Source organism: Streptomyces sp. CCM_MD2014 (assembly GCF_000772045.1).
GTDB lineage: Bacteria > Actinomycetota > Actinomycetes > Streptomycetales > Streptomycetaceae > Streptomyces > Streptomyces salinarius.
The window spans coordinates 5,637,499-5,693,148 of record NZ_CP009754.1; the positions used below are offsets into that span (position 1 = coordinate 5,637,499).

Here is a 55,650-nt window from a genome sequence, read left to right on the forward strand (position 1 = left end):
CGGCGGGGGCACGGTCGGCGTGGACGCCGTCCGCCGAGGTGCCGCCGACCTCGCTCACGCCGCGTCCGTGAGCAGCCGGGCGAGGTGCTCGCGCCCCTGCCCCAGCAGCTCGGGCAGCGGGGCGGCCGACTCGTACCACCGCTTCTCGTACTCCCAGCACAGCCAGCCGTCCCACCCGTGCCGGGACAGCACGTCCACCACCTCGGTGAGCGGCAGCACTCCCGCGCCCAGCGCCAGCGGAGTGGTGTCCTCGGCGGAGGCGATGTCCTTGACCTGTACGTAGCCCAGGTGCGGGGAGAGCGCCGCGTACGACTCGGAGGGCTGCTCCCCGCCCAGCCAGGTGTGCATCACGTCCCACAGGGCGCCGGCCTGCCGGTGCCCCACCAGCCCGAGCACGCGCATCGCGTCGGCGCCCGTACGGTGCGAGTCGTGGGTCTCCAGCAGGATGCGCACGCCGAGCCCGGCGGCGTACTCGGCGGCCGTGCCAAGGCGCCGCGCGGCCACCGCGTCGGCCTCCTCGGCGCTCTGCTCGGTGCCGGCGCCGGGGAAGACCCGGATGTACGGGGCGCCCAGGTCGCGGGCGAGGTCGAGCAGGCCCCGCATCTCGGCGAGCACGGCCTCGTCGTCACCGGGCGCGGCGATGCGCGCGTACCCCGCCACCGCCAGCACTTCGACACCCGCCGCCTTGAACTGCGCCGCCACCGCGGCCCGTTCGTCCGGGCCCAGGCCCGGGTGGACCGGCTCCTCCGGGTGGGCGCGCAACTCGACGCCGTGGTAACCGTGCGCGGTCGCGAGCCCCAGCACGTCGCTCAGGGGCAGTCCGGGAACACCGAGGGTGGAGAACGCCAGCTTCATGCCCACGGAGCGTACCCGCGATCACCGGCTTTACCTGTCGACGCGGGCGGGTGAATTCAGCCCGTCCGGCGTTTGAGGACGGGGCCCGTTCAGGGCCCAAGCGGGGGGCTGGGGGCGGCAGCCCCGGCAGGGCCCGCACCGGCGCGGGCCCACCGCGTCACCAGCGGTCCGTTTCAGCCCCGCGGCCGTCCGGAGGACCCCCGCACCATCAACTCCCCCCGCACCGTCGCGATCCCGCCCGCCGGCGCGTCCTCCCGCCCCATCGCGACCCGCCCCGCCCGCGCCCCCGCCTCCGCCAGCGGCAGCCGCACCGTCGTCAGCGCGGGCACCGCGTCGATGCTGAACGGCAGGTCGTCGAAGCCGGCCACGGACACGTCGTCCGGGATGCGCAGCCCCGAGTCGCGCAGCGCCGCGCACGCGCCCAGCGCGACGGTGTCGTTCGCGGCGACGACCGCGGTCAGCGTCGGGTCCCGGCGCAGCAGCTCCAGCGTGGCCTCGTACCCGGCCTGCCGGTCGTAGCGGCCGTGGACCGTCCAGCGGGGGTCCTCCTCGATGCCGTGCGCGGCGAGGGCGGTGCGGTGGCCCTCCAGCCGGTGCCGGGTGGTGGTGCGTTCCTCCGGGCCGGCGATGTAGCCGAGCCGCCGGTGCCCGAGCCCGATCAGGTGCTCGGTCAGCTCCCGCCCGCCCCCGCGGTTGTCGAAGGTGAGCGCGATCGCCCCGGTGTCCGGCGCCGGCGGCCGCCCGCACAGCACCACCCGCGTCCCCGCCTCCGTGAGCTTGCGCAGCTTCGCCGCCACCGCCGCCTGATGGCCCCCGTCCTCCATCGCGCCGCCGGTCAGCACCACCGCGGCCGCCCGCTGCCGCTGGAGCAGCGTGAGGTAGGTCAGCTCGCGCTCCGGGATGCCGCCGGTGTTGCAGACCACGGCGAGTCTCTCGCCGCCCGCTCTGCCGCCGGGACCGCCGATCTCGGACTGGACGGCGCCGGCCATGATGCCGAAGAAGGGGTCGGCGATGTCGTTGACCAGGATGCCCACCAGGTCCGAGGTGGCCGCCGCCAGCGCGCTCGCGGGGCCGTTGAGCACGTAGTCCAGCTCGTCGACGGCCTTGAGCACCCGCGCCCGGGTGGAGGCGGCCACGGGGTAGTTGCCGTTCAGTACGCGCGACACCGTCGCGGGGGAGACCTGGGCGCGGGCCGCCACGTCCGCCAGTGTCACCGTCATGTCCTCGTCCTCCGCCTCGCGCGTGTGAGTCGAACGCCGTCCCGGGTGACCTTACGGCCACCGCCCGCCATCGTTCGCCCCCTCGAACAACTCACCCGAACCGCAGTCTTGTCCAGACCACCGTTCACAGGCTAGCTTCGTCTTACATAGAAAGCGCTTGCTGTACGGCTCGAACTTGATCCGGGGCTCGCGGCGCGGCTCGTACGAAGGGAATGACGTGACACGCAAGACGGTGCGTATCGCCATGAACGGTGTGACCGGGCGCATGGGCTACCGCCAGCACCTGGTCCGCTCCATCCTGGCGATGCGCGAACAGGGCGGCCTCGATCTCGGCGACGGGAGCGTGTTGTGGCCGGAGCCGGTCCTGGTCGGGCGCCGCGAGCACGCGCTGAAGGCGCTGGCGGAGCGGCACGGACTCGCCGACGTCGCAACGGACCTGGACGCGGTCCTCGCCGACGACACCATCGACATCTACTTCGACGCCCAGGTGACCTCGGCCCGCGAGGAGGCGATCAGGAAGGCGATCGCCGCGGGCAAGCACGTCTACACCGAGAAGCCGACGGCCACCGGCCTCGACGGCGCCCTGGAACTGGCCCGCCTGGCGAACGCCGCCGGCATCAAGCACGGCGTCGTCCAGGACAAGCTCTTCCTCCCCGGCCTGCTCAAGCTGAAGCGCCTGATCGACGGCGGCTTCTTCGGCCGGATCCTCTCCGTGCGCGGCGAGTTCGGCTACTGGGTCTTCGAGGGCGACTGGCAGGAGGCCCAGCGCCCGTCCTGGAACTACCGCAGCGAGGACGGCGGCGGCATCGTCGTCGACATGTTCCCGCACTGGGAGTACGTGCTGCACGAGCTGTTCGGCCGGGTGAAGTCCGTCCAGGCCCTCACCGCCACCCACATCCCCGAGCGCTGGGACGAGAAGGGCAAGCCCTACGACGCCACCGCCGACGACGCCGCCTACGGCGTCTTCGAGCTGGACGGCGGCGCGATCGCGCAGATCAACTCCTCCTGGGCGGTCCGCGTCAACCGCGACGAACTGGTCGAGTTCCAGGTCGACGGCACCGAGGGCTCCGCCGTCGCGGGCCTGCGGAACTGCCGCGTCCAGCACCGCTCGGCCACCCCCAAGCCGGTCTGGAACCCGGACATCCCCGCCACCGAGGTCTTCCGCGACCAGTGGCAGGAAGTTCCCGACAACGGCGAGTTCGACAACGGTTTCAAGGCCCAGTGGGAGCTGTTCCTCAAGCACGTCTACGCCGACGCCCCCTACCACTGGGACCTGCTGGCCGGCGCCCGCGGCGTCCAGCTCGCGGAACTGGGCCTGAAGTCCTCGGCGGAGGGACGCCGCCTCGACGTACCGGAGATCGGCCTGTGACCCTCCACCTCCCGAACCCCGACGGCACCCTGCGCGCCTACGAGCCGCGCACCGAGCCCATGACCGTCCCCGGGGGAAGCGCTTTCACCTCCCGTACGGTCTTCTCTGCCGCGCACGTCGTCGCCGACCCGTTCGCGGACACCACCCCCGACGGGCCCGCCGCCGTCGACTGGGACGCCACCCTCGCCTTCCGCCGCCACCTGTGGTCGCACGGGCTCGGCGTCGCCGAGGCGATGGACACCGCCCAGCGCGGCATGGGCCTGGACTGGGCCACGGCGGCCGAACTGATCCGCCGCTCCGCCGCCGAGGCGAAGCAGGCGGGCGGCCGCATCGCCTGCGGCGTGGGCACGGACCAGTTGGCCGCGACGGCCGCCACCACCCCCGCGCAGGTCCGGACGGCCTACGAGGAACAGCTCGCGGTGGTGGAGGAGTCGGGCGCCCAGGCCATCCTCATGGCCTCCCGCGCCCTCGCCGCCTGCGCGCAGGGCCCGGACGACTACCTGGACGTCTACGGCCACCTCCTGCGCCAGGCCACCGAACCGGTGATCCTGCACTGGCTGGGCCCGATGTTCGACCCGGCCCTGGAGGGCTACTGGGGCTCGTCCGACCTGGACGCGGCGACGGACACCTTCCTGGAGGTCATCGCCGCCCACCCGGACAAGGTCGACGGCATCAAGGTCTCCCTCCTGGACGCCCGGCGCGAGGTCGACCTGCGCCGCCGCCTCCCGCAGGGCGTGCGCTGCTACACCGGCGACGACTTCCACTACCCCGAGCTGATCGCCGGTGACGACCAGGGTTTCAGCCACGCCCTGCTCGGCATCTTCGACCCGCTGGGCCCGCTGGCGGCGCAGGCGGTCCGGGTCCTCGACACCGGGGACACGGAGGGCTTCCGCGCCCTGCTCGACCCCACCGTCGAACTCTCCCGCCACCTCTTCCAGGCGCCCACCCGCTACTACAAGACGGGCGTGGTCTTCCTCGCCTGGCTGTCCGGCCACCAGAGCCACTTCACGATGGTCGGCGGCCTCCAGTCGGCCCGCTCCCTGCCGCACTTCGCCCGCGCCTACGAACTCGCCGACGGCCTCGGCCTGTTCCCGGACCCGAAGCTCGCCCAGGAGCGCATGCGCAACCTGCTGAGCCTGTACGGAGTGAACCAGTGAGCGATCCCGGCCTGACCCGCTTCAGCATCAACCAGATGACGGTCAAGCAGCTCTCGCTGCCCGAACTCACCACCGCCTGCGGTGACCTGGGCATCGGCAACGTCGGCCTGTGGCGCGAGCCGGTCCAGGCCTACGGCGTCGAGGCGGCCGCCAAGCTGGTCCGCGACGCGGGCCTCACCGTCACCACCCTGTGCCGCGGCGGCTTCCTCACCGCCATCGACCCGGCGGAGCGCGCGAGGGCGCTGGCAGACAACCGCCGTGCCGTCGACGAGGCCGCCACCCTCGGCACCGACACCCTGGTCCTGGTCTCCGGCGGCCTCCCCGCCGGCAGCAAGGACCTGAACGCGGCCCGCGAACGCATCGCGGAGGCCCTCTCCGAACTGGCGCCGTACGCCGAACAGCACGGCGTGCGCCTCGCCATCGAGCCGCTCCACCCGATGTACGCCGCCGACCGCTGCGTGGTCTCCACCCTCACCCAGGCCCTGGACCTCGCCGAACGCTTCCCGGCCCACCAGGTCGGCGTCACCGTCGACACGTACCACATCTGGTGGGACGACCGGGCCCCGGCGCAGATCGCCCGGGCCGGCGCGGGCGGCCGCATCCACACCTTCCAGCTCGCCGACTGGACCACCCCGCTCCCCGAGGGCGTCCTCAACGGCCGCGGCCAGATCGGCGACGGCGCGATCGACATGCGGGAGTGGAAGGCGTACGTCGAGGCGGCCGGGTACAGCGGCGCCATCGAGGTCGAACTCTTCAACGACGCCCTGTGGGCCCGCGACGGACGGGAGGTGCTGGCCGAGACGGCGGCCCGGTTCGCCGAACACGCGGCATAGCGCCGCGCGGGACGCGCACGGGGTCGGTACGGCCCGGCCTCAGAAGGCTGTGTCTGGCTGGGGGCCGGGCCCGTACTCGGCGCGTGGCGTGCCGAGGCGCTCAGCCACCAGCGCCAGCCACCCGTCGGTGCCGTACGGTGCCGGCGGGTCGACCTCCATGCCCAGTTCCGCTACCGCGAGCGCGTAACCGGACTCGTCCAGACCGAGGGCGAACAGCTCGTGCAGTTCACCGACGAGACGCGCCACGAGATACGGGTCGGTGGAGGACCGGTAGTCCTCCACCGCCTCGTCATGGTTGGCGAACTCGTCCGGCATGTCCTGTGAGAACCAACCGGCCAGGAACTGCCCGGTCTCGGGGAACCGGGCGTGCCACTCCCAATGAGTCGCGGGCAGCGACGGGGGCGGCACATCACCCTCCTCGATGCTGCGTCTGACGTGGTCGGCAAGGCAGCGCAGCCACTGCTGGACCTCACCGCCGGCCAGACCTACATCCGGGACCGCGTGGAGCTCTCCGAGTTTCAGCCGCAGCCGGCCTGGTGGGTGATCTGCGTACTCGCGAAGCTGCTGCTCGGCGATCGCCAGTGCCCACGGCCGGGTATGCCAGGTGTGACGAAGGTACGCGGTCAAGGCCTGGCCGGCCCGGTCCGGGGTGTCGTCGGCTGGTTGCCCGGTGTAAGCCCGGAGAACCTGCTCTAGTTCGCCGTAGCGGCGGTCGTGATCGATAGGGCTCAGAGGCATGGCAGGCCTCCTACAAGTAGACGGGGAAGGTTGCGTGGACGGTGAATCCGTGCGGGCGCGTGGGCTCCCGTCTGAGGATGACCCGGGCCGCCCGTACGTCGACGGAACCACGCCCCGCGAGCATCATGGCCTGCAGCAGAACGCGTCCCACCGGTTCGCTGCGAGTCGGCCAGGACGCCTCGATGGTCAGGCGTGACCGAGTGGACTGGGCCAGCCAACGGTGGATGACCTGCTCGTTGGCGTTCACGACCTGCTGGGTGGCCCACTGGGCGGTCTCGTGATCGGGGTAGGTGGCGGATCGGCTGCGCAAGGTCGTGTCCCTTCAGTCTTCGAAAAAGGCCCAGAAGACGCCGATTTCCGTGTCGGACACGGCGACGAGCCCACAGTCAGTGGTGTAGACGGAAAGGCAGTCCCACTCTGTGTCGGGGTTCAGAAGGTCGGCGTCAGGGTTCCTGTGCGCTTCGGCCGCGTTCGTGAAGAAACGGCAGCAGTCGCCGAATCGCGACAAGATCGTCCGAGAGCTGCGGAACAGCGATTCCTTCTGCTGCTCGAAGTCAGGAATGTTGGCGGCCTGGTACATGTCGCCTTGCAGGGCAACGAGGAGCCGGCCGGCTGACTCCCCTCCGACCTCGTGCAGGGATGTCCCGATCTCCTCGGGGCTCCAGGGAAAGAATGGCGCATTCGAACCGCTGCGGTTCTCGCCAACTTCAGGCGCGTAATTGAGTGAAGCCCAGCGCCGTGGATCGGTGGCCTTGAGCGCCATGACCGTGGTCGCATCCCGGCGCCAGTCGTCGTGGCGCCTGGGCCCCACCTGCGCGAAGGTCCAGCCGCCACCGAACAGCTCAAGGACGGCAGCTCTCCAGGACTCTGCGTCGGCAACAGGTTCTTGCTCCGGCACGGCGCTCCTGGTCAAGAGTTGGGAAGGGTGTCGCTGGGCATCGCGGTAAGTACAACATACGGAGGATGGCCGCCGGGAACGGGCCGAAGAGTGGCCAGGACCTTGTCGGAGTCGTGTGCCTGTGCATCCTCGCACGCCCAGGAACGGCCCAAGGGCTGACTGAATTCGAGGCCGATGTTTCTCGTCTGGTTTGGCTGCGGAGCTGCGTGAACGTCGACGGGACCACGCCCTGCGCGCATCAGGGCCTGAAGCGGAACGCGTCTCACTGGATCGCTACGACTCGGCCAAGGCGCCTCGATGGTCAGGCGTGATCGCGTGAACTGGCAGGTATACCCAAGTATTGCGGTGAGTGCCACGGGCGGAGTGGTGGCCTTCAACTCTCAATCGTCCTCGAATCTCCATAGGATCAGAATGCTGTCGTGCGACACTCCGATGAGGCATACGTCAAGGGTCGTCTCGGCGAGGGCGTTGACATGGTACGCAGAAGCCAGGAAGTTCGCGTCGTCTCCTTCTTCGGCCTCGCCATGATTGGTGAAGTATCGTGCCCCCTCGCCTACAGAATCCAACACATCGGAAAGACAGGAATCTCGCTCGTGGTCTCTTTGCTGTGCTGAGTATCGAGGCCCGTACAGGAGGGATCCTGTGGAAATCAGCGTGGCGAGATCGAGGGCGCCCTTTCTGGAAACCTCCAGAACGCTGTCCCTCAACCCTGAGGCGTCCACATTATGTAGTGCAGCATGTTCTCTGACCAGTTCGCTTGCCGCTTGGTACCAGTCGTCACCCTTCCTGTGGGACAGTGTTACAAAGGTTTGACGTTCGTCGAAGTGCCTCTGCGTGCACATGGGGAGTTGATGTTGCTGCTTCATTTGTTGGCCCCCGGCAGTAGGGTCAGGGAAGAGTTGGCATTGACGTGTAAACGACGTACGGGGGTGTGAGGCCGTTCTTGTACTTGAGCACGACCTTCACGCTGTGCGTGTCCGCGGCCGCACTCGCCGAGGGGTTTCCAGCCTCTACGGTTCGCCCGGTCACTTGGTTGAACTCCACGGCATCGAGGGCCAGGATCGAACTGTCCTTGCGAGGTTTCGACAGCCATTTTTCAATCAACTTTTGATTGTTTACGCCGGCATTCTTCTGCCCGCTTCCGTTAGGTGGCCCTACGAACTCTACGGCCTCCTGTGTGGTTTTCTGGGCGACGGTCAGGTCAGAGAAAGAGGATGCGGCGTCAATGGTTGGCTGGTCTCTGAGACGTTGTGCCAACTGCATGTCCGTCTTGCCGACATGCTTGTCGATTACATGGCTTCCATGCACCCCTTCCTGGTTCGCCAAATCGACGGGATACCTATGATTTGACTCGCTGTCCCCCGGTATCGTGTACAGGGGGTCGCCCTTGAAGTCTGTCAGCGCTCGAGCGCCGAATGATTCGGCGCGTGCTGCCTCTGCGTTGAATGTCGGTGCACTGTTGTACGCCTCGTCCAAAGCGTCCAGTAAGTCTCTTATTCTGCGCGTTTGGCGTTCGAGACGGTTGTTGTACTCGAGTACCGCATTGTTCATGGCCTGTTCGTCCATGTTCAGCACGATTCCGGAGGACAGGTCCGTGACCAGGCCCTTGCCGAACTTCAGCAGCCCCTTGCCCAGGTTCTTGACGTCCTTGAGGCCCATGCCGTCGCTCAGGTCGATCTCGGGCAGCGTGTCGATGACTGCCTTTCGATAGATCCGATGGAGGTCCTCGCGGACGTCTTCCGCGGCCTTCGCGAAGTGATGGACGGCGTCCACCATCACTTCGCAGGTGTCGAACAATACGGCGAAGACCGGGTGGTTGGCCCCTGGACTGCCGAGGTGGTCGTTCTTCCAGTTGTAGCCGTTGCGTTCCTGACCCCAGGCCGAAGTGCCCCACAGCGTGCTGCAGAACGTCCGCATGGCGCCGTGCCACTCGCTGTTGGACTGCTGAGTGATGCTCTGAAGCATTGGCGTCAGCGTTCCGTCCACGGCAGACAGGGTGATCTGCGGCATCCGCCACGTTTCCGAGACGGAGTTGACGCGGTGGTGGTTCGGAAGCGGGAGAATCTCGGCCGCCTTGCCCCAACGGCAGGCGTCTTCGAGGAGGGGGCGCAGCACGGTCAGGACCACGGCCTCCACTCCCTCCAGGGCGCGCTGGACGAAGTCCTGCCCGTCGTCGATGTCTCCCCACTTGAAGTCCGTGACAGGACCGTACGAGGGAGGGGTGTCGATCACGACGGGAGGTTGCTGGTGTTGTGCATGGGCCGTAGGAGAAGGATTGGTGGCGGCATCGGCCGCCGCATAGTTGTTCCCAGTGACGGTGAATCCGACCGCGGCGCCACCCACGCTGACCACAGACCTGGCCCACACCTCCAGGAAGCGTTCGCTGACGTCCTTGTAGGCGTTGGTGAAGTTTTGGACGGCCGTCCCCCTGCCGCCGCCGTCGGGGTACTTCGCCAGTTCGGTCAGGAACGACTTCACGCCTCGGTGCAGTTGGTCCTGCTGGTCGGCGAAGCCGGCCGAGACGCCGTACAAGAGGGATGGCGTGACGTCGATCGTACCGTTGGGAGACCCCCCCGTTGGCGTGGCCATCAGGAGGCTCCCCAGCCGCGGAGCACGGCCTGGTGTGCCACCGCGTAGTTGACGTGACCAGTCGCCACGATCTCGTGCAGCCACTTCTGGGCTGCCTGGAGGTCCTGGGCCGAACGGTCCCATTCGTCGAGTTTGTCGACGAAGACCTCCCGGGCCTGTCCCTCCCAGGAGAGTACGACCGGGACGACGCGGTCGTAGAGGTCGTTCAGCTTTTCGTTCAGCTTCTTGAGGATGTCCTCCAGCTCGATGGCGAGCTCGCTTAGTGTGTCGAAAGAGACGGATATGTGGTCCTCGGAAGGGTTCTCGGCTGGCATTTCTTCCCCCGTGTGTGAATGACTGCTCATGCGGATGCGCCTCGGGCCCGAGTTCTCAGAACGAGTCCAGGGCGCTGCGCGGAGGAGCGGCCGGAGCAGTGTTCGTACCGGTCTCCCCCTGCGGCGTGGACAGCCTGTCGACCTCGCTGTCGACGTCGACCTGAATGCGCTGGAGCTGGGCGAGCACCTCCAGCTCGCGTTGGGTGAAGCCGTCTCTGCTCAGACGCACGGCCTGTTCGAGGTGCCGCATGACCTCACGGATGCGCACGGCGTCCTCGGCCGCTGCCCGGTGAAAGCCGCGGTAGGCGGTCCCGGCCGGGCCATGCCAGCCGGCCTCTACGCGGTCCACCACCCCGTCCATCCGCTTGACCTGCTTGTCCAGGTGGTCCTGCATGTCGTCGAGGTCGTCCGCGAGCTTGGTCAGGTCGTCGTCGGAAACGCGTAGGTCCGGCTTCTTGCCGTGACCCGTCGGTGTGTCGGGCAACCCCATGGCGCATCTCCCGTGCTGTTCAGTAGCTCAGGCGCAACTCTTCGCCGCCGTCAGACAGATGATCCCATTGGGTGGCCTGCCGGGCGCCAGCCGGCCCCGAGCCAGACGGAAAATAGTCCCGCCGACCGGGCAACCCTTGCGCGGTCCCGCGGGTCGTACTTGGCATCAGAACTCCCGTGGGGGTACCCGGGGGGAAATCCCGGGGTTCTGAAGGGGAGGGGAAACCCGAGGGGGCCCGGTCGACGACCGGGCCCCCTCGAAGTTCTCGGGCGTTCTCAGCGGCTTCTCCGAGGTGTTCTCAGAAGAAGACCCCGCACCGCAGCAGCACATTGGCGTACGGCCGGGCCTCCCCGGTGCGCACGATGAGCCGCGCGCCCGCCGACAGCTCCTTCAGCCGCTCGTGCGGGACGAGTTCGAGTGCCGGAAAGAGCCCGTCCAGCAGCGCGGCGCACGCGGCGTTCGCCTCCCGGACCTCCGCCGCCGCCGTGGCGCCCTCGACGACCAGCTCGGCCAGCAGGCCGTCCAGCACCTCGGCGAAGGCCGGGACCCCGGCCCGGAACGCCAGGTCGACGACGCGCGGCCCGACCGGTACGGGCATCCCCGCGTCGCACACCAGGACACCGTCCCCGTGGCCGAGTTCGGCGAGGGCGCCCGCCAGGTGCCGGTTGAGTATCCCCGCCTTCCTCACAGTGCCTCCGCCTCCGCGGCCGTCGGGTACGACTCCTGCGCGCCCGGCTTCGTGACCGCCGCCGCACCCACCCGGGCCGCGTAGGCCGCCGCGTCGGCGAGCGACTCGCCCCTGCCGAGCCGCCAGGCCAGTGCCGCCGTGAACGCGTCGCCGGCGCCCGTGGTGTCCACGGCGTCCACCTTGACGGACGGCACCCGGACCACACCGGCCGGCGACGCGACCAGCGCACCCTCGGCGCCCAGGGTCACGACCACCGACCGCGGCCCCTTGGCCAGCAGGATGCGGGCCCAGTCCTCGGGACGCTCGCCGACCAGGGCGTCGCCGAGGATCACCTTCGCCTCGTGCTCGTTGACGATCAGCGGGTCGCAGGCCGCCAGCACCTCCTGCGGAAGCGGCCGCGGCGGCGACGGGTTCAGCACGAACCGGCTGTCCGGCGCGAGCGAGCGGACCACCTCGACGACCGTCTCCAGCGGGATCTCCAGCTGTGTGGAGACCACGCGGGAGGCGTGGAAGAGACTGGCCGCCGCGCGTACGTCCCCGGGCGCCAGGCGGCCGTTCGCCCCCGGCGAGACCACGATGCTGTTGTCCCCGGACGGGTCGACGGTGATCAGCGCGACGCCGGTCGGGGCGCCGCCCACCAGCACACCGACCGTGTCGACGCCGGCCGCCCGCTGCGAGTCCAGCAGCAGCCGGCCGTAGTCGTCGTCGCCGACGCGGGCCAGCAGGGCCGTACGGGCGCCGAGCCGGGCGGCGGCGACGGCCTGGTTGCCGCCCTTGCCGCCCGGGTGGACGGCCAGGTCGGAGCCGAGCACCGTCTCGCCGGCCCCCGGCCGCCGCTCGACACCGATCACCAGGTCGGCGTTGGCCGACCCGACGACCAGCAGGTCGTAGTCGTACATCAATCGTTCTCCGATTCGAGTGATTCCCGCTGGTGTGCGCCGAGTCCCGATGGCCCGTCTCAGCCCTCGAAGCCGGCCACGTTCTCCTTGGTGACGACCTTCACGGGCACCTTCACCGTCTGCTCCACCTTCTTGTCCTCGGCAGCCCGCAGCGCGTTCTGTACGGCGATCCTGCCCAGTTCCTTCGGCTGCTGCGCGACGGACGCGTACAACGTGCCCTCCCGGACCGCCTTCAGGCCGTCCGGGGTGCCGTCGAAGCCGACGACCTGGACCGACTTCCCGGCCTTGGCACCCAGCGCCTTGATCGCGCCCAGCGCCATCTCGTCGTTCTCCGCGAAGACGCCGTCGATGTCCGGGTGCGCCTGGAGCAGGTTGGTCATCACGTCCAGGCCCTTGGTGCGGTCGAAGTCCGCGGGCTGCTTGGCGACGACCTTGATGCCCGGGTACTCCTTCAGCCCGGCCGCGAAGCCCGCCCCGCGCTCCCGGCTGGCGGAGGTGCCAGCCTGGCCCTGGAGGATCACGATGGTGCCCTTGCCGCCGAGCTTCTCGGCGAGCGCCCGGGCGCCCAGCTTGCCGCCCTCCACGTTGTCGGAGGCGACCAGCGCCGACGTCTCGGCCTTGTTGACGCCGCGGTCCACGGCGATGACGGGGATGTCGTCCTTGTTCGCCGCGCGCACCGAGGGACCGGCCGCGTCGGAGTCCACCGGGTTGACGACGACCGCGGACAGGCTTCCGCTGACGAAGTTCTGCAGCTGGTTGGCCTGCTGGGAGGCGTCGTTCTGGGCGTCCGTGACCGTCAGGTCCACGCCCAGCTTCTTCGCCTCCTCCTCGGCGCCGTTCCTGATCTGCACGAAGAACGGGTTGTTGAGCGTGGACAGCGACAGCCCTATCTTCTGGGTCCTGCCGTCCGAGGAACCGTTGTGCAGCAGCGAGGTCGCGCCGACGACGGCGACGGCCACGACGGCGGCGATCACGTACGTCAGGGCCTGCCTGCCCCGGTTGCCGCCCCCAGACGCCCCGGCCGCCGGAGTCACCGCGCCCGCCTTGCGGCGCAGCGTGTCGAAGAGCACCGCCAGCGCGATGACGACACCGATGACGACCTGCTGCCAGAATGCCGAGACGGACAGCAGGTTGAGGCCGTTGCGCAGCACCGCGAGGATCAGTGCGCCGATCAGCGTCCCCGACGCCTTGCCGGTGCCGCCCGCCAGCGAGGCGCCGCCGATGACGACGGCGGCGATGGCGTCCAGCTCGTAGCCCTGAGCCGCCTGCGGCTGCGCGGAGGCCAGCCGGGAGGCGAGCACGATGCCCGCGGCGGCGGCGAACAGGCCGGAGAAGGCGTAGATGGCGAGCTTCTGCCGCTTCACCCGCAGCCCGGACAGCCGCGCGGCCTCCTCGTTGCCGCCGATGGCGTACATGGAGCGGCCGATGTAGGTCCGGCCGAGGACGAACGCCGTGATCAGGCCCATCACAATCATCACGAGGACGGGCACGGGCAGCCACCCGCCGAGGGTGTCACCGAGGTGCGAGACCGAGTCCGGGAAGGCGATCGGCGAACCCTGCGAGATGACCAGCGACAGGCCGCGCCCCACCGACAGCATGGCGAGCGTCGCGATGAACGGCGGCAGCTTGCCGTACGAGATGAGGAACCCGTTCACCAGGCCGCACGCGATGCCCGTCAGCACGGACAGCAGCACGGCGAGGACGACCGGCATCCCGGCCTCGGTGGCGCTCCAGGCCAGCACGGTGGCCGAGAGCGCGGCGACCGAGCCGACCGACAGGTCGATGCCCGCCGAGACGATGACGAAGGTGACGCCGAACGCGAGGATCGCGGTGACGGCGGCCTGCACGCCGACGTTGAGGAGGTTGTCGGCGGTCAGGAAGTCCCCGGACAGCGCCGACATGGCGACGACGAGGACGATCAGCGCGGTCAGCGCGCCGTTGTCGAGCAGCAGGCGGCGCAGGCCGCCCGTGGCGCCGCCCTGCGCGCCCGGCTTGCTCTTGAGCGTGTCAGTGGCCACGGGAGGCCTCCGTTCCGTTGGGGTGAGTACTGACGGCGAGGGCCATCACCGCGTCCTGGGTGGCCTGTTCGGCGGGGAGTTCGCCCGCGACGCGTCCCTGCGCCATGACGACCACGCGGTCGCTCATGCCGAGGACCTCCGGCAGATCGCTGGAGATCATGAGCACGGCGGCGCCCGCCGCGGTCAGTTCGTTGATGAGCTGGTAGATCTCGACCTTGGCGCCGACGTCGATGCCGCGCGTCGGCTCGTCGAGGATCAGCACCCTGGTGTTCGCCAGCAGCCACTTGCCGATGACGACCTTCTGCTGGTTGCCGCCGGAGAGCGTGCGCACGTGCTGCCCGAGTCCGGCCATCCGCACGCCGAGCTGCCCGGCGATCCGCTCGGCTGCCGCGTGCTGCCCCTTGAGGTCGACGAGCCCGGCGCGGGCGGTGGACCGGAGCGTGACGAGCCCGAGGTTCTCCTCCACGGAGGCGTCGAGCACCAGCCCCTGCCCCTTGCGGTCCTCGGGCACGAGCCCGATCCCGGCGGCCATGGCGGCGTTCACGTCGTGCCGCCGCAGCGGCGCACCCGCGACGTGCACGGTGCCGGCGTCGTACGGGTCGGCGCCGAAGACCGCCCGCGCCACCTCGGTCCGCCCGGCCCCGACCAGCCCCGCGATGCCGACGACCTCACCGGCCCGCACCTCGAAGCCGACGTCGTGGAAGACGCCGTCGCGGGTGAGTCCCTCCACCTTGAGCAGGGGCTCACCGGCTTCGGCGCGCTCGCGCGGGTACTGCTGCTCGATGGACCGGCCGACCATGAGCCGGACCAGCTCGTCCTCCGGCGTGGAGGCGGGCACCTGCCCGACGCTCCGGCCGTCCCGGATGACGGTGACCCGGTCGCCGAGCGCGGCGATCTCCTCCAGGTGGTGGGTGATGAAGACGATGCCGACGCCGTCCTCGCGCAGCCGCCGCACGATGGCGAACAGCTTCTCGACCTCCTCGGAGGTCAGCACGGCGGTCGGCTCGTCCATGATGAGCACGCGCGCGTCCAGGCTGAGCGCCTTGGCGATCTCCACCATCTGGAGCCGCGCGATGCCGAGTTCGCGCACCCGCGCACGCGGGGACACGTTGACCCCCACCCGCTCCAGCAGCACCTCGGCCTCGGCATCCATCCTCTTCCGGTCGATCATGCCGAGCCGGCGCGGCTGGCGTCCCAGGAAGATGTTCTCGGCCACCGTCAGGTCGGGGACGAGGTTGAACTCCTGGTAGATCGTGGCGATCCCGAGGCGCTCGGAGTCCTGCGCACCGTGGATGCGCACCTCCTCGCCACCGGCCAGGATCCGCCCGGCGTCGGGCGTGTAGGCGCCGGAGAGCATCTTGATCAGCGTGCTCTTGCCCGCGCCGTTCTCACCGAGGAGCACGTGCACCTCGCCCCGGCGCAGGTCGAAGTCGACGCTGTCGAGCGCGACCACACCGGGGAAGGTCTTGCGGATGCCCTCGATGCGCAGCAACTCGTCCGGACTGCGGCTGCTCACGGCGTACTCCTTCGTACGGGGGAGGGGGACTGGTGGGGGGCGGGGCCGTCCGGCTCGCCGCACGAGCGGCGCACGACGAGCCGCGCCGGAAGCGTGACGGACTCACCGGCCCGCCCCGCGATCCGCTCGACGAGCGCGCGTACGGCGGCCCTTCCGAGCTCCCGGGTCGGCTGGGCGATCGCGGTGACGGGCGGATCGGTGTGCACGAACCAGGGGATGTCGTCGAACGCGGCGAGCCCGATGTCCTCGGGAACCCGCAGCCCGCGCGCCCGTACGGCGTCCAGCGCGCCGAGCGCCATCAGGTTGTCGGCGGCGAAGACGACCTCGGGCGGCTCGGGCAGGTCGAGGAAGCCCTCGGTGACCCGGCGTCCGCTGCCGGCCTGGAAGTCGCCCTGGCCGATGCAGGCGTCGGGGAGGGGGAGCCCGTAGGCGGCCAGCGCCTCGCGGAAGGCGTCGACGCGCTCGCGTCCGGTGGTCGTGGCGGCGGGCCCGGCGATGATCGCGAGCCGGCGGTGCCCGAGCCCGTGCAGGTGAGCGACGAGGTCCCGCACCGCGTTCCGCCCGTCCGACCTGACGACGGGCACGTCCACGCCGGGGATCCACCGGTCGACGAAGACCATCGGCGTCCCGGCCCGCGCGGCGTCCAGCATGCGCGGGGAGCCGCCGTCGGTGGGGGAGACGAGCAGTCCGTCGATCCGCCGGTCGAGCAGCGTGGTGACGTGGTGGTCCTGGAGGTCGGGGCGTTCGTCGGCGTTGCCGATGATGACGCTGTAGCCGAGCGCGCGGGCCTCCTCCTCGACGGAACGGGCCAGCTCGGTGAAGTACGGGTTCATCACGTCGCTGATGACCAGGCCGAGGGTGCGGGTCTGGTCGGTGCGCAGCGACCGGGCGACGGCGTTCGGGCGGTAGCCCAGCGTCTCGACGGCGGCCAGCACGCGCGCGCGGGCGGCGGGGCTGACCGACGGGTGTCCGTTGAGCGCCCGCGAGACCGTGGCGACGGACACGCCCGCCTCGGCGGCGACGTCCTTGATGCTCGCCATCGTCGTTCCACCTCCTCGTGGAATCGATTACACGGAGGATTGGAAACGATTACACGGGCGGAATCAAGGGGTGGACCGGGCCCGATGCGCAATCGTGACCGTCGAGGCGGAAAGGGGACGGCGAGCAGCCGCGCAATCACCGGGGAGGGGCCGGCGGGCCGCGGGGGGAGCGGGGCGACGGTCACTCCCGGGGCGTGCCGTCCCAGCGCCACGACGTGAGGCGAGGATGTCCGGGCAGCTCGGCGCGTCCGGTGGACCACAACAGGGTGGGCCAGGGTTCCAAGGACGAGGGCGCGCCGGGGAACAGCCGGGCGAGTACCCGCGAGCACAGACCGGCGGGCGGGTCCCAGGCGAGGCCGAGTCCGCACGCCAGGTCGTGGGTGTGCACCAGAGCCTCCACGATCCCCATGGCGGCGAAGCCCTCCGGGTCCGAGACCCCGAAGACGTGGTGGGCCCGGGTCCGGGGCGGGGACGTGCGCACCATGGCGACCAGCAGGGCACCGCTCGCTTCCAGGACCCGCAGCAGACCGGTGGGACCGGCGGCGCGGTCCGCGTGGACGGCGTTCGCCGGGCCGCCCGGCCGCCGGCTCTCCCAGACGAACGGCACCTCGCCGTCCAACGGCGGCACCGACGGGCCCAGTTGCACGGCGTAGGAGAAGAAGTCGTCGCTGAGGTGCTCCACCGTCTCCCAGCGGTCCCACTCGAGCGAACCGGCCCTGGCCGCCCACGCGGCCGGGGGCACCTGTCGCAGGAGTCCCACCGCGAGGCGCACGGCGAGGGCGAGGTCGTCCGCCGTCACGGGGGTGCGGGGCGGGCCGGGGCGGGACGCGGGGCGGCCGTACCGCGGCCGGGGGGAATCGGTCATGCCACTCCTTCGATCACTTGCCTGCCGGAGGGGCGACGGCCCCGGACCGGGCCCGGCTCACAGCTCGGAGGCACCCCACTCGGCGGCCTCCACCGGGTCACCGACCGCCACCGCGCCCGGTCGGACGACGGCGAACTTCGCGCCGAAGGCCACACCGCCCCGGGTCCGGCGGTATCCGGCCAGCGTACGCAGCGGCTCCGGCCCGGCCTTGCGCGCCGAGCGCTGGTCCACGGTGGTGACCACGCACCGCAGGGCGAGTTTCGCGTAGCCGAGTTCGCAGCCGCCGATCGTCACGCGTCGCAGGAGGTCCTCCGTGTGGGGCCGCTCCCAGCCCTCGACGACGATGTTCGGCCGGAACCTCTCCATCGGCACGGCGGGTTCCCCGGCCGACCGCAGCCTCTCGTCGAGCAGGGCCAGGGTCGCCCGCGACAGGATGTGGACGGCGCTGCTGTCGGCGTAGCCGGAGGTGCCGGGCGTGTGTCCGTCCGTCACCCGCCGGTGGTCCGGCGGGACCCGGACCAGCCCGGCCTCCTCGCCGACCGCCCGCGACAGCCACCGCCCGACGTCGGGTCCCTGGTCGATGCCCTGGCAGGCGTTGCCGAACAGCTCCACGGGGCGGCGGGGACCGTCGCGGACGACGGCGAAGGACAGAGCCGGCAGGTCCGGGTGGCGCAACGTCATCCGGGAACCGTCCGGGCTCACCTGCGGGCTGATGAGCGCGAGTTGCGGATGACGGCGCTGGGTGCGGAAGACGCCGTCGCGGTCCACGACGAGAAAGGCGCGGTCGTGCGCGATCCCCGCCGGCGTGATCACCGCCGTGGCCGGGCGGACGGCGGCGCAGCCCTTGACCGGGTAGTAGGCGAGTTCCGCTATCCGTGGTGCGAGGGCGGTCACCGTGTCAGGCCACCGTGTGTGTCGGGCAGACCCTGTCCGGCCGGCGGGTGGGCACCCGTGCCGGCCCAGCTCGTTCGCCTCACTGAGGGCGTCTCCTTCGGTTGGTCGGGGGCGGTGCGGACCGGTCCACGGTCGCTCGGTCGACGCTCATCCTGCGGCCCCGGGCCGCCTCGGCGCTTCCGGCATTCCGCCAAGGCGTTGCGGAAACCGGCCAACGTCTTCCCGGGAAGCCCGGTCGGCAGCGGCCTGCGGGCCTTCTGCGCGCAGGCCGTCCGGCAGGCGTTCGTGGCGATCCGGTACAGCCAGGTGCGCACGGAGGACCGGTGCTCCAAGGCCGGGCACGGCCGCCACGCGCGCGGGCAGGTCTCCTGGACGACGTCCTCGGCCTCGTCGAGGGAGCCGAGCATGCGGTAGCAGTACGTCAGCAGCTCGCGCCGGAAGCGGGCGGTGGCGTCGGTGAAGTCCCCGGGGACCGGCGTCGCGGGCGGTTCGTTCCCCTGGGGGGCGCGTGGGCGTGTGTCGTCATGGTGGGACAGACCGCCGGACGGCTCGACAGGCATCGCTCGCCCGGGCGCCGGACCGCCCGCCGCTCCCCGCCTGCGGTCACCTGCCGCCTGCGGTCACGTGCCGTCTGCCGTCACCTGCCGTCGCGCGGTCCGAACGTCTCGAGCGCCTCCACGTCGTCGGCCGCCCTCCTGACGTAGTCGTCGAGCCACTGCTCGACGCCGGGCAGGGCGGAGCGCCGCGCGGTCTCCCGGATCACCTCCTCCTTGTCGAGCGGAGTGCGGCGCAGGGTGACGGCTCCGTCGTGGAGCAGCGCCCAGTGCGCACCCGTACCGCCGTACGGCAGGCCCACGCTGCCGGGGTTGACGACGGTGCGTCCGGCGGCCAGTCGCACGAACGGCATGTGGGTGTGGCCGCAGACGACGGTGGAGACGGACGGCGGAACGTCCGCGAAGACCTCCTGCCAGCGCTCCACGCGGCTGTCCACGAGCACGACCTCCTGGTCGTCGCGCGGGGTCGCGTGGCAGAACAGGACGGGACCGAAGCCGTCGACCTCGACGGTCACCCGCTCCGGCATGCGGTCGAGGAGCCGCTGGTGATCGGGCCGCAGTTGCCCGGCGCCCCAGACCGACACCGGGTCGTCGTCCAGCCCGACGTCGACACCGCGCGACATCTGCAGCACCTCGCGGTCGGCGTTGCCCCGGACCAGCAGGGCCCGGTCGCCGAGGCCCACCAGCCGGTCCAGCACCTCGGTCGGCTCCGGCCCCCACACGTGGTCGCCGGTCACCAGGACGAGGTCCGCCGAAGCCACCGCGGGCTCCGCGAGCACCCGGTCGAGCGGCCCCAGCATGCCGTGGACGTCGGACAGGACCGCCACTGTTGTCGTCATCGTCTGTTTCCTTCCCTTCCCTTCCCGGGCAACCGGCCGGACGCGACCGACCGGAGCAGCACAGCACAACCGCCGCGCCCCGCGCAGGCCCGGCAGGACGACGCCCACCGCGTCGGCCGGGCGGGCTCAGCGGCCCGACAGGGCCCGCTCCACCGCGAACACGGCGGCGACACCGGCCGGGAGAGCGGCGGCGGGCCGATCGGTCGGCGCATACAGACCGGCCGGGAGGCGGAAAGGAAGCGGTACGGGCCCGGGTCAGCGAGTCAGGGCCCGGCGCCAGTCGTCGAGGTGCTCGTCGACGAACCCCGTCGTTCCGGCCCAGTGGTCGCCGTGGCCGGTGACGTACATCGTCCCCCACGGCTGACGGCCCGACTCGTGGGAGCGGCGCAGCAGGTCGTGCATCGCCGCCGCTCTGCGCACCATGGTGCGCGGAAGGGCCTCCCGCAGCTCGCCGCCCGCGTCGTACCCGTCCACGAAGGCGGCGAGTCGGGTCGCCGAGTCGTGGACGTCCGCGCCGGGGAACAGGTGGGCGAAGGAGACGGCCGCGTACGCCAGGTCCCACAGCCGGGTGCTCGGTCCGGCTCCGTCCCAGTCGATGAAGACCAGCCGGTCCCCGTCGACGACGAGGTTCCACGTCGCCAGGTCGTTGTGACACAGCAGGTCGGGCCGTTCGGCCGGGATGAGCACGTCCCACCTGCCCCGGAGCGGCAGGCCGGTACTCGCGTCGTGGATCCGGCGGACGAGTGCGCCGACCCGGTGGACGAGGTCCGGTTCCAGCGGCGCGTCGTCCATCGCCAGGGACCCCGGAACGTAGTCCAGGACCAGCCGCCCGTGCTCGTCGCGCCCGTGGCCGAGGGGCACGTCGACGCCCCGCCGGTGCAGTGCGCGGAGGTAGGAGACCGTGCTGTCGCTCGTCGGCAACCACGGCTTGCGCACGGTCGATCCGACCCGCACGACACGGTCCGACGCGTTTCCCCCGTGCAGTTCTTCCTCGCCCTGATGTCCTGTGCTCATGTCTTCCTCACCGTGAAGTCCGGTCCTCGTGGTGGAGCCGCGGTGTCACCGCAGGAGGCTCTCGTGGTGCACCGGCCGGCCCCTGGGGTAGGTTGCTCGCCATGCGCCAGACCGTGGTCTTCGACGTGGACGGGACGATCTGCTTCGACGGTCGTTCGATACCGGCGGCCATCGCCGAAGCGCTGCGGGACCTCGGGACACAGCACCGTCTCGTGTTCGCCTCCGCCCGCCCGATCCGGGATCTGCTGCCGGTCCTGCCGCCGGAGTTCCACGACGAGACACTCGTCGGCGGCAACGGCGCGTTCTCCCGCGACCGGGGCGACCTCCGGGTCCTGGGCATCGCCCACGAAGACCGGCTGGTGCTCGACGACATCATCGACCGGTACGGCCTGAAGGTGCTGATCGACGGCGACTGGGACTACTGCTACACCGGCGACGAGGCGCACGGGATCTTCCGGCAGCTCGACGCGGGACGCCTCGCCTCGAACGTTCCCAGAGAGCGGATCGCCCAGTATTCCAAGGCCGTCGTCTTCACCACGGACCCCGAAGTCCTGCGGCGGCTGGAGGAGACGGGGCTGTCGCTCAACGTGCACCCCGACGAGGGCATCGTCGACATCGCGCCCAGCGGGATCACCAAGTACCACGCGCTGGACAGGCTCGGGCTGACGGACCACGGGTACCTCGCGTTCGGCAACGACGCCAACGACGAGCGCATGCTGCGGCACGCGAAGGTGAGTTACCGCGTCGGCACGCACCCGGCCCTGGCCTTCGCCGACCATCACCTCACCCCGGACACGGTCCACCAGGCCATCCGCGACCTCGCCCGCACCGGCGCCCGCCCGGGCGCGTGAGACGAGCGCGCGCGTCGGCGGCCTCCCGCGCGGTCACTCCGACTGCTTGAGCAGGGCGGCGGCCAACTGCTGCGCGGCCCCGTCCGACAGGGACCCGTTGTCGAACGGCAGCCGGTACCACAGCACCGCGAACACCTGGTCGGCCACGAGGTCCACGGGGGCGTGGTACGCCAGTTCGCCCGCACTTCTAGCCGGGCTCTCTGCCGAGGTCGAGCGCCTGCCGCACCGCGGCGGGGATGTCGCCGACGGGGAAGAGCACGTGCCGTACGACGCGGTCGGGTCCGACGACGAGGACGAGGCGTTTGACGCGCAGGCTCTGCCCGGCCCGGAAGGTCGGCAGACGCAGCGCGGCGGTGAGCTGGAGGCGCTCGTCGGAGAGCAGGGGGAACGGCAGATCCTCGGCCCGCGCGAACGCGGCCTGCTCCTGCGGCGTCTGGGTGCTGACCCCGTGGACGGCGATGCCCTCCGCCTGGAACCGCGGCCAGGCGGCACGGAACTGGCGGTTCTCCAGGGTGCAGCCCGCGCTGCCCGGGACCGCCGGTGCGGTGACGTCGGCGGGCACTCCGGGGACGCCCGTCGCGGGGTAGGTGAACAGGACCGTCGCCCGGGCCGCGGCGGCCACGGGATCGTACGCGCGACCGCCGGGGCCCGGGAGCCGCAGGCCGGCCGGGACACGCTCGCCCGCCAAGGAGGCGACCCGGCGCGCCTCGGCCCCCTCGTCGGAAGCCCCGCCGCTGAGCGTGCCGTCCCCCAGCAGCCACCGGTCGGCCCAGTCCTGGAGCGAGACCAGCGTGGGCAGCAGTCCGCGGCCCTGCTCGGTCAGCACGTACTCGTGACGGGGCGGACGCTCCTGGTAGAGGCGTCGCTCCAGCACACCGTGCTCGGTCAGCGTGCGCAGGCGTTCCGCGAGGACCTTGCGGGAGACGGACAGTTCGGTCGCCAGCCGGTCGAACCGCACGTGCCCCCGGGCGACCTCCCGCAGTACGAGCAGACTCCACCAGTCGCCCACCACCGCCGCGGCCTGCGCGATGCCGCAGGCGTCGTCGGCCACGCGTCGTGGATGCATCGTCTCTCCTGGGAAGCGGTAGCGGTAGCGGAAGTCGAAGCGAAGGGGGTTGTGCCGGGCGGCAAACCCTTGGCGGGCCGCCCGGTCCTCATAGTAGGTTCCCTTCGGGAATGCAGTGCGTATCGAAAGGGAACCCACATGTCGCAGCAGACCTGGACAGCCGTCGACGCCTACTTCGACGACCTGCTGGTGGATGAGGACGACGCGCTGCTGCAGGCCGTGGCGGACAGTGAGGCGGCGGGTCTGCCCCCGCACCAGGTCTCTCCCGGCCAGGGCAAACTGCTGAGCCTGCTGGCCACGTTGCGGGGCGCCCGCACGGTTCTGGAGATCGGCACCCTCGGCGGCTACAGCACCATCTGGCTCGCCCGGGCCCTGCCCGCGGACGGACGCCTGGTCACTGTGGAGGCGGACGCGACATGCGCTGCCGTCGCCGCCGCCAACATCTCCCGGGCCGGGCTGGACGGCATCGTGGACCTGCGCGTCGGCAAGGCCCTGGACGTGCTCCCGCGGCTGGCGGACGAGAGGCGAGACCTCTTCGACCTGGTGTTCATCGACGCCGACAAGCCGTCCAACCCCCAGTACCTCGAATGGGCGTTGAAGCTCACCCGGCCGGGCAGCGTCATCATCGGCGACAACGTCGTCCGGAACGGCGCGGTGACCGACGCGGCCAGCACCGACCCCCGCGTCCAGGGCGTCCGCCGCTTCACCGAACTGATCTCCCAGCACCCGCGGCTGAGTGCCACCACGATCCAGACCGTCGGTTCCAAGGGCTACGACGGCTTCACCCTCGCACTCGTCACCCGCTAGAGAGCCGGAGGGAGCGGCATGGCGCAGGCAACCGACGTCCGTCACACCCCCGTGGCACCCACCCGCACCCAGCGGCTGGCGTCCGGCGCGAAGGTCGGCGCGCACCGGCACGACGACCACCAGATCGTCTACGCGGGCCGCGGCGTGCTGTCCGTCACCACCGGCGCCGGCACCTGGGTGGCCCCGGCGAACCGCGCCGTCTGGGTGCCCGCCGGCACCGTCCACCACCACCAGGCGCACGGCGACCTCGAACTGCACCTGGTGGGGCTGCCCGCGTGGGAGAACCCGCTGGGGCTGGACGCCCCCGCCGTCGTCGCGGTGAGCCCGCTGCTGCGCGAGCTGATCATCTCGTACACCCGCACCGAGAACGACGACAGCCAGGAGCACAGACGGCTGCGCGCGGTGCTCCTGGACCAGTTGCGGACCTCGGACCACCAGCCCGTGCATCTGCCGACGCCGCACGACCCCCTGCTGCGGGCGCTCTGCGACCTGCTGCGGTCCGACCCGTCGGACAACCGCACACTCGCCGAACTGGGGCGGGAGGTCGGGGCGAGCCGGCGCACGCTGTCCCGGCTGTTCAGCGACGACCTCGGCATGACGTTCCCCCAGTGGCGCACCCAGCTGCGGCTCCACCGGGCGCTGGTGCTGCTGGCGGAGGACACCCCCGTGACCCGGATCGCCCATCAGTGCGGCTGGTCGTCCGCCGGCGCCTTCATCGACGTCTTCCGCCGCGCGTTCGGTCACACGCCCGGTACGTATCGTCAGCGGAGCGAAAGGAGCGTCTCACTGTGACGGACGGTCACGAGGAAAGGGTCCTGGCCCGGATCGCCAAGGGGCTCGTCTACACCGAGTCGGAAGCGGCCTTCCAGGCCCCTCTGCGGCGGACGGAGCAGATCTTCGCGTACAACCACACCCCGCCGGGCCAGACGGAGAAGCGGCGGTCGCTGCTGACCGAGATCTTCGGCTCGGTCGGCGAACGGACCGTGCTCCTGCCGCCGTTCCACGCCGGGTTCGGCAGCAACGTCCACATCGGCGACGACTTCTTCGGGAACGTGAACCTGACCTTCGTCGACGACGTCGAGATACGCATCGGCCACGGGGTCATGATCGCCCCCAGCGTGACGCTGACCACGACGGGGCATCCGGTTCACCCGTCCCGGCGCGTGGACTTCGGCAGGTTCTCCGAGCCGATCGTGATCGAGGACAAGGTGTGGATCGGCAGCAACGCGGTGGTGCTGCCCGGCGTCCGCATCGGGTACGGGTCGGTCATCGGCGCCGGCAGCGTCGTGAGCCGCGACATCCCTCCGATGTCCGTCGCGGTCGGCACACCGTGCCGGGTGACCCGCACCATCACGGACGAGGACCTGACCACCCGAGCCGCCGCCGCCGACGACTGAGAAGCTGTCCGTCCGGTTGGGCGAAGCGGCTCCCGCGCATCCTGTCCGCGGGCGGCGTCCCCGGCATGCCGGGGACGCCGGGGCCTTCGCCCCCAGCGGTGACGACGCCCGCCCCGACGTCAGTCCGCCACGGCCGTCGCGAACATCCCCGCCTCGTACGAGCCGCCCTTCTGGTGCGTGATCACGGCGAGCCGGTTGGCCGCGTTGATCAGGGCGACCAGGAAGATCAGCGCGGCGACCTGGTCGTCGTCGTAGTGCTTGCGCACCAGGGCCCACGTCTCGTCGGACACGCCCTCGTGCGCGTCGGCGAGCCGGGTGCCCTCCTCGGCGAGGGCCAGCGCCGCCTGCTCGGCCTCGGTGAACACGGTGGACTCGCGCCAGGCGGCGACCAGGTGCAGCCGGACCGCGCTCTCCCCGGCGGCCGCGGCCTCCTTGACGTGCATGTCGATGCAGTGGCCGCAGCCGTTGATCTGGCTGGCCCGCAGCGACACCAGCTCCTGGGTGGCCTTCGGCAGCGCCGACTCGTGCATCAGCATGCCCATGCCCGCGAACCGCTTCGCGAACCGACCGCCGAACTCGTTCTCGAAGAGGTTGAATCGAGTGTCCATGATCTCGTCCTCGCTGTGTCGATGCCTCGGTGACGCACACAAGACACCGGCGCCCCGCCACCCCGTGACAGACCACCGATGTGACACAGGCCACCCTCGACGGCTGTCACGGAACCGCGCCGGCCGGTGTCCTGTGCGCGTGACACCGCCGGAACCGAACGAACGGGAGAAGCTGGTGACCAGCGAGGACAACGGACGCGAACAGGCCGACGCGACCGGCGGCCGCGGCTGTGCGGACGCGGCCACCGAGGACTTCGTCGCCCACCGCAACCTGCTCTTCACCGTCGCCTACGAGATGCTCGGCTCGGCCGCCGACGCCGAGGACGTGCTCCAGGAGACCTGGCTGAAATGGGCGGGCGTCGATCTCGAAACGGTGCGCGACCGGCGCGCGTACCTGGTCCGCATCACCACCCGCCAGTCCCTGAACCGGCTGCGCACGCTCGGCCGCCGCAAGGAGTCCTACGTCGGCTCCTGGCTGCCCGAGCCGCTGCTCACCACGCCCGACGTGGCCGAGGACGTCGAGCTGGCCGACAGCGTGTCGATGGCGATGATGCTGGTCCTGGAGACGCTGGCGCCGGTCGAACGGGCGGTGTTCGTCCTGCGCGAGGTGTTCGACCTCGGCTACGACGAGATCGCCGAGGCGGTGGAGAAGAGCCCTGCCGCCGTACGGCAGATCGCGCACCGCGCCCGCGCGCACGTGGCGGCCCGGCGCCCGCGCGGGGAGGTCACGGCGGCGGAGTCCCGCCGGGCGCTCGCGGCGTTCCAGCGGGCGGTGGAGACGGGCGACCTGCAGGGCCTGCTCGACATCCTCTCCCCGGACGTCGTCCTCCTCGGCGACGGCGGCGGCATCAAGCAGGCGGTGCTGCGGCCCATCGTGGGTGCCGACAAGGTGGCCCGCCTCATGCTCGGCGGACTGGTCAGGCTGCCCGTCGCGGTGACCATGGACCCGGCCCAGGTCAACGGGCACCCGTCCCTGGTCATCAGGCTCGACGGCGAGCTCGACACCGTGGTCGCGGTCCACATGGAGGCCGGGCGCATCAAGGGTCTCTACGCGGTGCGCAACCCGGAGAAGCTGTCGCACATGCAAGAGGCGACGGCCCTGAGCCGCTGACCGACGGCCGGCTCGGCGAGGCTGACCGGCTCAGCGCGGTTCCGGCAGCGTCTCGCCGGTCTCCAGCAGCGTCTTCAGACTGGACAGCAGGGCCGGCCAGCCGTGCTGGATCATCTCGCGGACGGTGCTGCCGGGCTCGAACCCGTCGTGGACGACGGTCAGCTTCACCGAGCCGCCGCCGAGGTCCTCGATGTCGAAGGCGACCTTCGAGCGCCGCTCGGCGGAGAGCCTGGCCAGGGTCTCGTCGTCGATCCCGTTGGCCGCCGCCCATTGCGGCGTGAAGGTGTGCCAGGTGTACGACAGCCGGCGGGGCGGGTCGGACTCGAGGACGACCTGCTCGGGGTGGGCGGTCTCCGCCCCCCGCTCCCGCCACACCACGGGCGACCCGGCCGCCCAGTCGGTGCCGAACTCCAGCCCCCAGTAGCGACGGGTGAAGGCCGGGTCGGTGAGCCCCTGCCACACCTTCTCCGGCGTGGCCTTGATGTACGTCGTGTACACGAACGCGTTGCTGTCCATGGCGGTGTCCTCCAGCGCGTGCTTGAGGTCGGCGAGTGCGTGCACCCGCTCACGGTCGTAGCGGCTGATCCAGCGTTCGGCGATGGCGTTGATCGGTTCGGCGTTGAGGTAGTGCAGCTTCTCCCGGCCCCGCCGCACGGTGGTGACCAGGCCGGCCGCCTCCAGCACCGCCAGGTGCTTGCTGACCGACTGCCGGGCCATGTCGAGCCCGGCGCACAGCTCGCGCAGGCTCTGCCCGTTGCGCGTGTTCAGACTGTCCAGCAGCCGTCGCCGGCTGCCGTCGGCCAGTGCCTTGAAGACCTCGTCCATCTCCGCCCCTCGTCCATCTCCGCCCCTCTGACATGCAGCTCATTGGCTGCCTTTAACGATAGGCAGCCGAAGGGCTGCATGTCAAAACCCACTACCGCGACGACGGACAACGGCGGGAGACTTTCCCCATGACGGACATGGGGGCACTGCGGAAGGCAGTCACCGCGTGGGCGGCCGGCGGTCCCGGCGGCCCGGCGCAGGACCTGGCCGACCGGCTGCTCGTCCACACCGCCGTCCTCCTCGAAGGACCGAGCGACGCGGCGGCCGTCGACGCGATGGCCGCACGGCACGGCCGGGACCTGGCGGCGGAGGGCGTCTGCGTGCTCCCGATGGGCGGCGCGATGAGCGTCGGCCGCTTCGCCGACCTCCTCGGGCCCTCCGGCCTGGGCCTGCGCCTGGTGGGCCTGTGCGACGAACGGGAGCAGGACTTCTACGCCCGGGCCCTGAAGCGCGCCGACGCGCCACCGCACAGCCTCTTCGTCTGCGCGGCCGACCTGGAGGACGAGCTGATCCGCGCGCTGGGCGTGAGTGCGGTGACCGAACTCGTCGAGGCGGAGGGCGAGTCGCGCCGCCTGCAGACCTTCCTCCAGCAGCCCGCCCAGCAGGGCCGCGCCGCCCAGCAGCAGCTCCGCCGCTTCCTCGGCACCAAGGCGGGCCGCAAGATCCGCTACGGCCGGGTGCTGGTGGAGGCCCTGGACCCGGCCCGCACACCGGCTCCACTGGCCGGGCTGTTCGCGGCGCTGTGAGGGCCCGCTGTCAGCGTTGACGTTTCACCCTCCGCGAGAACACCTCGAACCGGCGAGACACCTGATCGACCTGTCTGGCATCTACCTACCGCACAGGGCCTGGGCGCGCAGTTCCAGCAGATCAACGCAATCACGGAGATCCGGTCGCGGCAGGTCAGCGCGCTCGCGCATCAACGCGATGGCCTGAATACTGCGTCCAGCGGCCACCAGTTCGTCGACTTGCCGCCGGTCCTCGGCTGAAAGGCGTTCCCACAGAGGATTGTTCACCTGCACATTGAAGCGCTCCGGCATCACAGGCTCCCCAAGTTCCCACAGGTCCGTCAGCACCCTGTGGCCCGAGCCGCGCGGCCGTGAACCGGACCCGAACAGGGCGATCCCCCCAGCGTATGGGCGCCACCCCAGCTCGCCCTTGCACGTCCGCCTCGGACTTGATCGCTCGGACAAGCCGTCCCCTCCGGCGACGGCTGCACACCGCCCTGTGTGAAGCGCGGTCGATCTGCGCAGCCCTACATGCGGGATCTCAGCACGTCGACCTCGCAGCCCGGTGCGAACGGGTCGAAGCCGTGTTCGGTCAGCCAGCGGACTGCCAGCAGACTCCGCAACGACCACCACGCGTGGATCACATCGAGGTCGATGTCGGTGCCGTAGCCGGTGAGGACGTCGTCGAGGTGTTCCTCATGCCCCAGCGTGAAAGTGGCGAGGTCGTACAGGGCATCGCCCTGGCCCGCCTCGGACCAGTCGATGACGCCCGTGACCTCGTCGCCGTCGACGAAGACGTGCGCGATCTGCAGGTCGCCGTGCGTGAACGCCGGAGTCCACGGCCGGAGCGCGGCCTCGGCGACCCGGCGGTTGCGGGTGACCAGGTCCGCGGGCAGGAGGCCGTTGGCCACCAGTAACTCGCACTCGTCGTCGAGTTCCGCCGCCAGCGCGACGATGCTCCGCCCGGCCCGGCCCGGCCACGACGGAAGCGGCGCGTCGTGCAGCTTCCGGATGGCGGCGCCCGCCGCGGCCCACGCCGCCGACGACCCGGTCGACGGCCCCCCGAGGCGCCCGAGCGTCGTCCCCGGCAGCGCGGTGATCGCGAGCACGGGCGGCTTGTGCCACAGGACCTTCGGGGTCGGGACCGGCGCGAGGGACATCGCCTCGACCTCGACGTCGATGCGCGCCTGATCGGCGTCCACCTTCAGGAACAGGTCGCCCACGCGCAGAGTCGCGCGCTCGGAATGGGCGACGACGACTTCGACCTCATCCATGGGCGGCCAGTATTCCGGGGTAGATCGCCGGCGTCGCCGGATTTCTCAGGCCGCCGACAGCTCGCACCACACGTACTTCCCCCGGTTGCCGTGTCTGGCCAGCGGGTGCCAGCCCCATACGTCGGCGCAGGCCCGCACCAGCGCCAGCCCCCGCCCCTCCTCCAGCTCGGTCACCCTCTCGAACTTCGCGGGCGGCTCCGGAGGTTCGGGGTCCGCGTCCCACGCCCCGATCCGCAGCGTGCTCGGCGGCGACCAGCGGATGCGGAGGGCGGCGGGGCCTTTGGTGTGCCGTACGGCGTTGGAGACCAGCTCCGTGGCGAGCAGTTCGGCGACGTCCACGAGGCGGATCAGGCCGTGCATCGTGAGGACCAGACGGAGGGTGCGGCGGCTGATGGTGACGGCGCGCAGGTCGTTGGGGACGTAGAGGGAGTACTCCCACGGTTCGTTTTCGGGCATGCGGGACTCCTCGCAGAGGGCGGTGGGGTGAGGGCGGGGCCCGGTGTCATTGCCGCAGCCGTCATGGCAGGACGGGGCGGTGCGCTTCCGGTGACCCGGTGTCGCACGGTGTGCGTCGCGTCACCGACGGTAGATCTAAATTTAGAGACGCGGCAAGTCGATCGCGTAATCTGACGCCGAACGAGTTGCGCCAACGGGCGGGTAAGGAGGGCCAGTCGATGGTAAAGAGGCGCGAACCAACGGCACGTCAGGTGCGACTGGCTACCGAATTGCGCAGGCTCCGAGAAGCGGCGGGACTCAACTCCCGCCAGGCGGCGGAGCTGCTCGGTGTGGCACCCGCCCAGATCACCCACATCGAGTCCGCCCTCGCGGGTGTGAGTGAGCAGCGAGTTCGCCGCCTGGCCTCCCACTACGCCTGTACCGACGAGAAGTTCATCGACGCCCTCGTAGCCATGGCCACCGAACGGACGAACGGCTGGTGGGAGGAGTATCGCGGCCTCCTGCCCACGTCATTTCTGGACCTGTCCGAGCTGGAGCACCACGCCAGATTCCTCCGCCACGTGGCGATCCTGTACGTGCCGGGACTGCTGCAGACCGAGGACTACTCGCGCGCCGTCTTCTCCGCAAGATTGCCCGAACTGACCGCCGAGGAGCTGGAGTTGCGTATTCAGCACCGCAGGGCCCGGCAGAAGTTCACCACCCCTTACGAAGCGGTGGTCCATGAGGCGGCGCTCCGCATCAGGGTCAGCGACCGTGCCACTTCGAAGGCGCAACTGGCGCGACTCCTGGAGCTTTCCGAGGCGGACCATGTCACCGTACGCGTCATCCCCTTCGACCTGGACGGTTTCTCCGGAGCCTCCAGCACCATGACCTACGTGGGCGGCCCTGTACCCAAGCTGGACACAGTGGTGCGCGACGCACTGCACGGATCGGCGTTCATCGATTCCGAGGCTCAGCTCAACACCTATCGAACGAGCTTTCTTAAGGTGGAGTCCGAATCGCTCGACCCTGAACAGTCGCGTGACTTCATCCACAGCCTGTCGAAGGAGATCTGAGCCCCATGGACAACTGGCGCAAGTCCTCCCACTCGGGTCCGGGGGACGGCAACGAATGCGTGGAGATAGCCACGTCGGCTACCCACGTCGCCGTTCGTGACAGCAAGGCCCCCGCCCGAGCCACCCTCAGCTTCCCCCGCGCCGCCTTCACGCGCTTCCTCGCGACGGTGGAGGAGCCGGAGGGAACCCCGCCTCCCCGCTGACCCAGCACACCTCACCGGGGCTGCCGTCGCCCACGTCGAACTGGCAGCACTCGGCGCCGACGGCGGCGGCGAGGTCGGTGAACGTCTTCCTGATGCTCGCCGACCGCTCGAACAGGCGGCTCATGCCCGACGTCGCCGCCCAGAACTCCAGGGAGGCGTACCGGGGATCGAGGAGGGGAAGGGAACCGGACCGTCAGGTAGACGTACCCGATCCGGACCCGTCCGTTCTCCTCGGGCGGGAGTCCATACGACTCCGCGTACGCCCGCACCGCGTCGTCGACCGGGAACATGAGGGACGTGTCCAGGTCGAACGTGTCGATCGAGGAGCAGTCGACGGGCTCGCTGCGGAAGCCGGACGTGAACGGGAGGGTGATCCGCTCGCCCCCGGGCAGCGTGACGTCGAGCGGCGGCACATCCCGGGACGGGGACGCCAACTCGGCCACGGCGGCCAGCGCCCCCGAGACGTTGCGCGGCCGCAGGTGGATGTCGTAGCCGTAGGTCAGGCCCATGCCCCCGATCCTGCCGGACCGTGCACCGCTGTCACACCCCACCGGTACCGTCGGATCATGCCCACCCAGCCCCCCGCGGCCCCCGGCGAGCGGCGGCTCGCCACTCTCGAAGGCGTCCTGGAGCGGATCACGTACGCCAACGAGGAGAACGGCTACACGGTCGCCCGCGTCGACACCGGCAGAGGCGCCGGCGATCTGCTCACCGTCGTCGGCGCGCTGCTCGGCGCGCAGGTGGGGGAGTCGCTGCGGATGGAGGGGCGCTGGGGGTCCCACCCGCAGTACGGCAAGCAGTTCCACGTGGAGAACTACACGACGCTGCTGCCCGCCACCGTGCAGGGCATCCGGCGTTATCTGGGGTCCGGGCTGGTCAAGGGGATCGGGCCGGTCTTCGCCGACCGGATCACGCAGCACTTCGGGCTGGACACGCTCACCATCATCGAGGAGGAGCCCAAGCGGCTCATCGAGGTGCCCGGGCTCGGGCCCAAGCGGACCAAGAAGATCGCCGACGCCTGGGAGGAGCAGAAGGCGATCAAGGAGGTCATGCTCTTCCTCCAGACCGTCGAGGTGTCCACGTCGATCGCGGTGCGGATCTACAAGAAGTACGGGGACGCGTCGATCTCCGTCGTCAAGAACCAGCCCTACCGGCTCGCCGCCGACGTCTGGGGCATCGGGTTCCTCACGGCCGACAAGATCGCCCAGTCCGTCGGCATCCCGCGCGACAGCCCGGAGCGCGTGAAGGCCGGGTTGCAGTACGCGCTGTCGCAGGCCACCGACCAGGGGCACTGCTACCTCCCCGAGGAGAAGCTGATCGCCGACGCGGTGAAGCTGCTCCAGGTGGACACCGGGCTCGTCATCGAGTGCCTGGGCGAGCTGGCCGCCGAGCCGGAGGACCCGGACGAGGATCCCGGGGTCGTGCGGGAGAAGGTGCCGCATCCGGAGGGGGGTGAGCCGGTCACCGCCGTCTATCTCGTGCCCTTCCACCGGGCCGAGCTGGCCCTGGCCGGGCAGTTGCGGCGTCTCCTCCACACGGAGGAGGACCGGATGCCCGGCTTCCAGGACGTGGCCTGGGACAAGGCGCTCGGGTGGCTGAGGGGGCGCACGGGCGCCGACCTCGCGCCGGAGCAGGAGGCGGCCGTCAAGCTCGCGCTCAGCGAGAGGGTCGCCGTCCTCACCGGCGGGCCGGGATGCGGCAAGTCCTTCACCGTGCGGTCCATCGTGGAGCTGGCGCGGGCCAAGAAGGCGAAGGTCGTGCTCGCCGCACCCACCGGGCGGGCCGCCAAGCGGCTCTCCGAGCTGACCGGCGCCGACGCGTCCACCGTGCACCGGCTGCTGGAGCTGAAGCCCGGCGGCGACGCGGCCTACGACCGGGAACGGCCGCTCGACGCCGACCTGGTCGTGGTGGACGAGGCGTCGATGCTGGACCTGCTCCTCGCCAACAAGCTCGTGAAGGCCGTGCCGCCCGGGGCCCATCTGCTGCTCGTCGGGGACGTCGACCAGTTGCCCAGCGTGGGGGCCGGGGAAGTGCTCCGGGACCTGCTCGCGCCCGGCAGTCCCGTGCCCGCCGTCCGTCTCACCCGCGTCTTCCGGCAGGCGCAGCAGTCCGGGGTCGTCACCAACGCCCACCGGATCAACGCCGGGCAGCACCCCGTCACCGACGGGATGAAGGACTTCTTCCTCTTCGTCGAGGACGACACCGAGGAGGCGGGGCGGCTCACCGTGGACGTCGCCGCGCGGCGCATCCCCGCGAAGTTCGGGCTCGACCCGCGCCGGGACGTGCAGGTGCTGGCGCCCATGCACCGGGGACCCGCCGGGGCCGGGACGCTGAACGGGCTGCTCCAGCAGGCCGTCACCCCGGGGCGTCCGGACGTGCCGGAGAAGCGGTTCGGCGGCCGGGTGTTCCGGGTCGGCGACAAGGTTACCCAGATCCGCAACAATTACGAGAAGGGCGAGAACGGCGTCTTCAACGGCACCGTCGGCGTCGTCACCTCGCTCGACCCGGTGGACCAGCGCCTCACCGTGCTGACGGACGAGGACGAGGAGGTGCCGTACGACTTCGACGAACTCGATGAACTGGCGCACGCCTACGCGGTGACCATCCACCGGTCCCAGGGGAGCGAGTACCCGGCGGTGGTCATCCCCGTGACGACCGGCGCCTGGATGATGCTCCAGCGGAACCTGCTGTACACGGCGGTCACCCGGGCGAAGAAGCTGGTCGTGCTCGTCGGGTCGCGCAAGGCGATCGGACAGGCGGTGCGGACGGTGTCGGCCGGACGGCGCTGTACGGCGCTCGACTTCCGGCTGGCGGGCCCCCGGCCCTGAAGCCTTCCCGTAAACCTCCCGGCCCGTGTGAAAAAAATGATCGATCAAACGAGTCGGAAAGGTCACACAGCACTTCCGGATGGGCCCCGCAGGGGGCAGGATGAGCAAGTTGACGGCACTGAGTGCCGTCAATAGGCCCGATGGGCGACCCCGAGTGCACTCTCCTGAGCCAAGTGGGGGATGGTAGAGACAGTCAGGGCACCTCGAAGATGAGGCACTACGTCGGTGAGGGAAGACGTGAGCGACAACTCTGTAGTACTGCGGTACGGCGACGGCGAGTACACCTACCCGGTGATCGACAGCACCGTCGGCGACAAGGGCTTCGACATCGGGAAGCTCCGCGCCCAGACCGGGCTGGTGACGCTGGACAGCGGTTACGGCAACACCGCCGCCTACAAATCCGCCATTACCTATCTGGACGGCGAAGCCGGCATCCTGCGGTACCGCGGCTACCCGATCGAGCAGCTGGCCGAGCGCTCCTCCTTCGTCGAGGTCGCCTACCTGCTGATCAACGGTGAGCTGCCGACCGTCGACGAGCTGTCCGCGTTCAAGGACGAGATCACGCAGCACACCCTGCTGCACGAGGACGTCAAGAACTTCTACAAGGGCTTCCCGCGCGACGCCCACCCGATGGCCATGCTGTCGTCGGTGGTCTCCGCGCTGTCGACGTTCTACCAGGACAGCCACAACCCGTTCGACGAGCGTCAGCGCAACCTCTCGACGATCCGGCTGCTCGCGAAGCTTCCGACGATCGCGGCCTACGCGTACAAGAAGTCGATCGGCCACCCGTTCGTCTACCCGCGCAACGACCTCGGCTACGTCGAGAACTTCCTGCGCATGACCTTCTCGGTCCCGGCGCAGGAGTACGAGCTGGACCCGACGGTCGTCGCGGCCCTCGACAAGCTGCTGATCCTGCACGCGGACCACGAGCAGAACTGCTCGACCTCCACCGTCCGCCTGGTCGGCTCCTCGCAGGCGAACATGTTCGCCTCGATCTCCGCCGGCATCAACGCCCTGTGGGGCCCGCTGCACGGCGGCGCCAACCAGTCGGTGCTGGAGATGCTCGAGGGCATCCGCGACGCGGGCGGCGACGTCGACTCCTTCATCCGCAAGGTGAAGAACAAGGAGGACGGCGTCCGCCTGATGGGCTTCGGCCACCGGGTCTACAAGAACTTCGACCCGCGCGCCAAGATCATCAAGGCCGCCGCGCACGACGTTCTCTCCGCCCTCGGCAAGTCCGACGAGCTGCTGGACATCGCGCTCAAGCTGGAGGAGCACGCGCTCTCCGACGACTACTTCGTCTCGCGCAGCCTCTACCCGAACGTCGACTTCTACACCGGCCTCATCTACCGGGCCATGGGCTTCCCGACCGAGATGTTCACGGTCCTGTTCGCCCTCGGCCGGCTGCCGGGCTGGATCGCCCAGTGGCACGAGATGATCAAGGAGCCGGGTTCCCGCATCGGCCGCCCGCGCCAGATCTACACGGGCGTCGTCGAGCGCGACTTCGTCCCCGTCGAGGCGCGCTGAGCCGTACGGCACCCCCGCAGCGCACCCGGGCACCGCGCATCCGGTGAGTCCCGTACCGCCCCGAGTGGTACGGGACTTTTCCGTGCCCGAACCCCTGAAAAGGGGTGCGGGACAGCAGAAGGCGCCCTGGCGCCGGTCCCCCCACGGGCCGACGAACCAGGGCGCCTTCCCATGTCCCGGTGCGGATTCCCCCCACGGGATCCGGCCGGGCGTCTGTGAGGACAGCGCCTGAATCGCTGTGTCGTGCTCTTCGCTTCGTGCTCTTCGTGTCGTGCTCGTCGTGCGGTCTGCCGGGACAACGCACGCCCGGGAGGGCCGCTCAAAGCTTCCCGGTGTACGTGTCCCGGCAACGCAGCTCTGGGAAAGTCCCCCAAGACATCCCCAGATGCCAGGTCGCGCCCCCCAAGACGCTGCCTGACATCGCCAACTTAGACCTTCGAACCCCTTCGATGGTTACGTTCGCATCACTGTGATCTGCGTCTCTTGCATATGTCCTTTACGTGCGCAAGAGCCCCGTACGTCGTGCGGGGCTCAAGCGTAAGGAAGATGCGCGAGCCTTGTGAAGAGCTTATGTGAGGTGGGTGCCGGACTCCAGAGGCTCAGCCCCACGACCTGCGTGAAATGCGGACCGGTGCGAGGGTCAGTGAAAGGTGCGCAGGCGGAGGCTGTTGGTGACCACGAAGACCGACGAGAAGGCCATCGCCGCGCCCGCGATCACCGGGTTCAGCAGCCCGGCGGCGGCCAGCGGCAGCGCGGCCACGTTGTAGCCGAAGGCCCACACGAGGTTGCCCTTGATGGTGGACAGGGTGCGCCGGGACAGCCGGATCGCGTCCGCCGCCACCCTGAGGTCCCCGCGCACCAGCGTCAGGTCGCCCGCCTCGATCGCCGCGTCCGTCCCCGTGCCCATCGCCAGACCCAGATCGGCGACGGCGAGCGCGGCCGCGTCGTTGACGCCGTCGCCGACCATGGCGACCGTACGGCCCTCGGACCGCAGCCGCTCCACCACCGCGACCTTCTCCTCGGGCAGCACCTCGGCGATCACCTCGTCGATGCCGACGGCCGCCGCGACCGACTCGGCCACCCGTCGGTTGTCGCCGGTCAGCAGGACGGGCGTCAGACCCAGCCGGCGCAGCCCGGCCACCGCCTCGGCGCTGGTCTCCCTGACCGCGTCCGCCACCGCGACGACCCCGCGAGCCTCGCCGTCCCAGCCGACGACGACGGCCGTACGGCCCCGCCGCTCGGCCTCGTCCACGGCGCGGGACACCTCGGGCGGGAGGGCGTCGTACAGGCGCCCCACGGCCACCTCACGGCCCGCCACGCGGGCCCGTACGCCCCGCCCGGGGAAGTTCTCGAAGCCCTCGGCCCCGGGCAGCGTGCCGAGCCGCTCCTCGGCACCGGCCGCGACGGCACGGGCCACGGGGTGCTCGGAGGCGTGCTCCACGGCCCCGGCGAGCCGCAGCAGTTCCTCCTCGTCGGTGCCGTCGGCGGCGTACACCTCGTGCAGGGTCATGCGGCCGGTGGTGACGGTGCCGGTCTTGTCCAGGACGACGGTGTCGACGCGGCGCGTGGACTCCAGCACCTCCGGGCCCTTGATGAGGATCCCGAGCTGGGCGCCCCGGCCCGTGCCGACCAGCAGCGCGGTCGGCGTGGCCAGCCCCAGCGCGCAGGGACAGGCGATGATCAGTACGGCGACGGCCGCGGTGAACGCGGCCACCGTGTCACCGGTGGTCCCCAGCCAGCCGCCGAAGGTGGCGACCGCGATCAGCAGGACGACCGGGACGAAGACCCCCGAGATCCGGTCGGCGAGGCGCTGCACCTCGGCCTTGCCGCTCTGCGCGTCCTCCACCAGCTTCGCCATCCGCGCCAGCCGGGTGTCGGCGCCGACCCGGGTCGCCTCGACGACCAGCCGGCCCCCGGCGTTCACCGTGGCGCCGGTGACGGCGTCGCCCACGGTCACGTCCACCGGCACGGACTCGCCGGTCAGCAGGGAGGCGTCCACCGCCGAGGCGCCCTCGGTCACCGTGCCGTCGGTGGCGATCTTCTCGCCGGGCCGTACGACGAACCGGTCGCCCACGGCCAGCCGGGAGACCGGTATCCGCACCTCGCGGCCCTCGCGCAGTACCGCGACGTCCTTGGCGCCCAGCTCCATCAGGGCCCGCAGCGCGGCGCCGGCGCGGCGCTTGGAGCGGGCCTCCAGCCAGCGGCCGAGGAGGAGGAAGGCGGTGACTCCCGCGGCGGCCTCCAGGTAGATCGCGGAGGCGCCGTCGGCGCGGGAGACGGTGAGGTCGAAGCCGTGCCGCATGCCCGGCATGCCCGCGTCCCCGAAGAACAGCGCCCACAGCGACCAGCCGAACGCCGCCAGAGTGCCGAGCGAGACCAGCGTGTCCATGGTGGCCGCGCCGTGCCGGAGATTGGTCCAGGTGGCACGGTGGAAGGGCAGCCCGCCCCAGACCACGACGGGCGCGGCCAGGGTGAGCGAGAGCCACTGCCAGTTGTCGAACTGGAGCGCCGGGACCATCGCCAGCAGCACCACGGGCGCGGCGAGGAGGACGGAGACCAGCAGGCGCTGGCGCAGCGCCGACAGCTCCGGGTCGTCGTCGCCGTCCCCGGCGCTCCCCTCCCCGGCGCCCGCCTCGGCGGCGGACGGCTCCGGGGGCGGCGCCGGCTCCTCGGCCGTGTACCCGGTCTTCACCACGGTGGCGATCAGGTCGGCGACCTCGGTGGTCGCCGGGTAGCTGACCCGGGCCTTCTCCGTGGCGTAGTTCACCGTGGCGGTGACGCCGTCCATGCGGTTGAGCTTCTTCTCGACGCGGGCCGCGCAGGAGGCGCAGGTCATCCCGCCGATCAGCAGCTCGACCTCCGCGAGGCCGGGACCGGAGTCGGTTCCGGGGGCGGGGCCGGTCGCCGTCGGGGCGGTGCGGGTGTCCGCGGTGGTGCTGGTCATGGTCCGGACTCCAGGACGGGGGTGGGTGCGGCCGGATCAGACCCGGCCGACGAGCTCGAAGCCGGCCTCGTCCACGGCGGCGCGCACGGCCGCGTCGTCGAGGGGCGCCTCGGAGACGACGGTGACCTCGCCGGTGGAGGCGACGGCCTGCACGGAGCGGACGCCCGCGATCTCGGAGATCTCGCCGGAGACGGCGCCCTCGCAGTGGCCGCAGCTCATTCCGCTCACCTTGTAGACGGTGGTGACGGAGCCCTGGGCGGTGTCGGTCTGGGCGGTCATGTCGTTACTCCTCGTGGAGGGGGCGTGCGCGGGCGGGTACCCGCGGGTCCGGGCTGGACCACTCACCACCCACTGTACCCCTAGGGGGTATGGCTTCGAATGAGCCTGCCGTGAGATGTGGGGCGAGGTGGAAACTCCGCCACGACAGTCGCGGCCGCCACGGGGCACGACGGTCGGTCACGACGGTACGGAAATGAGGGTGACGGATGCGCGCGGTCGTGTTCGAGCGCTTCGGGGAGCCGGCCGAGGTGTGCGAGGTCGCCGACCCCGCGCCCGCGCCGCACGGCGTGGTGGTGCGGGTCGAGGCCACCGGGCTGTGCCGCAGCGACTGGCACGGCTGGCAGGGGCACGACCCGGACATCACGCTGCCGCACGTGCCCGGTCACGAACTCGCCGGCGTCGTCGAGGCGGCCGGTGACCGGGTGACCGGGTGGCGGCCCGGTGACCGGGTGACCGTGCCCTTCGTCTGCGCCTGCGGGAGCTGCGCGGCGTGCGCGGCGGGGGACCAGCAGGTGTGCGAGCGCCAGACCCAGCCGGGCTTCACGCACTGGGGTTCCTTCGCCGAGTACGTGGCGCTCGACCACGCCGACGTCAACCTCGTCGCCGTGCCCGACGGCATGTCGTACGCCACGGCCGCCTCGCTCGGCTGCCGGTTCGCCACCGCGTTCCGGGCCGTGGTGCAGCAGGGGCGCGTCGCGGCGGGGGAGTGGGTCGCGGTGCACGGCTGTGGGGGCGTCGGGCTGTCCGCGGTGATGATCGCCGCGGCGGCGGGCGCGCGCGTGGTCGCCGTGGACGTGTCGCCCCGCGCGCTGGAGCTGGCGCGCACCTTCGGCGCGGTGGAGTGCGTGGACGCCTCCCGGACGCCGGACACGGCGGCGGCCGTCCGCGAGCTCACCGGCGGCGGCGCCCACCTCTCGCTGGACGCCCTCGGCTCGCCCGTCACCTGCGCCGCGTCCGTGGCCGGCCTGCGCCGCCGCGGACGGCACGTCCAGGTCGGGCTGCTGCTCTCGGCGGACGGCACCACACCCGTGCCGATGGCCCGCGCGGTCGCCCTGGAGCTGGAGCTGATGGGCAGCCACGGGATGGCCGCGCACACCTACCCGCCGATGCTGGAGCTGGTCCGCGCCGGAGTGCTCCGGCCCGACCTGCTGGTGACGTCCACCATCGGCCTCGAGGCGGTCCCGGGGGCCCTCGCGGCGATGGGGACGGCCCCCGGCGCCGGGGTGACGGTCATCGAGCCCCTGCCGACACGGTGATGGTCATCGGGCCGTGACGGCCGCCCCGGGGTGGCCGGGGCGGGAGTCGCCGTGCCGTCGCGGGGCGTCGGGGTGCCCGCGGTGTACGGCCCACTCGTGGTCGAGGACGGCCATCAGGACCTCGTCCACCCACACCCCGTCCCGCCGCTCCACCTCGCGCCGCACGCCCTCGCGCACGAAGCCGACCTTCTCGTAGACCCGCAGCGCCCGGTGGTTGTGGGCGTAGGCGTCCAGCTGGACGCGGTGCAGGCCGAGTCCCTCGAAGGCGTGGCCCACGATCAGCCGGGTCGCCTCGGTGCCGACGCCCCGGCCGCGTCCCCGGGGGCCGATCAGGGTGCGGAAGGTGCAGGAACGGTTCGCGGGCTCCCAGTCGTGGAGCACGACCTCGCCGAGCAGTTCCCCGTCGGCGGGGTCGGTGACCGCGAGGTCGAGGCGGTCGGGCCGGGCGCTGCGGGTGCCGTACCAGTCGCGCAGCACCCGAGGGGTGAGTTCGCGTGGCGGGGAGCCGGTGAAGTGCGCGACCTCGGGATCGTTGACGATCTCCCACATGCGCTCGGCGTCCGCCTCGGTGAACGGCCGCAGCACGGTCCGGTCACCGGTCAGCACGGGTTTGACGGAGAAGTCCATGGCCCGAACTGTGCCCCACGCGGCCGCGGGGCACCGAACGGTTTTCCGACAGTGCTTGTTACGCAGGGACCGCGCCCCCTACTTGTTCCGGTTGCGCGGGCGGGACGCCACCCAGGCCCGGACCGTGTCCGCGTACCAGTACGGCTTTCCTCCCTCCACGTGGTCGGGCGGGGGCAGCAGCCCGTGCTTGCGGTACGACCGCACGGTGTCCGGCTGGACGTGGATGTGGGCCGCGATGTCCTTGTAGGACCAGAGCCTTCGGTCGGTCACTCTTTGCACCTCCCTGCGCGCGCCGCGGCGGCGACCGGGGACGGCCGCCGGGGGGAGCCGGGCGCTGCGCCGGCGATCACCAAGCCTGTTCCGGGTGAACGACGCCGGGTGAGGGGCGGTCGGGGGCCGTGCCGGGGTGTGACGGAAGACCCGCAGGCGCGTGACATGTGTGACCCGGAAGGTGCTTTCGTGACACGAGTGCCACACAGACGTACGCCGTCGTTCAGGCGCGGCGCGTTGACTGCGGCGGTGGGAGGTGTTCCGTTTCCGCGTCCCTCGATGGTCTCCCGACCGTCACCCGGGACACGTCGTCCGAATGTCCGGACAAAACATTGACAGGCCGCACGCACGGGGCTAGAAACCGGGGTGACGCAAGGGCGCGGGCAAGGAGGGAACGCGATGGCGCACGACCCGACGGCACACGGCCGGGGCGCCGGTTCCCCCACCGAACGCCTCCGGCGCGGGAAGGCGGCCTCGCCCTGGCAGGAGCGAGGCACGAGCGCCAACTCCCCGCTCGCACCGGCTCCGCGCCGGAGGTTCCCGCGTCGCGCCCCGACGCGGGGCGGCCACACTGCCCCACGTGTCTACGCGGACGCCCAAACCGCAGACACAGTGTCGGGCGCGCCCGCGGCGCCCGGCTGCTGGGATGGAGTCAGGGCCGAGACCGCGATCCGAGCGTCGCCGGTCCCGGCCCGTGAACGGCAGCACGAGCAGCGCGAGCGGTACGTACGGCATGAGCCGTACGAGCGGCACGAGCTGTACCAACGGCACGTCTCGACCCGTCGCCGCCATCTGTGAAGGAGTTCTCGGTCATGACGAACATCGTCAACCACTGGATCGGCGGCAAGACCGCCGAAGGCGCCTCGGGCACGTACGGGCCGGTGACCAACCCGGCGACCGGCGAGGTCACCACCAAGGTCGCCTTCGCCTCCGTCGACGAGGTGGACGCCGCGGTCGCCGCCGCCAAGGAGGCGTACCTGACCTGGGGTCAGTCCTCCCTGGCCCAGCGGACCTCGATCCTCTTCCGGTTCCGCGCGCTGCTGGACGAGCACCGCGACGAGATCGCCGGGCTGATCACCGCCGAGCACGGCAAGGTGCACTCCGACGCGCTCGGCGAGGTCGCGCGCGGCCTGGAGATCGTGGACCTGGCCTGCGGCATCAACGTCCAGCTCAAGGGCGAGCTGTCGACGCAGGTCGCCACCCGCGTCGACGTGTCCTCGATCCGGCAGCCGCTCGGCGTCGTCGCGGGCATCACGCCGTTCAACTTCCCGGCGATGGTGCCGCTGTGGATGTTCCCGATCGCCATCGCCTGCGGCAACACCTTCGTGCTCAAGCCGAGCGAGAAGGACCCGTCGGCCGCCGTGAAGCTCGCCGAGCTGCTCTCCGAGGCCGGCCTGCCGGACGGCGTCTTCAACGTCGTGCACGGCGACAAGGTGGCCGTCGACCGCCTCCTGGAGCACCCGGACGTCAAGGCGGTCTCCTTCGTCGGCTCGACCCCCATCGCCCGCTACATCCACACCACCGCCTCCGCGAACGGCAAGCGCGTACAGGCACTCGGCGGCGCCAAGAACCACATGCTGGTGCTGCCCGACGCCGACCTCGACGCGGCCGCCGACGCGGCGGTGAGCGCGGCCTACGGCTCGGCCGGCGAGCGCTGCATGGCCATCTCCGCGGTCGTCGCCGTCGGCTCCGTCGGCGACACGCTGGTCGAGAAGATCCGCGAGCGCGCCGAGAAGATCAAGATCGGTCCGGGCACCGATCCGTCCTCCGAGATGGGCCCGCTCATCACCAAGGCGCACCGCGACAAGGTCGCCTCCTACGTCGAGGGCGCCGCGGCCGAGGGCTGCGAGGTCGTCCTGGACGGCACCGGGTACACCGTCGAGGGGCACGAGGACGGCCACTGGATCGGCCTCTCCCTGCTGGACCGGGTGCCGACCACCGCCAAGGCGTACCAGGACGAGATCTTCGGCCCCGTCCTGTGCGTGCTGCGCGCGGAGACCTACGAGGAGGGCGTGGCCCTCATCAACGCCTCGCCGTTCGGCAACGGCACCGCGATCTTCACCCGGGACGGCGGCGCGGCCCGCCGCTTCCAGCTGGAGATCGAGGCCGGCATGGTCGGCGTGAACGTGCCGATCCCGGTCCCCGTCGGCTACCACTCCTTCGGCGGCTGGAAGGACTCGCTCTTCGGCGACCACCACATCTACGGCAACGACGGCACGCACTTCTACACCCGCGGCAAGGTCGTCACCACCCGCTGGCCGGACCCGGCCGACGCCCCCGCGGGCGTGGACCTGGGCTTCCCGCGCAACCACTGAGGCAGCGCAACCACTGAGGCAGCGCAGCCACTGAGGCCGCGCAGCCACTGAGGCCGCGCACCACTGAGGCCGCGCAACCACTGAGGCCGCGCAACCACTGGAGCCGTGCGGACGCCCCCGGCTCGCCGAGCGACACGGCGGCCGGGGGCGCCGGCGCGTCACCGGCGGTTCACTGGCCGATCGCCGCGTCCCGCTGCTCCCTGACCTGCTCGGTGAGGTCGCCGGTCTCGGCGGCGGGCGGGGCCGTGATCTCCTTGGTGGCCCCGAACTTCACGAAGTCCATGTTCACCGTCATCCCGGCGCCGGTCTGCGACATCCGCACCGGCAGGTCCTTGCCGTCGACCCAGATGTCGCAGGTCATCTTCCCGCCGTTCGCCTCCAGGGCGGTGATGGCGGCCTTCTTCTCGGCCTCGGTGAGCTTGGACTTCTCGATGTGCTCCGCACCGACGCTGCCCCGGTAGTGGGTGGTCTCCTTGCCGAGGACGGTCTCCTCGCCGAGGTTCTCCACCTCCGAGGAAGCGGCCAGGTAGCGCAGCCCCGCCGTCGGGTCCGCGTTGGCCGCCATGTTGTCGGCGCCCGCCTCGCCCGTCACGGCGGCGACGTCGACGCGCATCCATTCCTTGCCCGCGAGGGGGCCGTTGGGCTGGGGATCGACGTCGTAGTAGTAGGCGCCGTCGACCATGACGACCCGCGTCGTCGGGTCGTCCTGGAGGGCGCTCATCTGCGCGGCGGCGGTGTCCATCTCGACGTCCATGGCGGCGCCGTCGCCCCAGGAGTACGTGCCGTCCATGGAGACCGGCTCGCCGCCGGCGGCCTCCAGCGTGGTCGTCGTCCTGACCTCGGCGGAGCCCAGCTCCTCGGTCCGGTCGGTGGCCCGGGTGAGGGCGGCCATGATCGTGTCCGCCTTGTCCACGGCCTTGTCGGCCGTCTCGGCCGCCGTCTTCGCGCCCTCCGAGCCGCACGCGGTCGCCACGACCATCGCGGCCGCCGTCAACCCCACCCAGGCCGCGGTGTACTTCAGCTTCATGAGTCCCCACCCGTTGCCGTGTTCCTGTGATTCATCTGTGCGAAGGACTCTACCGTCGGCCACCGACAGCGTCCGGATACCGGACGACGGCACGTTTTTTTGCCCCGGGCCCTACGGTTCCCGCACGCCCCAAAGGCCCGTGGCGTCAAGGGGAGTATTGCTGTTTCCGGATGCTTGACGGTTTCGATCAACGGTTTCCGTAGGTAAACACCCATTGACGCAGCGGTTTTCGTCGTTATTCCATCTGGCGTCGGGAGCGGAACAGAACCACGTACGACCCAGCCGCCGGAGGCGATAGCGCTCCCTCGCGAACCACGCCGCACGAGTCGATCGGAACCGCTCCATGACCGACACGCTCCGTCCCGCCGAGACCGCCGCCGCGCCCCCGGACGCACCGGCACCCGAGGAGTCCCGGGCGCTGAAGCGTTCCATCGGGGTCGTCGGCGGTACCCTCCTGACGCTCTCGTGCGTGACCCCCGCCTCCACGCTGTTCGTGGTCGTCCCCGACCTCTTCGGCTCGCTCGGCACCGCCACCGCGCTCACCATCGCCATCGGCTCCCTGCTCTGCGTCGCCGTGGCGTTCTGCTACTCGGAGCTGGGCACCCTCGTCCCCAGCGCGGGCGGCGAGTACGCCATGGTGTCCACGATGGCCGGGCGCCTCGCGGGCTGGCTGGTCTTCGTGCTGTCCCTGCTGGTCGTCATGATCGTGCCGCCGGTGATCGCGATGGGCACGGCCGACTACCTCGAACCGATCCTGCACCTCGACCCGTCCCTGGCCGGCGCGGCGGTCATGCTCCTGGCGACCCTGGCCGGTCTGCTCGACCTGCGCGCCAACGCCTGGATCACCGGCGTCTTCCTGGTCCTGGAGGTCATCGCCGCGGCCGTCGTCGCGGTGCTGGGCTTCGCCCACGCCGAGCGCGGCCCCGGCAGCCTCCTGTCGATGGAGGTCGGCGGCGCCCACGGCGGCACGGACCCCGTGACGGCCATGCTGGTCGTCTCCGGGCTCGCCATCGCCCTCTTCATCACGCAGGGCTTCTCCACCGCCGTCTACCTCTCCGAGGAACTGGAGAACCCGCGCTGCAACGTCGCCCGCACCGTCCTCGCCACCCTCGCCATCTCCACCGTGATCATCCTGGTCCCGGTCGCCGCCATCACCCTCGGCGCGTCCGACCTGGGCGAGCTGACCGGCGGCGACATCGGCGCCATGGTCGCGGCCTGGTCCAACTCCGCCGTCGGCACCTTCGTCAGCCTGTGCGTGGCCCTCGCCATCATCAACGCCGGCATCGTCATGGTCATCCAGAACTCGCGCGTCCTGTTCGCCTCCGCCCGCGACAAGGCCTGGCCCGCCCCGGTCAACGGACTCTTCGCCAGGCTCGGCCGGTTCGGCTCCCCGTGGGTCGCCACCCTCGCCGTCGGCGTGCCCGGCGCCGCGCTGTGCTACGTCGACCTGGACACGCTGTACGGCGTCACCGGCGTCTCCGTCACCGCGATGTACCTGCTGGTCGCCGTCGCCGCCCTCGGGGCCCGGCGCGGCGCCCACCGGCACGCGCGCGCGTGGCGCATGCCCCTGTGGCCGGCGATGCCGGTGCTCCTGATCGTGGTCCTCGCCTACATCCTGACCCAGCAGGAGGTGAGCCACCTGCTGTGGACCGGCGGCATCGCGGCCGCCGCCACCCTGTACTGGGCCCTGTATCTGCGCCCGCGCCGCGACACGCGCTGGCTGGTGACGGTCCCGCAGGACGTCCGCGAGCCCGCCGGACCGTGACCGGCTCACCGGACCGTGACCGGCCCACCGGACCGTGACCGGCCCACCGGAGGGCGACGGCCGGCCCACCGGAGCCGACGGCCGACCGCCGGGGAATGACGGCCGCCGGATCACGAGGGTCGCCGGATCATGACGGCCGCCGGGCCACGACGGTCGCTGGGCGGGGACGGACGCCGGGCCGGGACCGCCCGCCGGGCGTGACGGCTCATCGGCCCTGACCCACCAGCGGCCGCGACCACCCGCCGACCGCGACTACCCGCCGACCGCGACTACCCGCCGACCGCGACTACCCGTCGGCCGTGGCAGCGCGCCGACCGTGACAGCCCGCAGGGCTTGACGGCAGCCCGGCCGCCGCCCCGCAGCCCGGCTGCTCCCCGGGCCCCGACCGATCCCGGCCAACCCTGACCGACCCCGACCGGTCTCCCGGGCCCCGCCCGGACTACCGCGCCCGTGGTACGTGCGGCCGGCCGCGTACTTCCGTGGGAGGGGCGCCGGTTCACCCCCGGGAGGGCGGTCGCCGTCGGCGCCGGCCCGTACCGTTGACGCATGGATCTTCGACTGCCCCGCGTGCGAGGGCTGCTACGGGGGCCGCGGCGGATGCTCTCCGCCGCGGCCGCCGTCGTCGTGCTCGCCGGAGCCGGGACGTGGACGGCCGTCGCCGGTGACGACCCGGCCCCGGTGCGGCGCGCCGACCGGGTCGTGGCGGTGGGCGACGGCGTGCGCCTGGACACCTCGTACTTCACGGCCGGCTCCGGCGGCCGCCGCCCCGCCGTCCTGCTCGCGCACGGCTTCGGCGGCAGCAAGGACGACGTACGGGAGCAGGCCGAGGACCTGGCCAGGGACGGGTACGCGGTCCTCACCTGGTCGGCGCGCGGTTTCGGCAAGTCCACCGGGAAGATCGGGCTGAACGCGCCGGACGGCGAGGTCGCCGATGTCTCCCGCCTGATCGACTGGCTCGCGAAGCAGCCCCAGGTCCGGCTCGACAAGGACGGCGACCCCCGCGTGGGCATCGCGGGCGGTTCCTACGGCGGCGCGGTGGCCCTGCTCGCGGCCGGTCGCGACACCCGGGTGGACGCCGTCGCCCCGGCGATCACGTACTGGAACCTCGCGGACGCGCTGTTCCCGAACGGCGTGTTCAAGAAGCTGTGGGCCGGCATCTTCGTCAACTCCGGCGGCGGCTGCGACCGGTTCGAGGCCGACCTGTGCCGCATGTACCAGCGGGTCGCCGAGTCCGGCACGCCCGACGCCGAGGCCGTGCGGCTCCTCGAGCGGCGCAGCCCGCAGGCGGTGGGCGAGCGGATCAAGGTGCCCACCCTGCTCGTGCAGGGCCAGACCGACTCCCTGTTCCCGCTCGGCCAGGCCGACGCCGCGGCGAAGGCGATCCGGGCGAACGGCGCCCCCGTGGACGTCGACTGGATCGCGGGCGGTCACGACGGCGGAGACATGGAGACCGACCGCGTCCAGGCGCGCATCGACGACTGGTTCGACCGGTATCTCAAGGACGACGCGAGCGCCGGCACCGGCCCCGCCTTCCGCGTCACCCGCACCGGAGGCGTCGACTCCACCGACGGGCAGGCCCAGTTGCGCGGCGCGAGCGCCGAGCACTACCCGGGCCTGACGAACGGACAGCGCTCCGTGCCCCTGCACGGCCGGGAGCAGCGCGTCGACAACCCGGCCGGCGCCAACCCGCCCGCCGTCTCCGCCCTGCCCGGCATCGGCGGCGCCGGAGGGCTCTCCCAGCTCTCCTCGCTCGGCGTCGGCGTCTCCCTGGACTTCCCCGGCCAGTACGCGGCGTTCGAGTCCGCCCCGGTCGACGACGACCTGCGGATCACCGGCTCGCCGACGGCCACCGTCCACGTCCGCTCCACCACCGACGACGCCGTCCTCTTCGCCAAGGTGTACGACGTCGGCCCCGGCGGCACGGCGCCCGTGCTCCCCTCCCAACTGGTCACCCCCGTCCGCGTCGAGGACGCCGAGGCGGGCAGGGACGTGACGGTCACCCTCCCGGCGATCGACCACGAGGTGGAGAAGGGCCACCGCCTCCGCCTGGTCCTCGCCTCCACCGACCTCGGCTACGCCTCCCCGGCCGCCCCGGCGACGTACACCGTCTCCCTCGAGGGCGACCTGAAGGTGCCGACCGCGCCCGGCGTGACGACCGCCGCCGCCCCGCTGCCCGCCTGGGTGTGGTGGCTGCCCCTGGCCGGTGCCGCCGTCGCCCTGGTCCTGCTGTGGACCGGCCGCCGCCGCACCACCGCGCCCGCACCCGACCCGGCGCTCGCCGACGTGCCCCTGCAGATCACCGGCCTGAGCAAGCGCTACGCCGGGTCCGCCGAGCGGTACGCGGTGCGGGAGCTGTCCTTCCGCGTGGAGAAGGGGCAGGTGCTCGGTCTGCTCGGACCCAACGGCGCGGGCAAGACCACCACGCTGCGGATGCTGATGGGCCTGATCACGCCGGACGACGGCGAGATCAGGGTCTTCGGCCACGCCATCCGGCCCGGCGCCCCGGTGCTGTCCCGGGTCGGCGCCTTCGTCGAGGGCGCCGGATTCCTGCCGCACCTGTCCGGCCGGGAGAACCTGGAGCTGTACTGGCGGGCGACCGGCCGCCCGCCCGAGGACGCCCACCTGGACGAGGCCCTGGAGATCGCCGGGCTCGGCGACGCGCTCGCCCGCGCGGTGCGCACCTACTCCCAGGGCATGCGCCAGCGGCTCGCCATCGCCCAGGCCATGCTCGGCCTGCCCGACCTCCTCATCCTCGACGAGCCGACCAACGGCCTCGACCCGCCGCAGATCCGCGAGATGCGCGAGGTGATGATCCGCTACGCGGCCGCCGGACGCACCGTGATCGTCTCCAGCCATCTGCTGGCCGAGGTCGAGCAGTCCTGCACCCACCTCGTGGTCATGGACCGGGGCCGGCTGGTCCAGGCCGGCCCGGTCGCCGAGATCGTCGGCTCCGGCGACACCCTCCTCGTCGGCACCGGCCTGCCCGTGGACGAACCGCTCGTGGACAAGGTGGCCGCCCTGCCCGGCGTCGCCTCGGTCGTGCACACCGACGACGGGCTCCTGGTCCGCCTCGACCCCGGCGGCACCGCGCCCGGCCTGGTCGCCGAACTGGTCCGCCTGGAGATCCCGGTGGCGTCGGTCGGCCCGCACCGCCGCCTGGAGGACGCCTTCCTCACCCTGATCGGAGGATCCGCATGAGCGCGCCCACCAAGCCGGCGACGGCCGGGCCCGCGCCCGGACCGGCGTCGGCGCCCGACTCGGCGCCCGGCTACCGGGCGGGCCGCACCCTGCCCCTGCGGGTGGAGCTGGTGCGTCAGCTCAAGCGGCGCCGGACCCTGTTCATGGGCGCGATCCTCGCAGTCCTGCCGTTCGTCCTCGTCGTCGCCTTCGCGATCGGCGGCGAGCCGGACGGCCCCGGCGACCGCATCACCCTGATGGACACCGCCACCGCCTCCGGCGCCAACTTCGCCGCCGTCAACCTGTTCGTCTCGGCGGGCTTCCTGCTGGTCGTCCCGGTCGCGCTGTTCTGCGGGGACACCGTGGCCTCCGAGGCGAGCTGGTCCTCCCTGCGCTATCTGCTCGCCGCGCCGGTGCCGCGGGCGCGGCTGCTCGCGTCCAAGCTGGCCGTCGGGCTCGGGATGAGCCTGGCCGCGATGGTGCTGCTCCCCCTGGTGGCGCTGGCCGTGGGCACGGTCGCCTACGGCTGGGGGCCGCTGGCCATCCCCACGGGCGGCTCGCTCGCGCCGGGGACGGCCGCGCAGCGCCTGGTCGTGGTCGTGGCGTACATCTTCGTGTCCCAACTGGTCACCGCGGGGCTCGCCTTCTGGCTGTCGACCCGCACCGACGCGCCGCTCGGAGCGGTCGGCGGCGCCGTCGGCCTCACCATCGTCGGCAACGTCCTGGACGCCGTGACGGCGCTCGGCCACTGGCGCGACTTCCTGCCCGCGCACTGGCAGTTCGCCTGGGCGGACGCCGTCCAGCCGAACCCGGAGTGGTCGGGCATGATCCAGGGCGCGGCGGTCTCGGTCACGTACGCGCTGGTGCTGTTCGCCCTGGCCTTCCGGGGTTTCGCCAGGAAGGACGTCGTCTCCTAGGTCACCCGAGGGCTGCCCGCCGGTCTCGGCGGGACGCCCCCGTGCCCCCTTCGAGACACAGCCGTAACACCCCGTGCCGCACGTTTCGCCCCGCCGCCCCGTCACAGTCACGTACACCGGCGCCGAACAAGCACAGGGGGACGGACGATGAACCGGTACGGGACGCACGGGAAGCGGGGGCGGCGCGGCACGAGCGCACTGCTCGCGCTCACCCTGGCGGGCGGAGTGCTGCTCACCGGCTGCGGGGGAGGGGACGACTCCGCCGGCGGTGCGAAGGACACCACGGTCGACTCGCGCCGTCGCGGCTCGGCCCCGATGCCCGCCCCCGACCGCCCGCGCGGCGAGGGCGAACAGCGCCACGACGGCGGCACGGCCACCGGCGAGGCCGGCAAGAACGGGGACTCCCGGGAGATCGCGCCCGACCCCGACTACCTCTCCACCTTCGCCCTCGACGTCGACACCGCCTCCTACGGCTACGCCCGCCGCACCCTGTCCGAGGGCCGGCTGCCCGACCCGGCGACGGTCCGCCCCGAGGAGTTCGTCAACAGCTTCCGCCAGGACTACGAGCGGCCCGACGGCGACGGCTTCTCGGTGACCGTGGACGGCGCCCGCACCGACGCCGAGGACTGGTCACTGGTCCGCGTCGGCCTGGCCACCCGCTCCGCCGAGGAGCGGGGCGAACGCCCGCCGGCCGCCCTGACCTTCGTCATCGACGTCTCCGGCTCCATGGGCGAACCCGGCCGCCTCGACCTCGCCCGGGAGGCGCTGGGCACCATGACCGACCGGCTGCGCGACGACGACTCCGTCGCGCTCGTCACCTTCAGCGACGAGGCCGAGACCGTCCTGCCCATGACCCGGCTCGGCGACCACCGCGGCCGCGTCCACGACGCGATCGACGGTCTGGAGCCGGCCGAGTCCACCAACCTCGGCGCGGGCGTCGAGACCGGATACGAGACCGCCGTCGAGGGCCGCCGCGAGGGCGTCACCAACCGTGTCGTCCTCGTCTCCGACGCCCTCGCCAACACCGGCGACACCGACGCGGACACCATCCTCGAACGCATCGCCGCCGAGCGCCGCGAGCACGGCATCACCCTCTTCGGCGTGGGCGTCGGCAGCGACTACGGCGACGCCCTGATGGAACGCCTCGCCGACAAGGGCGACGGCCACACCGCGTACGTCTCGACCCCCGAGGACGCCCGCGAGGTGTTCTGCGAGCAACTCCCGCGCCACATCGAGCTGACCGCCCGCGACGCCAAGGCCCAGGTCGCCTTCGACCCGGAGACCGTCGCCGAGTTCCGCCTGGTCGGCTACGACAACCGCCAGGTCGCCGACGAGGACTTCCGCGACGACCGCGTCGACGGCGGCGAGGTCGGCCCCGGCCACACGGTCACCGCCCTCTACGCCGTCCGCACCAGGCCGGGCGCCGACGGCCACCTCGCCACGGCCACCGTCCGCTGGCTCGACCCCGGCAGCCGGGACCCGCACGAGGAGTCCGGCGCCGTGGAGACCGACGCCCTCGACGGCTCGGTCTGGGAGGCCGGGCGCGGGCTGCGGGTGACGGCGACCGCCGCCTACTTCGCCGACGCGCTCCGGTCCGCGGACGGCGACCGCAGCTCCCTGCCGGGCGCGCCGGGACTGTCCGAACTGTCCGGGCGGGCCGACGGCCTGGCGGACCGCACGGAGGACGAGGACGTGCGCGAGCTGGCCGAGGCGATCGAGGAGGCGGACCGGCTGACCTGACCCGACGGGGTGCCGCCCGCCCATTGACGTTTCCTTACGCGTGAGTAAGTTTACTCTGAAGTAAGTTCGTAAGCGGGTTCGCAGGAGTTCACGCGACAGCGCAGCAGTCCGACCGCGACCGGGAGCCGTCATGGGCGTACGCAGGGACCTGAAACGGGCGAAGGGGCGCGGTGGCCCGGCGTCCCGAGCGAGGACCGAGACCGTCAGGGACGCGGACGGCACCGTCCGCGAGGCCCGCACCGCCCCCCTCGCGCCCCCTCCCACCGAGGGCAGCACCGCCGACATCCCCTTCACCAACGCGGCCGAGGCCCCCGGCGCGGTGATCCTGCGCCGCCAGGTGGACGGGGCCTGGCGGCCCGTCACCGCCGCGGAGTTCGCCCGCGAGGTCACCGCTGTGGCCAAGGGCCTGATCGCCGCCGGCCTCGAACCCGGCGGCCGGGTCGCCGTCATGTCCCGCACCCGCTACGAGTGGACGGTCCTGGACTTCGCGATCTGGGCGGCCGGCGGCCAGACCGTCCCGGTCTACGCCACCTCCTCGGCCGACCAGGTCGAGTGGATCGTCCGCGACTCCGGCGCACGGCACGTCGTCACCGAGACCGCCGCCCACACCGCCACCGTCCGGACCGGCACGGACGGCCATCCGGAGCACCCGAGCGTCTGGGAAATCGACGCGGGTGCCCTCGCCGACCTCACCGCCCTCGGACTGGGCGTGAGCGACGAGGAGGTCACCAAGCGCCGCACCGCCCTCACCCCGGACGCGGTCGCCACCGTCTGCTACACCTCCGGCACCACCGGCCGCCCCAAGGGCTGCGTCCTCACCCACGCCAACCTGCACGCCGAGGCCGCCAACACGGTCGAGCTGCTGCACCCGATCTTCAAGGAGGTCACCGGCCAGACCGCCTCCACCCTCCTCTTCCTGCCGCTCGCCCACATCCTGGGCCGCACCATCCAGATCGCCTGCCTGCTGGCCCGCATCGAGATCGGCCACTTCCCCAGCATCAGGCCCGACGAACTGCGCCCCGCGCTCAAGTCGTTCCGCCCGACCTTCCTGGTCGGCGTCCCGTACCTGTTCGAGAAGATCCACGACACCGGCCGGGCGACCGCGGAGAAGATCGGCCGCGGCGCCTCCTTCGAACGCGCCCACCGCCTCGCCGTCCGCTTCGGCGGAGCGCACCTGGAACGCTTCCTGGGCCGCGGCAAGGGCCCCACCCCCGGCCTGTGGGCCGGCTGGGCCCTGTACGACCTGCTGGTCTACCGCCGGGTGCGCAAGGAACTCGGCGGCCGGATGCGCTACGCCATCAGCGGCGGCTCCCCGCTGGAGACAGACCTCAACCTGTTCTTCTACGCCGCCGGGATCATGATCTACGAGGGCTACGGCCTGACCGAGACCACCGCCGCCGCCACCATCGTCCCGCCGCTCGGCCCCCGCCCCGGCACGGTCGGCCCGCCCGTCCCCGGCACCGCCGTGCGCATCGCGGACGACGGCGAGGTCCTGGTCAAGGGCGGCATCGTCTTCGGCGCCTACCGGGGCAACCCGGAGGCCACCGACGCGGCCCTCACCGACGGCTGGTTCGCCACCGGCGACCTCGGCTCCCTCGACGCCGACGGCTACCTCACCATCACCGGCCGCAAGAAGGACCTGCTGGTCACCTCCGGCGGCAAGAACGTCTCCCCGGCCGTCCTGGAGGACCGGCTGCGCAGCCGCCCGCCCGTCGCCCAGTGCCTGGTCGTCGGCGACAACCGTCCCTTCGTCGCCGCGCTGATCACCCTCGACCCGGAGGCCGTCGCCCACTGGCTGGCGGTGCGCAAGCTGCCCGCCGACACCCCGCTGTCCGAGCTGGTGCGCGACGAGAGGATGCGCGCCGACGTCCAGAAGGCCGTCGACCATGCCAACGCGGCCGTCTCCCGGGCCGAGTCGATCCGGGCCTTCCGGCTCGTCGAGGGCGAGTTCACCGAGGAGAACGGGCTGCTCACCCCGTCCCTGAAGGTGAAGCGGCACGCTGCGGTCGCGGCGTACGCGGACGACATCGAGGCGCTGTACGCGACGCCGGGACGCTGACCCGCAACCATGCGCCGCGGGCATGCGAAAGGGGCGGGCCGCCGCTGTGCGCGACGTCCCGCCCCGGGCCGCTGCCGGCGCCCGCCGTGCTCAGCCCTCGCCGTTGGCGGAGAGGATCGAGACGTCCTCCAGGAGGTGGGCCAGCGCACCGTCGCGCTTGGCCTGCGTGGAGTTCTCCGCGCACTGCTGGTTCATGTCGTCGCCCAGGACGTTGAGGTCCTGGATCGGCACGAGACCGATGACGCTGACCGGGATGTCGCTGACCGCGATGCAGGGCTTGTTGAAGGAGCCCTGGATGAGCGCCATCTGCGGGCTCATGTTGCCCGTGGTCATCGAGTTGCCGAAGTACTGCGAGGCGCCGTTCCCGTTGGCGGCGACCGGCCCGCTGTCGTCGCCGATCGCCATCGCCTGCGGGGCCGCGGCAGCGGAGGCGCCCATGACGGAGGCGGCGATCGCCGCGTAGGCAACTACCTTCTTGATCACTGGCCAGTCCTTTCTGAGGAAACCCCGTCCACCGGAGCGCTCTGGTCAACTCCGTGAGTCCGTCCGGGTTTCTCCCGTTCACTCCGACGGCGGACAGCGGGAAATGTGTACGGGTTCGCGTTTGCCCGGGGATTCCGGCGAATTCCGGCCCGTTCTCGAGATCCCGTGCGGGCCAACCGGGTGAACGCCCGCAACCAATCATGGCGCATCGGGTTGATGAGGCCGTAGGACAGTGCGTCGCTACGACGAAAGGAACGCGAAGTGCTCAAGAAGGCAATGGTCGCCGCGGCGGCTGCCGCTTCTGTGATCGGCATGTCGGCTGCCGCCGCTCCCCAGGCCCTGGCCATCGGGGACGACAACGGGCCGGCCGTGGCCAACGGCAACGGCGCCTCCTCGGCGTTCGGCAACTCGGCGACCGAGGGCGACATGAGCCCCCAGCTGTCGCTGGTCGAGGGCACGCTGAACAAGCCGTGCCTCGGTGTCGAGGACGTCAACGTCGCCGTCATCAACCTCGTCCCGATCCAGGACGTCAACGTCCTGGCGGACGACCTGAACCAGCAGTGCGCGGACAACTCCACGCAGGCCAAGCGGGACGGTGCCCTGTCGCACGTCCTGGAGGACCTGTCGGTCCTGTCGGCGAACGGCGAGGGCCGCTGAGCCCAGCCCGGCCCGGTACGGGCGGCCCGCTGATTTCCGCGTGGGCCGCCCGTCCGTGAACGGGACGGGATTTCGCCGGGGAGCGGATCGACGTCGTCGCTCTCTTGGGGGAACGGCCGGACCGAGTCGTGGGGCATCCGAGTGAATTACGGGGTGTCCCACGTTCGGTACTTTCTCCGGCCGTCAATTCCTCGTTTGCAGGCTGCAGGTCATGGTGCGAGCCGTCAATGCTGTGCTCGCGCGGTTTCGGCCGTCATTCAGGCATGACCGCAGAGAAGGGAAAGTTCATGAAGAAGAGCGCTGCTGTCGTCGCGGGCGCGATCATGGCCCTCGGCATGGCCGCCCCGGCCTTCGCCGACGCCGGTGCCGAGGGCGCCGCTGTCGGCTCCCCGGGCGTCCTGTCCGGCAACGTCATCCAGGTTCCGGTGAACGTCGACGCCAACGTGTGCGGCAACACCATCAACGTCGTTGGTCTGCTGAACCCCGCGTTCGGCAATGTGTGCGTGAACGACTGACGCTGTTCCGCACCGACCGGCTGCGTCACGGCCGGCCTTGGCCAACTCGTTTGGTTCGGGCCGGCCTTTCGCCTTTCTGCAGCCCGTCCCCTCCGG

General features: G+C 71.5%; 56 protein-coding genes and 1 pseudogene (1 of these 57 only partly in view). 24 read left to right on the plus strand and 33 right to left on the minus strand.

What is annotated here, in order from left to right:
- Window positions 1–71 carry the final stretch of a GNAT family N-acetyltransferase gene (locus tag NI25_RS25190; RefSeq protein ID WP_061444616.1) on the plus strand. The gene continues 610 nt to the left of window position 1, outside the view, so the window shows 71 of its 681 coding nt (coding positions 611–681); its start codon lies off the left edge, out of view; it ends in the stop codon at window positions 69–71.
- Here the strand turns inward: NI25_RS25190 and NI25_RS25195 are convergent.
- Together NI25_RS25195 and NI25_RS25200 are read right to left on the minus strand one after the other, a co-directional pair.
- A complete protein-coding gene (locus NI25_RS25195) occupies window positions 55–855 on the minus strand; it encodes a sugar phosphate isomerase/epimerase family protein (RefSeq protein ID WP_061444617.1) in 801 nt (266 codons plus the stop codon). The two genes, NI25_RS25190 and NI25_RS25195, sit on opposite strands and share 17 nt — an antisense overlap.
- A gap of 173 nt (window positions 856–1,028) precedes the next feature.
- Complete coding sequence (locus NI25_RS25200; RefSeq protein ID WP_061444618.1) at window positions 1,029–2,075, minus strand: LacI family DNA-binding transcriptional regulator; 1,047 nt, start codon at window positions 2,073–2,075, stop codon at window positions 1,029–1,031.
- A gap of 217 nt (window positions 2,076–2,292) precedes the next feature.
- Here NI25_RS25200 and NI25_RS25205 point away from each other — a divergent pair, with 217 nt between their 5' ends.
- Genes NI25_RS25205 through NI25_RS25215 form a run of 3 tightly spaced genes read left to right on the plus strand, consistent with a single transcriptional unit; the run spans window position 2,293 to window position 5,434 of the window.
- Window positions 2,293–3,444, plus strand: coding sequence for a Gfo/Idh/MocA family protein (locus NI25_RS25205; protein WP_061444619.1), 1,152 nt, complete (start codon window positions 2,293–2,295; stop codon window positions 3,442–3,444).
- Window positions 3,441–4,601: a dihydrodipicolinate synthase family protein gene (locus tag NI25_RS25210; RefSeq protein ID WP_061444620.1), complete on the plus strand. Its 1,161-nt coding sequence runs from the start codon at window positions 3,441–3,443 to the stop codon at window positions 4,599–4,601. Before NI25_RS25205 ends, NI25_RS25210 begins: the two co-directional genes overlap by 4 nt.
- A 35-nt stretch (window positions 4,602–4,636) precedes the next feature.
- The gene (locus NI25_RS25215) at window positions 4,637–5,434 is read left to right on the plus strand and encodes a sugar phosphate isomerase/epimerase family protein (RefSeq protein ID WP_420710812.1); all 798 of its coding nucleotides are present in this window, start codon (window positions 4,637–4,639) and stop codon (window positions 5,432–5,434) included.
- Between the two features lie 39 nt (window positions 5,435–5,473).
- Here NI25_RS25215 and NI25_RS25220 read toward each other — a convergent pair whose 3' ends face one another.
- The 17 genes from NI25_RS25220 to NI25_RS25300 all read right to left on the minus strand — a co-directional run bounded on the left by NI25_RS25220 (window position 5,474) and on the right by NI25_RS25300 (window position 20,790).
- The gene (locus NI25_RS25220) at window positions 5,474–6,172 is read right to left on the minus strand and encodes a contact-dependent growth inhibition system immunity protein (protein WP_061444622.1); all 699 of its coding nucleotides are present in this window, start codon (window positions 6,170–6,172) and stop codon (window positions 5,474–5,476) included.
- A 10-nt stretch (window positions 6,173–6,182) separates the two neighbouring features.
- Complete coding sequence (locus NI25_RS25225) at window positions 6,183–6,482, minus strand: RNase A-like domain-containing protein (protein WP_061444623.1); 300 nt, start codon at window positions 6,480–6,482, stop codon at window positions 6,183–6,185.
- Between the two features lie 12 nt (window positions 6,483–6,494).
- A complete protein-coding gene (locus NI25_RS25230) occupies window positions 6,495–7,070 on the minus strand; it encodes a hypothetical protein (protein WP_061444624.1) in 576 nt (191 codons plus the stop codon).
- Between the two features lie 380 nt (window positions 7,071–7,450).
- Window positions 7,451–7,936 (minus strand): hypothetical protein, encoded by a 486-nt coding sequence (locus tag NI25_RS39265; RefSeq protein WP_148315154.1) that lies wholly within the window; start codon window positions 7,934–7,936, stop codon window positions 7,451–7,453.
- Window positions 7,937–7,958: 22 nt separating this feature from the next.
- Entirely contained in the window at window positions 7,959–9,659 is a 1,701-nt protein-coding gene (locus NI25_RS25240; RefSeq protein ID WP_061444626.1) for an RNase A-like domain-containing protein, read from the minus strand.
- Window positions 9,659–9,973: a WXG100 family type VII secretion target gene (locus tag NI25_RS25245; protein ID WP_061444627.1), complete on the minus strand. Its 315-nt coding sequence runs from the start codon at window positions 9,971–9,973 to the stop codon at window positions 9,659–9,661. Before NI25_RS25245 ends, NI25_RS25240 begins: the two co-directional genes overlap by 1 nt.
- A gap of 55 nt (window positions 9,974–10,028) precedes the next feature.
- The gene (locus NI25_RS25250; protein WP_061444628.1) at window positions 10,029–10,463 is read right to left on the minus strand and encodes a WXG100 family type VII secretion target; all 435 of its coding nucleotides are present in this window, start codon (window positions 10,461–10,463) and stop codon (window positions 10,029–10,031) included.
- 298 nt (window positions 10,464–10,761) lie between these two features.
- Window positions 10,762–11,151 (minus strand): D-ribose pyranase, encoded by a 390-nt coding sequence (rbsD, locus tag NI25_RS25255; protein WP_061444629.1) that lies wholly within the window; start codon window positions 11,149–11,151, stop codon window positions 10,762–10,764.
- Entirely contained in the window at window positions 11,148–12,050 is a 903-nt protein-coding gene (locus NI25_RS25260) for a ribokinase (protein WP_061444630.1), read from the minus strand. Before NI25_RS25260 ends, rbsD begins: the two co-directional genes overlap by 4 nt.
- 59 nt (window positions 12,051–12,109) lie before the next feature.
- On the minus strand, window positions 12,110–14,068 hold the full coding sequence (locus NI25_RS25265; protein WP_061444631.1) for a substrate-binding domain-containing protein: 1,959 nt from the start codon (window positions 14,066–14,068) through the stop codon (window positions 12,110–12,112).
- The gene (locus NI25_RS25270) at window positions 14,058–15,584 is read right to left on the minus strand and encodes a sugar ABC transporter ATP-binding protein (RefSeq protein ID WP_061444632.1); all 1,527 of its coding nucleotides are present in this window, start codon (window positions 15,582–15,584) and stop codon (window positions 14,058–14,060) included. The genes NI25_RS25265 and NI25_RS25270 overlap by 11 nt, the downstream gene beginning before the upstream one ends.
- Entirely contained in the window at window positions 15,581–16,624 is a 1,044-nt protein-coding gene (locus NI25_RS25275; RefSeq protein ID WP_061444633.1) for a LacI family DNA-binding transcriptional regulator, read from the minus strand. Before NI25_RS25275 ends, NI25_RS25270 begins: the two co-directional genes overlap by 4 nt.
- A 181-nt stretch (window positions 16,625–16,805) precedes the next feature.
- Complete coding sequence (locus NI25_RS25280) at window positions 16,806–17,489, minus strand: maleylpyruvate isomerase N-terminal domain-containing protein (RefSeq protein ID WP_107071840.1); 684 nt, start codon at window positions 17,487–17,489, stop codon at window positions 16,806–16,808.
- A gap of 57 nt (window positions 17,490–17,546) precedes the next feature.
- On the minus strand, window positions 17,547–18,383 hold the full coding sequence (locus tag NI25_RS25285; RefSeq protein WP_061444634.1) for an MOSC domain-containing protein: 837 nt from the start codon (window positions 18,381–18,383) through the stop codon (window positions 17,547–17,549).
- The gene (locus tag NI25_RS40795; RefSeq protein ID WP_061444635.1) at window positions 18,380–18,943 is read right to left on the minus strand and encodes a sigma factor; all 564 of its coding nucleotides are present in this window, start codon (window positions 18,941–18,943) and stop codon (window positions 18,380–18,382) included. Before NI25_RS40795 ends, NI25_RS25285 begins: the two co-directional genes overlap by 4 nt.
- A 77-nt stretch (window positions 18,944–19,020) precedes the next feature.
- Complete coding sequence (locus NI25_RS25295; RefSeq protein ID WP_061444636.1) at window positions 19,021–19,776, minus strand: metallophosphoesterase family protein; 756 nt, start codon at window positions 19,774–19,776, stop codon at window positions 19,021–19,023.
- A gap of 255 nt (window positions 19,777–20,031) precedes the next feature.
- Window positions 20,032–20,790, minus strand: a complete 759-nt coding sequence (locus NI25_RS25300) for a phosphotransferase (RefSeq protein WP_061444637.1) — start codon at window positions 20,788–20,790, stop codon at window positions 20,032–20,034.
- A 101-nt stretch (window positions 20,791–20,891) separates the two neighbouring features.
- Between NI25_RS25300 and NI25_RS25305 the strand changes: the two genes are divergently transcribed.
- Window positions 20,892–21,641, plus strand: coding sequence for an HAD hydrolase family protein (locus tag NI25_RS25305; RefSeq protein ID WP_061444638.1), 750 nt, complete (start codon window positions 20,892–20,894; stop codon window positions 21,639–21,641).
- Window positions 21,642–21,674: 33 nt separating this feature from the next.
- Here the strand turns inward: NI25_RS25305 and NI25_RS40530 are convergent, their stop codons facing one another.
- Window positions 21,675–21,797 (minus strand): hypothetical protein, encoded by a 123-nt coding sequence (locus NI25_RS40530; protein ID WP_267886344.1) that lies wholly within the window; start codon window positions 21,795–21,797, stop codon window positions 21,675–21,677.
- A 31-nt stretch (window positions 21,798–21,828) separates the two neighbouring features.
- Window positions 21,829–22,707, minus strand: coding sequence for a winged helix-turn-helix transcriptional regulator (locus tag NI25_RS25310; RefSeq protein ID WP_061444639.1), 879 nt, complete (start codon window positions 22,705–22,707; stop codon window positions 21,829–21,831).
- A 138-nt stretch (window positions 22,708–22,845) separates the two neighbouring features.
- On the opposite strand from NI25_RS25310, the gene NI25_RS25315 reads away from it, so the two are divergent.
- Genes NI25_RS25315 through NI25_RS25325 form a run of 3 tightly spaced genes read left to right on the plus strand, consistent with a single transcriptional unit; the run spans window position 22,846 to window position 24,911 of the window.
- Window positions 22,846–23,514: an O-methyltransferase gene (locus tag NI25_RS25315; RefSeq protein ID WP_061444640.1), complete on the plus strand. Its 669-nt coding sequence runs from the start codon at window positions 22,846–22,848 to the stop codon at window positions 23,512–23,514.
- 18 nt (window positions 23,515–23,532) lie between these two features.
- Complete coding sequence (locus NI25_RS25320) at window positions 23,533–24,306, plus strand: AraC family transcriptional regulator (RefSeq protein WP_061444641.1); 774 nt, start codon at window positions 23,533–23,535, stop codon at window positions 24,304–24,306.
- The gene (locus NI25_RS25325) at window positions 24,303–24,911 is read left to right on the plus strand and encodes a sugar O-acetyltransferase (RefSeq protein WP_061444642.1); all 609 of its coding nucleotides are present in this window, start codon (window positions 24,303–24,305) and stop codon (window positions 24,909–24,911) included. Before NI25_RS25320 ends, NI25_RS25325 begins: the two co-directional genes overlap by 4 nt.
- Window positions 24,912–25,030: 119 nt before the next feature.
- Here the strand turns inward: NI25_RS25325 and NI25_RS25330 are convergent, their stop codons facing one another.
- Window positions 25,031–25,519: a carboxymuconolactone decarboxylase family protein gene (locus NI25_RS25330; protein WP_061444643.1), complete on the minus strand. Its 489-nt coding sequence runs from the start codon at window positions 25,517–25,519 to the stop codon at window positions 25,031–25,033.
- A gap of 133 nt (window positions 25,520–25,652) precedes the next feature.
- Between NI25_RS25330 and NI25_RS25335 the strand changes: the two genes are divergently transcribed.
- Window positions 25,653–26,630, plus strand: coding sequence for an RNA polymerase sigma-70 factor (locus tag NI25_RS25335; protein ID WP_061444644.1), 978 nt, complete (start codon window positions 25,653–25,655; stop codon window positions 26,628–26,630).
- 30 nt (window positions 26,631–26,660) lie between these two features.
- On the opposite strand, the gene NI25_RS25340 is transcribed toward NI25_RS25335, so the two are convergent.
- Complete coding sequence (locus tag NI25_RS25340; protein ID WP_061444645.1) at window positions 26,661–27,455, minus strand: ArsR/SmtB family transcription factor; 795 nt, start codon at window positions 27,453–27,455, stop codon at window positions 26,661–26,663.
- A gap of 128 nt (window positions 27,456–27,583) precedes the next feature.
- Here NI25_RS25340 and NI25_RS25345 point away from each other — a divergent pair, with 128 nt between their 5' ends.
- Window positions 27,584–28,201, plus strand: coding sequence for a TOPRIM nucleotidyl transferase/hydrolase domain-containing protein (locus tag NI25_RS25345; RefSeq protein ID WP_061444646.1), 618 nt, complete (start codon window positions 27,584–27,586; stop codon window positions 28,199–28,201).
- 81 nt (window positions 28,202–28,282) lie between these two features.
- Here NI25_RS25345 and NI25_RS39270 read toward each other — a convergent pair whose 3' ends face one another.
- From NI25_RS39270 to NI25_RS25355, 3 genes are all read right to left on the minus strand, one after another.
- Window positions 28,283–28,492 (minus strand): hypothetical protein, encoded by a 210-nt coding sequence (locus NI25_RS39270; protein WP_148315155.1) that lies wholly within the window; start codon window positions 28,490–28,492, stop codon window positions 28,283–28,285.
- A 215-nt stretch (window positions 28,493–28,707) separates the two neighbouring features.
- The gene (locus tag NI25_RS25350) at window positions 28,708–29,454 is read right to left on the minus strand and encodes a phosphotransferase family protein (protein WP_061444647.1); all 747 of its coding nucleotides are present in this window, start codon (window positions 29,452–29,454) and stop codon (window positions 28,708–28,710) included.
- 45 nt (window positions 29,455–29,499) lie between these two features.
- Complete coding sequence (locus NI25_RS25355; RefSeq protein WP_061444648.1) at window positions 29,500–29,910, minus strand: ATP-binding protein; 411 nt, start codon at window positions 29,908–29,910, stop codon at window positions 29,500–29,502.
- A gap of 218 nt (window positions 29,911–30,128) precedes the next feature.
- On the opposite strand from NI25_RS25355, the gene NI25_RS25360 reads away from it, so the two are divergent.
- Together NI25_RS25360 and NI25_RS25365 are read left to right on the plus strand one after the other, a co-directional pair.
- Entirely contained in the window at window positions 30,129–30,965 is an 837-nt protein-coding gene (locus tag NI25_RS25360) for a helix-turn-helix domain-containing protein (protein ID WP_061444649.1), read from the plus strand.
- 5 nt (window positions 30,966–30,970) lie between these two features.
- A complete protein-coding gene (locus tag NI25_RS25365) occupies window positions 30,971–31,168 on the plus strand; it encodes a DUF397 domain-containing protein (protein WP_061444650.1) in 198 nt (65 codons plus the stop codon).
- 11 nt (window positions 31,169–31,179) lie between these two features.
- Here the strand turns inward: NI25_RS25365 and NI25_RS25370 are convergent, their stop codons facing one another.
- The gene (locus tag NI25_RS25370; protein WP_233520775.1) at window positions 31,180–31,677 is read right to left on the minus strand and encodes a hypothetical protein; all 498 of its coding nucleotides are present in this window, start codon (window positions 31,675–31,677) and stop codon (window positions 31,180–31,182) included.
- Window positions 31,678–31,734: 57 nt separating this feature from the next.
- Between NI25_RS25370 and NI25_RS25375 the strand changes: the two genes are divergently transcribed.
- Both NI25_RS25375 and NI25_RS25380 read left to right on the plus strand, forming a co-directional pair.
- Window positions 31,735–33,996 carry an ATP-dependent RecD-like DNA helicase gene (locus tag NI25_RS25375; protein WP_061444651.1) on the plus strand — a complete coding sequence of 754 codons (2,262 nt, stop codon included), beginning with the start codon at window positions 31,735–31,737 and terminating at the stop codon, window positions 33,994–33,996.
- Between the two features lie 237 nt (window positions 33,997–34,233).
- Complete coding sequence (locus NI25_RS25380; RefSeq protein WP_061444652.1) at window positions 34,234–35,523, plus strand: citrate synthase; 1,290 nt, start codon at window positions 34,234–34,236, stop codon at window positions 35,521–35,523.
- Window positions 35,524–36,163: 640 nt separating this feature from the next.
- Here NI25_RS25380 and NI25_RS25385 read toward each other — a convergent pair.
- Window positions 36,164–38,467, minus strand: coding sequence for a heavy metal translocating P-type ATPase (locus tag NI25_RS25385; protein ID WP_061444653.1), 2,304 nt, complete (start codon window positions 38,465–38,467; stop codon window positions 36,164–36,166).
- A gap of 36 nt (window positions 38,468–38,503) precedes the next feature.
- On the minus strand, window positions 38,504–38,746 hold the full coding sequence (locus NI25_RS25390; protein ID WP_061444654.1) for a heavy-metal-associated domain-containing protein: 243 nt from the start codon (window positions 38,744–38,746) through the stop codon (window positions 38,504–38,506).
- A 206-nt stretch (window positions 38,747–38,952) separates the two neighbouring features.
- On the opposite strand from NI25_RS25390, the gene NI25_RS25395 reads away from it, so the two are divergent.
- Window positions 38,953–40,002, plus strand: a complete 1,050-nt coding sequence (locus NI25_RS25395; protein WP_061444655.1) for a zinc-dependent alcohol dehydrogenase family protein — start codon at window positions 38,953–38,955, stop codon at window positions 40,000–40,002.
- Window positions 40,003–40,005: 3 nt separating this feature from the next.
- Here the strand turns inward: NI25_RS25395 and NI25_RS25400 are convergent, their stop codons facing one another.
- Both NI25_RS25400 and NI25_RS39790 read right to left on the minus strand, forming a co-directional pair.
- Window positions 40,006–40,629: a GNAT family N-acetyltransferase gene (locus NI25_RS25400; protein ID WP_061444656.1), complete on the minus strand. Its 624-nt coding sequence runs from the start codon at window positions 40,627–40,629 to the stop codon at window positions 40,006–40,008.
- A 78-nt stretch (window positions 40,630–40,707) separates the two neighbouring features.
- A complete protein-coding gene (locus NI25_RS39790; protein WP_061444657.1) occupies window positions 40,708–40,899 on the minus strand; it encodes a helix-turn-helix transcriptional regulator in 192 nt (63 codons plus the stop codon).
- Between the two features lie 549 nt (window positions 40,900–41,448).
- Between NI25_RS39790 and NI25_RS40355 the strand changes: the two are divergent.
- Window positions 41,449–41,697: pseudogene (locus NI25_RS40355) on the plus strand (hypothetical protein); the annotation flags it as partial.
- Window positions 41,698–41,711: 14 nt separating this feature from the next.
- Window positions 41,712–43,214, plus strand: a complete 1,503-nt coding sequence (gene mmsA / locus NI25_RS25415) for a CoA-acylating methylmalonate-semialdehyde dehydrogenase (protein WP_061444659.1) — start codon at window positions 41,712–41,714, stop codon at window positions 43,212–43,214.
- 169 nt (window positions 43,215–43,383) lie between these two features.
- Here mmsA and NI25_RS25420 read toward each other — a convergent pair whose 3' ends face one another.
- Window positions 43,384–44,241, minus strand: coding sequence for a hypothetical protein (locus tag NI25_RS25420; RefSeq protein WP_061444660.1), 858 nt, complete (start codon window positions 44,239–44,241; stop codon window positions 43,384–43,386).
- A gap of 343 nt (window positions 44,242–44,584) precedes the next feature.
- On the opposite strand from NI25_RS25420, the gene NI25_RS25425 reads away from it, so the two are divergent.
- From NI25_RS25425 to NI25_RS25445, 5 genes are all read left to right on the plus strand, one after another.
- A complete protein-coding gene (locus NI25_RS25425) occupies window positions 44,585–46,006 on the plus strand; it encodes an APC family permease (protein WP_061444661.1) in 1,422 nt (473 codons plus the stop codon).
- 546 nt (window positions 46,007–46,552) lie between these two features.
- Window positions 46,553–49,204: a CocE/NonD family hydrolase gene (locus NI25_RS25430; protein ID WP_061444662.1), complete on the plus strand. Its 2,652-nt coding sequence runs from the start codon at window positions 46,553–46,555 to the stop codon at window positions 49,202–49,204.
- Entirely contained in the window at window positions 49,201–50,100 is a 900-nt protein-coding gene (locus NI25_RS25435) for an ABC transporter permease (protein ID WP_061444663.1), read from the plus strand. The genes NI25_RS25430 and NI25_RS25435 overlap by 4 nt, the downstream gene beginning before the upstream one ends.
- 147 nt (window positions 50,101–50,247) lie before the next feature.
- Window positions 50,248–51,840 carry a vWA domain-containing protein gene (locus NI25_RS25440; protein WP_061444664.1) on the plus strand — a complete coding sequence of 531 codons (1,593 nt, stop codon included), beginning with the start codon at window positions 50,248–50,250 and terminating at the stop codon, window positions 51,838–51,840.
- A 130-nt stretch (window positions 51,841–51,970) separates the two neighbouring features.
- The gene (locus NI25_RS25445) at window positions 51,971–53,899 is read left to right on the plus strand and encodes an AMP-dependent synthetase/ligase (protein WP_061444665.1); all 1,929 of its coding nucleotides are present in this window, start codon (window positions 51,971–51,973) and stop codon (window positions 53,897–53,899) included.
- A gap of 90 nt (window positions 53,900–53,989) precedes the next feature.
- Here NI25_RS25445 and rdlB read toward each other — a convergent pair whose 3' ends face one another.
- On the minus strand, window positions 53,990–54,382 hold the full coding sequence (gene rdlB / locus NI25_RS25450) for a rodlin RdlB (protein WP_061444666.1): 393 nt from the start codon (window positions 54,380–54,382) through the stop codon (window positions 53,990–53,992).
- A 261-nt stretch (window positions 54,383–54,643) separates the two neighbouring features.
- Between rdlB and rdlA the strand changes: the two genes are divergently transcribed.
- Both rdlA and chpD read left to right on the plus strand, forming a co-directional pair.
- Complete coding sequence (gene rdlA / locus NI25_RS25455; RefSeq protein WP_061444667.1) at window positions 54,644–55,039, plus strand: rodlin RdlA; 396 nt, start codon at window positions 54,644–54,646, stop codon at window positions 55,037–55,039.
- Window positions 55,040–55,326: 287 nt separating this feature from the next.
- Window positions 55,327–55,554, plus strand: coding sequence for a chaplin ChpD (chpD, locus tag NI25_RS25460; protein ID WP_061444668.1), 228 nt, complete (start codon window positions 55,327–55,329; stop codon window positions 55,552–55,554).
- Window positions 55,555–55,650 lie beyond the last annotated feature (96 nt).

Coding starts and splice junctions, on each gene's coding strand:
- NI25_RS25195 (WP_061444617.1), bottom strand. CDS start 855: ATGAAGCTGGCGTTCTCCACCCTCGGTGTTCCCGGACTGCCCCTGAGC.
- NI25_RS25200 (WP_061444618.1), bottom strand. CDS start 2,075: ATGACGGTGACACTGGCGGACGTGGCGGCCCGCGCCCAGGTCTCCCCC.
- NI25_RS25215 (WP_420710812.1), top strand. CDS start 4,637: ATGACGGTCAAGCAGCTCTCGCTGCCCGAACTCACCACCGCCTGCGGT.
- NI25_RS25220 (WP_061444622.1), bottom strand. CDS start 6,172: ATGCCTCTGAGCCCTATCGATCACGACCGCCGCTACGGCGAACTAGAG.
- NI25_RS39265 (WP_148315154.1), bottom strand. CDS start 7,936: ATGAAGCAGCAACATCAACTCCCCATGTGCACGCAGAGGCACTTCGAC.
- NI25_RS25240 (WP_061444626.1), bottom strand. CDS start 9,659: ATGGCCACGCCAACGGGGGGGTCTCCCAACGGTACGATCGACGTCACG.
- NI25_RS25245 (WP_061444627.1), bottom strand. CDS start 9,973: ATGCCAGCCGAGAACCCTTCCGAGGACCACATATCCGTCTCTTTCGAC.
- NI25_RS25250 (WP_061444628.1), bottom strand. CDS start 10,463: ATGGGGTTGCCCGACACACCGACGGGTCACGGCAAGAAGCCGGACCTA.
- NI25_RS25260 (WP_061444630.1), bottom strand. CDS start 12,050: ATGTACGACTACGACCTGCTGGTCGTCGGGTCGGCCAACGCCGACCTG.
- NI25_RS25275 (WP_061444633.1), bottom strand. CDS start 16,624: ATGGCGAGCATCAAGGACGTCGCCGCCGAGGCGGGCGTGTCCGTCGCC.
- NI25_RS25280 (WP_107071840.1), bottom strand. CDS start 17,489: ATGACCGATTCCCCCCGGCCGCGGTACGGCCGCCCCGCGTCCCGCCCC.
- NI25_RS40795 (WP_061444635.1), bottom strand. CDS start 18,943: ATGCCTGTCGAGCCGTCCGGCGGTCTGTCCCACCATGACGACACACGC.
- NI25_RS25295 (WP_061444636.1), bottom strand. CDS start 19,776: ATGACGACAACAGTGGCGGTCCTGTCCGACGTCCACGGCATGCTGGGG.
- NI25_RS25300 (WP_061444637.1), bottom strand. CDS start 20,790: ATGAGCACAGGACATCAGGGCGAGGAAGAACTGCACGGGGGAAACGCG.
- NI25_RS25305 (WP_061444638.1), top strand. CDS start 20,892: ATGCGCCAGACCGTGGTCTTCGACGTGGACGGGACGATCTGCTTCGAC.
- NI25_RS25310 (WP_061444639.1), bottom strand. CDS start 22,707: ATGCATCCACGACGCGTGGCCGACGACGCCTGCGGCATCGCGCAGGCC.
- NI25_RS25315 (WP_061444640.1), top strand. CDS start 22,846: ATGTCGCAGCAGACCTGGACAGCCGTCGACGCCTACTTCGACGACCTG.
- NI25_RS25320 (WP_061444641.1), top strand. CDS start 23,533: ATGGCGCAGGCAACCGACGTCCGTCACACCCCCGTGGCACCCACCCGC.
- NI25_RS25330 (WP_061444643.1), bottom strand. CDS start 25,519: ATGGACACTCGATTCAACCTCTTCGAGAACGAGTTCGGCGGTCGGTTC.
- NI25_RS25340 (WP_061444645.1), bottom strand. CDS start 27,455: ATGGACGAGGTCTTCAAGGCACTGGCCGACGGCAGCCGGCGACGGCTG.
- NI25_RS25345 (WP_061444646.1), top strand. CDS start 27,584: ATGACGGACATGGGGGCACTGCGGAAGGCAGTCACCGCGTGGGCGGCC.
- NI25_RS39270 (WP_148315155.1), bottom strand. CDS start 28,492: ATGCCGGAGCGCTTCAATGTGCAGGTGAACAATCCTCTGTGGGAACGC.
- NI25_RS25350 (WP_061444647.1), bottom strand. CDS start 29,454: ATGGATGAGGTCGAAGTCGTCGTCGCCCATTCCGAGCGCGCGACTCTG.
- NI25_RS25355 (WP_061444648.1), bottom strand. CDS start 29,910: ATGCCCGAAAACGAACCGTGGGAGTACTCCCTCTACGTCCCCAACGAC.
- NI25_RS25360 (WP_061444649.1), top strand. CDS start 30,129: ATGGTAAAGAGGCGCGAACCAACGGCACGTCAGGTGCGACTGGCTACC.
- NI25_RS25365 (WP_061444650.1), top strand. CDS start 30,971: ATGGACAACTGGCGCAAGTCCTCCCACTCGGGTCCGGGGGACGGCAAC.
- NI25_RS25370 (WP_233520775.1), bottom strand. CDS start 31,677: ATGGGCCTGACCTACGGCTACGACATCCACCTGCGGCCGCGCAACGTC.
- NI25_RS25375 (WP_061444651.1), top strand. CDS start 31,735: ATGCCCACCCAGCCCCCCGCGGCCCCCGGCGAGCGGCGGCTCGCCACT.
- NI25_RS25385 (WP_061444653.1), bottom strand. CDS start 38,467: ATGACCAGCACCACCGCGGACACCCGCACCGCCCCGACGGCGACCGGC.
- NI25_RS25390 (WP_061444654.1), bottom strand. CDS start 38,746: ATGACCGCCCAGACCGACACCGCCCAGGGCTCCGTCACCACCGTCTAC.
- NI25_RS25395 (WP_061444655.1), top strand. CDS start 38,953: ATGCGCGCGGTCGTGTTCGAGCGCTTCGGGGAGCCGGCCGAGGTGTGC.
- NI25_RS25400 (WP_061444656.1), bottom strand. CDS start 40,629: ATGGACTTCTCCGTCAAACCCGTGCTGACCGGTGACCGGACCGTGCTG.
- mmsA (WP_061444659.1), top strand. CDS start 41,712: ATGACGAACATCGTCAACCACTGGATCGGCGGCAAGACCGCCGAAGGC.
- NI25_RS25420 (WP_061444660.1), bottom strand. CDS start 44,241: ATGAAGCTGAAGTACACCGCGGCCTGGGTGGGGTTGACGGCGGCCGCG.
- NI25_RS25425 (WP_061444661.1), top strand. CDS start 44,585: ATGACCGACACGCTCCGTCCCGCCGAGACCGCCGCCGCGCCCCCGGAC.
- NI25_RS25430 (WP_061444662.1), top strand. CDS start 46,553: ATGGATCTTCGACTGCCCCGCGTGCGAGGGCTGCTACGGGGGCCGCGG.
- NI25_RS25435 (WP_061444663.1), top strand. CDS start 49,201: ATGAGCGCGCCCACCAAGCCGGCGACGGCCGGGCCCGCGCCCGGACCG.
- NI25_RS25440 (WP_061444664.1), top strand. CDS start 50,248: ATGAACCGGTACGGGACGCACGGGAAGCGGGGGCGGCGCGGCACGAGC.
- NI25_RS25445 (WP_061444665.1), top strand. CDS start 51,971: ATGGGCGTACGCAGGGACCTGAAACGGGCGAAGGGGCGCGGTGGCCCG.
- chpD (WP_061444668.1), top strand. CDS start 55,327: ATGAAGAAGAGCGCTGCTGTCGTCGCGGGCGCGATCATGGCCCTCGGC.